The 56179-nt window shown below is 55.0% G+C and carries 57 protein-coding genes and 1 pseudogene (1 of these 58 running past the window's edge); 36 read left to right on the top strand and 22 right to left on the bottom strand.

Annotation, left to right across the window (positions count from 1 at the left end):
• The first annotated feature begins 156 nt into the window (after positions 1 to 156).
• The 3 genes from EKN38_RS17245 to EKN38_RS17235 all read left to right on the top strand — a co-directional run bounded on the left by EKN38_RS17245 (position 157) and on the right by EKN38_RS17235 (position 3138).
• Positions 157 to 690 carry an isochorismatase family protein gene (locus tag EKN38_RS17245; RefSeq protein ID WP_014830834.1) on the top strand — a complete coding sequence of 178 codons (534 nt, stop codon included), beginning with the start codon at positions 157 to 159 and terminating at the stop codon, positions 688 to 690.
• A 115-nt stretch (positions 691 to 805) separates the two neighbouring features.
• A complete protein-coding gene (gene sbmA, locus EKN38_RS17240) occupies positions 806 to 2026 on the top strand; it encodes a peptide antibiotic transporter SbmA (protein ID WP_014830835.1) in 1221 nt (406 codons plus the stop codon).
• Between the two features lie 14 nt (positions 2027 to 2040).
• On the top strand, positions 2041 to 3138 hold the full coding sequence (locus tag EKN38_RS17235; RefSeq protein ID WP_126522471.1) for a DUF1615 domain-containing protein: 1098 nt from the start codon (positions 2041 to 2043) through the stop codon (positions 3136 to 3138).
• On the opposite strand, the gene EKN38_RS17230 is transcribed toward EKN38_RS17235, so the two are convergent.
• On the bottom strand, positions 3135 to 3437 hold the full coding sequence (locus tag EKN38_RS17230; protein WP_014830837.1) for a DUF2755 family protein: 303 nt from the start codon (positions 3435 to 3437) through the stop codon (positions 3135 to 3137). The two genes, EKN38_RS17235 and EKN38_RS17230, sit on opposite strands and share 4 nt — an antisense overlap.
• Positions 3438 to 3683: 246 nt before the next feature.
• Between EKN38_RS17230 and EKN38_RS17225 the strand changes: the two genes are divergently transcribed.
• A complete protein-coding gene (locus tag EKN38_RS17225; RefSeq protein WP_013095806.1) occupies positions 3684 to 3920 on the top strand; it encodes a DUF2754 domain-containing protein in 237 nt (78 codons plus the stop codon).
• Here EKN38_RS17225 and ddlA read toward each other — a convergent pair.
• Positions 3917 to 5017, bottom strand: a complete 1101-nt coding sequence (ddlA, locus tag EKN38_RS17220; RefSeq protein WP_014830838.1) for a D-alanine--D-alanine ligase — start codon at positions 5015 to 5017, stop codon at positions 3917 to 3919. The two genes, EKN38_RS17225 and ddlA, sit on opposite strands and share 4 nt — an antisense overlap.
• Positions 5018 to 5120: 103 nt before the next feature.
• Between ddlA and EKN38_RS17215 the strand changes: the two genes are divergently transcribed.
• The 6 genes from EKN38_RS17215 to adrA all read left to right on the top strand — a co-directional run bounded on the left by EKN38_RS17215 (position 5121) and on the right by adrA (position 10774).
• Positions 5121 to 5804 (top strand): extensin family protein, encoded by a 684-nt coding sequence (locus EKN38_RS17215; protein WP_014830839.1) that lies wholly within the window; start codon positions 5121 to 5123, stop codon positions 5802 to 5804.
• Between the two features lie 169 nt (positions 5805 to 5973).
• The gene (locus EKN38_RS17210; protein WP_014830840.1) at positions 5974 to 7188 is read left to right on the top strand and encodes a multidrug efflux MFS transporter; all 1215 of its coding nucleotides are present in this window, start codon (positions 5974 to 5976) and stop codon (positions 7186 to 7188) included.
• Between the two features lie 211 nt (positions 7189 to 7399).
• A complete protein-coding gene (gene iraP, locus EKN38_RS17205) occupies positions 7400 to 7660 on the top strand; it encodes an anti-adapter protein IraP (RefSeq protein WP_014830841.1) in 261 nt (86 codons plus the stop codon).
• Positions 7661 to 7759: 99 nt separating this feature from the next.
• On the top strand, positions 7760 to 9175 hold the full coding sequence (gene phoA, locus EKN38_RS17200) for an alkaline phosphatase (RefSeq protein WP_047360791.1): 1416 nt from the start codon (positions 7760 to 7762) through the stop codon (positions 9173 to 9175).
• A gap of 71 nt (positions 9176 to 9246) precedes the next feature.
• Positions 9247 to 9567, top strand: coding sequence for a phosphate starvation-inducible protein PsiF (gene psiF / locus EKN38_RS17195; protein ID WP_014830844.1), 321 nt, complete (start codon positions 9247 to 9249; stop codon positions 9565 to 9567).
• A 103-nt stretch (positions 9568 to 9670) separates the two neighbouring features.
• Complete coding sequence (gene adrA / locus EKN38_RS17190) at positions 9671 to 10774, top strand: diguanylate cyclase AdrA (RefSeq protein ID WP_014830845.1); 1104 nt, start codon at positions 9671 to 9673, stop codon at positions 10772 to 10774.
• 16 nt (positions 10775 to 10790) lie between these two features.
• Here adrA and proC read toward each other — a convergent pair whose 3' ends face one another.
• Entirely contained in the window at positions 10791 to 11600 is an 810-nt protein-coding gene (proC, locus tag EKN38_RS17185; RefSeq protein WP_014830846.1) for a pyrroline-5-carboxylate reductase, read from the bottom strand.
• 97 nt (positions 11601 to 11697) lie between these two features.
• On the opposite strand from proC, the gene EKN38_RS17180 reads away from it, so the two are divergent.
• The 5 genes from EKN38_RS17180 to ppnP all read left to right on the top strand — a co-directional run bounded on the left by EKN38_RS17180 (position 11698) and on the right by ppnP (position 14336).
• Complete coding sequence (locus EKN38_RS17180) at positions 11698 to 12156, top strand: YaiI/YqxD family protein (protein ID WP_014830847.1); 459 nt, start codon at positions 11698 to 11700, stop codon at positions 12154 to 12156.
• Between the two features lie 144 nt (positions 12157 to 12300).
• On the top strand, positions 12301 to 12825 hold the full coding sequence (aroL, locus tag EKN38_RS17175; RefSeq protein WP_014830848.1) for a shikimate kinase AroL: 525 nt from the start codon (positions 12301 to 12303) through the stop codon (positions 12823 to 12825).
• Between the two features lie 44 nt (positions 12826 to 12869).
• The gene (yaiA, locus tag EKN38_RS17170; protein WP_014830849.1) at positions 12870 to 13061 is read left to right on the top strand and encodes a protein YaiA; all 192 of its coding nucleotides are present in this window, start codon (positions 12870 to 12872) and stop codon (positions 13059 to 13061) included.
• Between the two features lie 237 nt (positions 13062 to 13298).
• A complete protein-coding gene (locus tag EKN38_RS17165; RefSeq protein WP_014830850.1) occupies positions 13299 to 13976 on the top strand; it encodes an AroM family protein in 678 nt (225 codons plus the stop codon).
• A gap of 72 nt (positions 13977 to 14048) precedes the next feature.
• A complete protein-coding gene (gene ppnP / locus EKN38_RS17160; protein ID WP_013095819.1) occupies positions 14049 to 14336 on the top strand; it encodes a pyrimidine/purine nucleoside phosphorylase in 288 nt (95 codons plus the stop codon).
• 46 nt (positions 14337 to 14382) lie between these two features.
• On the opposite strand, the gene rdgC is transcribed toward ppnP, so the two are convergent.
• Positions 14383 to 15297, bottom strand: coding sequence for a recombination-associated protein RdgC (gene rdgC / locus EKN38_RS17155; protein ID WP_014830851.1), 915 nt, complete (start codon positions 15295 to 15297; stop codon positions 14383 to 14385).
• 123 nt (positions 15298 to 15420) lie between these two features.
• Between rdgC and mak the strand changes: the two genes are divergently transcribed.
• The gene (mak, locus tag EKN38_RS17150) at positions 15421 to 16326 is read left to right on the top strand and encodes a fructokinase (protein WP_014830852.1); all 906 of its coding nucleotides are present in this window, start codon (positions 15421 to 15423) and stop codon (positions 16324 to 16326) included.
• A gap of 98 nt (positions 16327 to 16424) precedes the next feature.
• Here mak and sbcC read toward each other — a convergent pair whose 3' ends face one another.
• Complete coding sequence (sbcC, locus tag EKN38_RS17145) at positions 16425 to 19556, bottom strand: exonuclease subunit SbcC (RefSeq protein ID WP_126522469.1); 3132 nt, start codon at positions 19554 to 19556, stop codon at positions 16425 to 16427.
• Positions 19553 to 20758: an exonuclease subunit SbcD gene (sbcD, locus tag EKN38_RS17140; protein ID WP_014830853.1), complete on the bottom strand. Its 1206-nt coding sequence runs from the start codon at positions 20756 to 20758 to the stop codon at positions 19553 to 19555. The genes sbcC and sbcD overlap by 4 nt, the downstream gene beginning before the upstream one ends.
• 187 nt (positions 20759 to 20945) lie before the next feature.
• On the opposite strand from sbcD, the gene phoB reads away from it, so the two are divergent.
• From phoB to EKN38_RS17110, 6 genes are all read left to right on the top strand, one after another.
• Positions 20946 to 21635 (top strand): phosphate response regulator transcription factor PhoB, encoded by a 690-nt coding sequence (phoB, locus tag EKN38_RS17135; RefSeq protein ID WP_003859122.1) that lies wholly within the window; start codon positions 20946 to 20948, stop codon positions 21633 to 21635.
• 21 nt (positions 21636 to 21656) lie between these two features.
• A complete protein-coding gene (phoR, locus tag EKN38_RS17130; protein ID WP_014830854.1) occupies positions 21657 to 22952 on the top strand; it encodes a phosphate regulon sensor histidine kinase PhoR in 1296 nt (431 codons plus the stop codon).
• A gap of 409 nt (positions 22953 to 23361) precedes the next feature.
• A complete protein-coding gene (brnQ, locus tag EKN38_RS17125; RefSeq protein WP_014830855.1) occupies positions 23362 to 24681 on the top strand; it encodes a branched-chain amino acid transporter carrier protein BrnQ in 1320 nt (439 codons plus the stop codon).
• An 81-nt stretch (positions 24682 to 24762) separates the two neighbouring features.
• Positions 24763 to 26136: a proline-specific permease ProY gene (gene proY / locus EKN38_RS17120; protein WP_014830856.1), complete on the top strand. Its 1374-nt coding sequence runs from the start codon at positions 24763 to 24765 to the stop codon at positions 26134 to 26136.
• 155 nt (positions 26137 to 26291) lie between these two features.
• Entirely contained in the window at positions 26292 to 28109 is a 1818-nt protein-coding gene (gene malZ, locus EKN38_RS17115; RefSeq protein ID WP_126522466.1) for a maltodextrin glucosidase, read from the top strand.
• 247 nt (positions 28110 to 28356) lie between these two features.
• Positions 28357 to 28902, top strand: coding sequence for an antibiotic biosynthesis monooxygenase (locus EKN38_RS17110; protein ID WP_014830857.1), 546 nt, complete (start codon positions 28357 to 28359; stop codon positions 28900 to 28902).
• A gap of 114 nt (positions 28903 to 29016) precedes the next feature.
• On the opposite strand, the gene EKN38_RS17105 is transcribed toward EKN38_RS17110, so the two are convergent.
• On the bottom strand, positions 29017 to 29619 hold the full coding sequence (locus EKN38_RS17105; RefSeq protein ID WP_008503347.1) for a peroxiredoxin: 603 nt from the start codon (positions 29617 to 29619) through the stop codon (positions 29017 to 29019).
• Between the two features lie 127 nt (positions 29620 to 29746).
• On the bottom strand, positions 29747 to 30328 hold the full coding sequence (gene acpH / locus EKN38_RS17100) for an ACP phosphodiesterase (protein ID WP_014830858.1): 582 nt from the start codon (positions 30326 to 30328) through the stop codon (positions 29747 to 29749).
• Positions 30329 to 30420: 92 nt separating this feature from the next.
• Here acpH and queA point away from each other — a divergent pair, with 92 nt between their 5' ends.
• From queA to EKN38_RS17065, 7 genes are all read left to right on the top strand, one after another.
• Positions 30421 to 31491 (top strand): tRNA preQ1(34) S-adenosylmethionine ribosyltransferase-isomerase QueA, encoded by a 1071-nt coding sequence (queA, locus tag EKN38_RS17095; protein WP_014830859.1) that lies wholly within the window; start codon positions 30421 to 30423, stop codon positions 31489 to 31491.
• A gap of 55 nt (positions 31492 to 31546) precedes the next feature.
• Positions 31547 to 32674 carry a tRNA guanosine(34) transglycosylase Tgt gene (gene tgt, locus EKN38_RS17090; RefSeq protein ID WP_013095832.1) on the top strand — a complete coding sequence of 376 codons (1128 nt, stop codon included), beginning with the start codon at positions 31547 to 31549 and terminating at the stop codon, positions 32672 to 32674.
• A gap of 22 nt (positions 32675 to 32696) precedes the next feature.
• A complete protein-coding gene (gene yajC / locus EKN38_RS17085) occupies positions 32697 to 33029 on the top strand; it encodes a preprotein translocase subunit YajC (RefSeq protein WP_000007630.1) in 333 nt (110 codons plus the stop codon).
• Positions 33030 to 33056: 27 nt separating this feature from the next.
• A complete protein-coding gene (secD, locus tag EKN38_RS17080) occupies positions 33057 to 34904 on the top strand; it encodes a protein translocase subunit SecD (RefSeq protein ID WP_014830860.1) in 1848 nt (615 codons plus the stop codon).
• 10 nt (positions 34905 to 34914) lie between these two features.
• The gene (gene secF, locus EKN38_RS17075; RefSeq protein ID WP_013095834.1) at positions 34915 to 35886 is read left to right on the top strand and encodes a protein translocase subunit SecF; all 972 of its coding nucleotides are present in this window, start codon (positions 34915 to 34917) and stop codon (positions 35884 to 35886) included.
• 139 nt (positions 35887 to 36025) lie between these two features.
• The gene (locus tag EKN38_RS17070; RefSeq protein WP_126522463.1) at positions 36026 to 36391 is read left to right on the top strand and encodes a VOC family protein; all 366 of its coding nucleotides are present in this window, start codon (positions 36026 to 36028) and stop codon (positions 36389 to 36391) included.
• A 14-nt stretch (positions 36392 to 36405) separates the two neighbouring features.
• A complete protein-coding gene (locus EKN38_RS17065) occupies positions 36406 to 37086 on the top strand; it encodes a helix-turn-helix transcriptional regulator (RefSeq protein WP_014830862.1) in 681 nt (226 codons plus the stop codon).
• A gap of 158 nt (positions 37087 to 37244) precedes the next feature.
• On the opposite strand, the gene EKN38_RS17060 is transcribed toward EKN38_RS17065, so the two are convergent.
• Complete coding sequence (locus tag EKN38_RS17060; protein WP_014830863.1) at positions 37245 to 38123, bottom strand: nucleoside-specific channel-forming protein Tsx; 879 nt, start codon at positions 38121 to 38123, stop codon at positions 37245 to 37247.
• A 270-nt stretch (positions 38124 to 38393) separates the two neighbouring features.
• A complete protein-coding gene (locus EKN38_RS17055) occupies positions 38394 to 38933 on the bottom strand; it encodes a DUF3251 domain-containing protein (protein WP_014830864.1) in 540 nt (179 codons plus the stop codon).
• 152 nt (positions 38934 to 39085) lie between these two features.
• On the opposite strand from EKN38_RS17055, the gene nrdR reads away from it, so the two are divergent.
• From nrdR to thiL, 5 genes are all read left to right on the top strand, one after another.
• The gene (gene nrdR, locus EKN38_RS17050; RefSeq protein WP_008503337.1) at positions 39086 to 39535 is read left to right on the top strand and encodes a transcriptional regulator NrdR; all 450 of its coding nucleotides are present in this window, start codon (positions 39086 to 39088) and stop codon (positions 39533 to 39535) included.
• Positions 39536 to 39539: 4 nt separating this feature from the next.
• On the top strand, positions 39540 to 40643 hold the full coding sequence (gene ribD, locus EKN38_RS17045) for a bifunctional diaminohydroxyphosphoribosylaminopyrimidine deaminase/5-amino-6-(5-phosphoribosylamino)uracil reductase RibD (RefSeq protein ID WP_014830865.1): 1104 nt from the start codon (positions 39540 to 39542) through the stop codon (positions 40641 to 40643).
• A gap of 87 nt (positions 40644 to 40730) precedes the next feature.
• Complete coding sequence (ribE, locus tag EKN38_RS17040) at positions 40731 to 41201, top strand: 6,7-dimethyl-8-ribityllumazine synthase (RefSeq protein WP_006176874.1); 471 nt, start codon at positions 40731 to 40733, stop codon at positions 41199 to 41201.
• A 21-nt stretch (positions 41202 to 41222) separates the two neighbouring features.
• Positions 41223 to 41642, top strand: coding sequence for a transcription antitermination factor NusB (nusB, locus tag EKN38_RS17035; RefSeq protein ID WP_006809908.1), 420 nt, complete (start codon positions 41223 to 41225; stop codon positions 41640 to 41642).
• A gap of 77 nt (positions 41643 to 41719) precedes the next feature.
• A complete protein-coding gene (gene thiL, locus EKN38_RS17030; RefSeq protein ID WP_014830866.1) occupies positions 41720 to 42691 on the top strand; it encodes a thiamine-phosphate kinase in 972 nt (323 codons plus the stop codon).
• A gap of 74 nt (positions 42692 to 42765) precedes the next feature.
• On the opposite strand, the gene EKN38_RS17025 is transcribed toward thiL, so the two are convergent.
• The 4 genes from EKN38_RS17025 to xseB all read right to left on the bottom strand — a co-directional run bounded on the left by EKN38_RS17025 (position 42766) and on the right by xseB (position 46832).
• Positions 42766 to 43740, bottom strand: a complete 975-nt coding sequence (locus tag EKN38_RS17025; protein WP_014830867.1) for an aldo/keto reductase — start codon at positions 43738 to 43740, stop codon at positions 42766 to 42768.
• A gap of 62 nt (positions 43741 to 43802) precedes the next feature.
• Positions 43803 to 45665 (bottom strand): 1-deoxy-D-xylulose-5-phosphate synthase, encoded by a 1863-nt coding sequence (gene dxs, locus EKN38_RS17020; RefSeq protein WP_014830868.1) that lies wholly within the window; start codon positions 45663 to 45665, stop codon positions 43803 to 43805.
• Positions 45666 to 45689: 24 nt separating this feature from the next.
• On the bottom strand, positions 45690 to 46589 hold the full coding sequence (gene ispA / locus EKN38_RS17015) for a (2E,6E)-farnesyl diphosphate synthase (RefSeq protein WP_014830869.1): 900 nt from the start codon (positions 46587 to 46589) through the stop codon (positions 45690 to 45692).
• Positions 46590 to 46832 carry an exodeoxyribonuclease VII small subunit gene (gene xseB / locus EKN38_RS17010; RefSeq protein WP_008503331.1) on the bottom strand — a complete coding sequence of 81 codons (243 nt, stop codon included), beginning with the start codon at positions 46830 to 46832 and terminating at the stop codon, positions 46590 to 46592.
• A 191-nt stretch (positions 46833 to 47023) separates the two neighbouring features.
• Between xseB and thiI the strand changes: the two genes are divergently transcribed.
• Complete coding sequence (gene thiI / locus EKN38_RS17005) at positions 47024 to 48472, top strand: tRNA uracil 4-sulfurtransferase ThiI (RefSeq protein WP_013095844.1); 1449 nt, start codon at positions 47024 to 47026, stop codon at positions 48470 to 48472.
• 102 nt (positions 48473 to 48574) lie between these two features.
• Here the strand turns inward: thiI and yajL are convergent, their stop codons facing one another.
• Entirely contained in the window at positions 48575 to 49165 is a 591-nt protein-coding gene (yajL, locus tag EKN38_RS17000; RefSeq protein ID WP_014830870.1) for a protein deglycase YajL, read from the bottom strand.
• On the bottom strand, positions 49128 to 50039 hold the full coding sequence (gene panE, locus EKN38_RS16995; RefSeq protein ID WP_014830871.1) for a 2-dehydropantoate 2-reductase: 912 nt from the start codon (positions 50037 to 50039) through the stop codon (positions 49128 to 49130). The genes yajL and panE overlap by 38 nt, the downstream gene beginning before the upstream one ends.
• 128 nt (positions 50040 to 50167) lie before the next feature.
• Between panE and EKN38_RS16990 the strand changes: the two genes are divergently transcribed.
• Complete coding sequence (locus tag EKN38_RS16990; protein WP_008503327.1) at positions 50168 to 50659, top strand: YajQ family cyclic di-GMP-binding protein; 492 nt, start codon at positions 50168 to 50170, stop codon at positions 50657 to 50659.
• 32 nt (positions 50660 to 50691) lie between these two features.
• Here the strand turns inward: EKN38_RS16990 and EKN38_RS16985 are convergent, their stop codons facing one another.
• From EKN38_RS16985 to cyoA, 6 genes and pseudogenes are all read right to left on the bottom strand, one after another.
• The gene (locus tag EKN38_RS16985) at positions 50692 to 52053 is read right to left on the bottom strand and encodes an MFS transporter (RefSeq protein ID WP_014830872.1); all 1362 of its coding nucleotides are present in this window, start codon (positions 52051 to 52053) and stop codon (positions 50692 to 50694) included.
• Between the two features lie 150 nt (positions 52054 to 52203).
• On the bottom strand, positions 52204 to 53091 hold the full coding sequence (cyoE, locus tag EKN38_RS16980) for a heme o synthase (RefSeq protein ID WP_010428092.1): 888 nt from the start codon (positions 53089 to 53091) through the stop codon (positions 52204 to 52206).
• Positions 53092 to 53102: 11 nt separating this feature from the next.
• Positions 53103 to 53429, bottom strand: a complete 327-nt coding sequence (locus EKN38_RS16975) for a cytochrome o ubiquinol oxidase subunit IV (RefSeq protein WP_006176899.1) — start codon at positions 53427 to 53429, stop codon at positions 53103 to 53105.
• Positions 53429 to 54043 (bottom strand): cytochrome o ubiquinol oxidase subunit III, encoded by a 615-nt coding sequence (locus EKN38_RS16970; RefSeq protein WP_008503324.1) that lies wholly within the window; start codon positions 54041 to 54043, stop codon positions 53429 to 53431. Before EKN38_RS16970 ends, EKN38_RS16975 begins: the two co-directional genes overlap by 1 nt.
• Positions 54033 to 56024: a cytochrome o ubiquinol oxidase subunit I gene (cyoB, locus tag EKN38_RS16965; protein ID WP_126522460.1), complete on the bottom strand. Its 1992-nt coding sequence runs from the start codon at positions 56022 to 56024 to the stop codon at positions 54033 to 54035. The genes EKN38_RS16970 and cyoB overlap by 11 nt, the downstream gene beginning before the upstream one ends.
• 16 nt (positions 56025 to 56040) lie before the next feature.
• Positions 56041 to 56179 (bottom strand): annotated as a pseudogene (gene cyoA, locus EKN38_RS16960) (cytochrome o ubiquinol oxidase subunit II); it runs 809 nt beyond the window's last position.

Raw genomic sequence — 56179 nt, 5'->3', positions numbered from 1 at the left:
ACTAAACCGTACGGTGCAATGCCCCGAATTACATAACGATAACCAGAAAAACGTAACTGCGAGTAAATCAGAAGAATTTACTTGCCGTCAGTCTCCCATTTTGTGACATCGGCCTTATGATAGATGGCTGTGTTACTCAATCTTGCGGAGAAGGGTATGTCCGGAAAGCGTGTGGTTATGGTTGTCGATATGCAGCAAGGGGTGTTCGAAACGCCTCGTCATCAGCGTGAAAAATGTGTCTCACTGATCAATCAGCTTACCCAGGCAGCCGATCGGGTGATTTTTATTCAGCATACCGAGCCTGGCGGTCTGGAAGAGGGCAGTGACGGGTTTGCCTTGCTGCCTGAACTGCATCAGCCTGCTGATGCCCTCTACGTGACCAAGACGGCCTGCGATGCGTTCTATAACACCTCGCTTGAGGCGCTGCTCCGCGAGCAGGGGATTCACGAGTTTGTCATCTGCGGCTGTGCCACCGATTATTGTGTTGATGCCACGTTCAAAAACGGTGTCAGTCGCGGCTATCACATCACCGTGGCGGAGGATGCGCATACCACCGCGAATCGCCCGGCGGCCGAAGCACGCATTCTGATTAACCACTACAACGACGTCTGGCGCGACTTCATCGCCCCCGCAAACCCGCCAGCAGTGAAACGCACCGAAACAATTCTTGAACACTGGAAAGCGAACTAATAATAAACCCTCGGGTCTGACCTTTTTGCCTGCGCCAGGAGGCTGGCACAGGCAAGATTTTCGTGTGGTGATGTGTTGAACACAGCAACAGCCATAACAACAAGAAGGAAGCATCATGTTTAAGTCTTTTTTCCCAAAGCCGGGGCCATTTTTTCTGTCGGCATTTATTTGGGCACTGATCGCTGTCATTTTCTGGCAGGCGGGCGGCGGAGCGTGGTTAACGCGCATCACGGGCGCGACGGGCGAAGTTCCCATTAGCGCGGCGCGTTTCTGGTCGTTGAGCTATCTGCTGTTTTATGCGTACTACATGGTTTGTGTTGGGCTGTTTGCGCTGTTCTGGTTTGTCTATGCGCCACATCGCTGGCAATACTGGTCGATTCTGGGCACATCGCTGATCATCTTTGTCACCTGGTTTCTGGTGGAAGTGGGGGTGGCGGTTAACGCCTGGTATGCCCCGTTCTATGATTTGATCCAGAGCGCGCTGAGTTCACCGCATAAGGTGACCATCAATCAGTTCTACCACGAAGTGGGCATCTTCCTTGGTATCGCCCTGATTGCGGTAGTGATTGGCGTCATGAACAATTTCTTTGTCAGCCACTACGTTTTCCGCTGGCGTACCGCGATGAACGAACATTATATGGCGCACTGGCAACACCTGCGACATATCGAAGGCGCCGCGCAGCGTGTGCAGGAAGACACCATGCGTTTTGCCTCCACCCTTGAAGACATGGGCGTAAGCTTTATCAATGCCATTATGACGCTGATTGCCTTCCTGCCGGTGCTGGTGACCCTCTCGGCGCACGTGCCGGATCTGCCGATCGTTGGCCATCTGCCGTATGGTCTGGTGATTGCCGCGATTGTCTGGTCATTGATGGGAACGGGCCTGCTGGCGGTCGTGGGGATCAAACTGCCTGGGCTGGAGTTTAAAAATCAGCGCGTCGAGGCAGCGTATCGTAAAGAGCTGGTTTATGGCGAAGATGATGCCAACCGCGCCTCGCCGCCAACCGTACGTGAACTGTTTGGCGCCGTGCGTCGCAACTATTTCCGTCTTTACTTCCACTATATGTACTTCAACATTGCGCGCATTTTGTATCTGCAGGTGGATAACGTTTTCGGTTTGTTCCTGCTGTTCCCGTCCATTGTTGCGGGTACGATAACATTGGGTCTGATGACACAGATCACCAACGTGTTTGGTCAGGTTCGCGGGTCGTTCCAGTATCTGATCAGTTCCTGGACCACGCTGGTGGAACTGATGTCCATCTACAAACGTCTTCGCAGCTTTGAACGCGAACTGGACGATCGGGATCTGCAGGAAGTCACCAATACATTTAGCTAAAACAGGGAGTTGCTATGTCCTTTGCCGTACCGCGCACGTTATCGCTGTCCTTACTCGCCGCACTTGTACTGGCGGGTTGTGCCGAAAAAGGGGCCGCCCCGCTTAAAAAAGGTGAGAAACCTGTGGATGTGGCGAGCGTTGTGCGGCAAAAAATGCCCTCAACGGTCAAAGACCGCAATGCGTGGGCTGAGGCCTTAGCAAAGACCTTTGAAAGCCAGAAAATTGCCCCCACCGAGGAGAATATCTGCTCGGTGCTGGCCGTGGCGCAGCAGGAGTCGATGTACCAGTCAGACCCGGTGGTGCCTGGGCTGAACAAAATTGCCTGGAAAGAGATCGACCGTCGCGCGGAATCGATGCATATCCCGGTTTTCCTGGTGCATACCGCCCTTAAAATCACCTCGCCAAACGGCAAAAGCTACAGCGATCGGCTGGATACGGTGAAAACCGAGAAACAGCTGAGCGCCATTTTTGATGATTTCATTAATATGGTGCCGATGGGGCACAAGCTGTTTGGCTCGCTCAATCCGGTGCATACCGGTGGCCCGATGCAGGTCAGTATTGCCTTTGCTGAGCAACATACGGACGGTTATCCGTGGAAAATCGACGGGACGGTGCGTCAGGAGGTCTTCTCCCTGCGTGGCGGGCTGTGGTTTGGTACGTATCATCTGCTGAACTATCCGGCGAGCTATAACGAGCCGTTGTACCGCTTTGCCGACTTTAACGCGGGCTGGTATGCCAGCCGAAACGCAGCGTTCCAGAGTGCGGTCAGCCGTGCAAGCGGGGTAAAACTGGCGCTGGACGGCGATCTCATCGCTTACGGCAGCAGCAAGGCGGGCACCACGGAACTGGCGGTACGGAAATTATCGTCAACGCTTGGCATGAATGATAGCGACATTCGCCGTCAGCTGGAGAAGGGCGATAGCCTGGCGTTTGAGAAAACGGATCTCTACAGGCAGGTCTTCGCGCTGGCAGAGAAGAAGAGTGGAAAAGCGTTACCGCGGGCAATCCTGCCGGGTATTCAACTGGAAAGCCCGAAAATCACCCGTAACCTGACTACGGCATGGTTCGCAAAACGCGTGGACGATCGCCGGGCTCGCTGTATGGGGCTTTAGTGACGACGACGCAAGCGCAGGACTAGCGCGACCACACCCAAAATCAGACAACCCGCGAGGAAGGGGACGAGGCCGAACAGGGTGCTCACGCCAAAACCGATCTCAACCCGCGGGCGACCATTATCCTGCACCTGCATTAAATGTTCATATACGCCAGGCGCATGAACCAGCATGTTGAGAAGCTGTGAGCCAGCCCAGAAGCAGAACAGGACAAACAGGGCATAAGCGATATTACCCGCTGTGGAGGTTTTTGGTGGGGTGCCGCCAAAAATCGGTTTCGACAAGGTAAAGTCAGCCATAAAGACCTCCGGATATATCACTCTGTTAATACGCTTCGTACAGGGTGAGTTTGACAGGTCATAGCATTTGTCAATATCAGAATCGTGGTAATTTGCCCTGCGGAATTCTCCTGGATTGTCGATTTCTGCAGCACATCACAATTTCATCACTTAAGTGAAATTGCGTCGCGTTTCAGAATTTCCGCATCTGCCACAGACCTGATGGTAAAACTGTGAGAGGATGTCTTTTTTTCTGCCGGAGTTGTTATGAAACTCACGTCCAAACTACGCCGTGACTGGCATTACTACGCCTTTGCTATCGGGCTGATCTTTATTCTTAACGGTGTCGTGGGGCTGCTGGGGTTTGAAGCCAAAGGGTGGCAAACCTATGCCGTTGGGCTGGTGACCTGGGTGATCAGTTTCTGGCTGGCCGGGTTGATTATCCGCCGCCGTCCTGAAGAGACGACAGCGGATGAGGCGGAGACGGTGAAGAGAACCGATTAACCGTTTACGGAACTTTTCAGGGCGCTGTCAGCAGCATGACGCTCCAGCGCCAGTTCGATCAGACGGGTGATCAGCTCAGGGTAACTCAACCCGCTGGCCTGCCACAGTTTCGGATACATACTGATGTTGGTAAAGCCCGGCAGGGTGTTGATTTCATTAATCACGACCTCATTTTCTGGCGTCAGGAACACATCCACACGCGCCATGCCGCAGCAGCCAAGGGCCTGATAGGCGTTGATGGCGATCGCCCGGATCTTATCGTTGACGGCCGGATCGATATTCGCCGGCACGACGACCTGAGCGCCTTTATCATCAATATATTTGGTGTCGTAAGAGTAGAAATCGCTGTTTAACACCACTTCACCGCAGGTGCTTGCCTGTGGGAAATCATTGCCCAGCACCGCGCACTCAATTTCACGCCCTTTGATACCCTGCTCAACCACGACTTTGTGGTCAAACTCAAAAGCCAGACGAACGGCTTCGGTGAACTGCGCTTCGCTTGTCACTTTGCTGACGCCAACGGAGGAGCCCTGGTTCGCAGGCTTCACGAACAGCGGCAGACCCAGCTGGGCGGAAATCTGGCTGAAGCTGTACTTGTCGCGGTTAGCACGGGTGAGCGTCACGAACGGGGCAATGTTGAGCCCGGCATCACGCAGCAGGCGTTTGGTGACATCTTTATCCATGCAGGCAGCAGAGCCCAGTACATCGGAACCGACAAATGGCAGGTTAGCCATGCGCAGCATACCCTGCAGCGAACCATCTTCGCCCAGCGTGCCGTGGACGATTGGGAACACGACGTCAATCTGAGCAAGCGCCTGCGCATTACCGGCGTCGATAAGTTGCCCCTTCACTACGCCAGGGACGGTGGCGACGCTGATTTCAGAAGGATTAAGGGCGATATGTGCCGGATCGTTGGCGTTTAACAGATACTGGCTCGCATCGTTCACATGCCACTGGCCCTGTTTATCAATGCCCAGCAGCACTACGTCGAAACGGTTTTTATCAATCGCATCGACAATATTTTTTGCCGACTGCAACGAAACCTCGTGCTCCGCTGATTTTCCCCCAAAGACAATACCTACGCGCTGCTTTGCCATCTCACTCTCTTCCAGTCTGACGAAAAGCCAATAACATACCACGATGCCCGGCGGGTTTCGCGGCCTTCTGCCATAATGTTTTGGGGAGTAAAAAGGGGGGAGTGTGAAAGGTAAAACGCTGCTGATCGTGATCATCCTGGTGGCTGTCGCAACGGTGGGTTACCGCTGGTTGCCGTCTTACTACAACCCTTTTACGCCGCTCACGCTTGATGACCCGCCAGGTAAAATCACCCAGTATAAACTCCGGCGTTTAACCCCCGAGGCCTGCGCCAGCCTGTTATCGCAAGCCAATCAGAAAGCGCTTATCCGCACACAGCCGGTAGCTGACAGCGGCGGAGCATGCCCCCTTCACAACGTGGTACGTGTGCGTGACTTCGGGCCGGTCAGTCTGAACAGCAGTTTTCTGGCCAGCTGTCCGCTCGCACTGAGTTCAGCACTGTTTGTCAGCCAGCAGGCCCGGCCACTCACCAAAACCTGGACCGGAAGCGAGCTGACGCGTATTGAGCATCTGGGCAGCTATGCCTGTCGCAATATTTACCACCGCCCTGACGCAAGACGCAGTGAACATGCCTCGGCAGAGGCGCTGGATATCAGCGCGTTTCAGCTGGCGAACGGTGAACGGGTCACCATCCTGCGCGGCTGGAGATCGACAAAAACGCAGCCGTGGCTACAGGCATTGCTGACGGCGAGCTGTGGCTATTACGGTAACGGCCTGGGGCCGGACTATAACGCGGCGCATGCCAACCATTTTCACCTGGGGATGCGTGGGTTTGGACTCTGCTATTGAAGCATAATCTTCCGCCAGAAATTGGATAGTTTGTGACATATTTCACAAATATGATGACTGGGAAGATAAAACACCAAAGTCAGCAAGGCCGCATCTCTGGCACGGCGCGGAAGCAGGTAACTTGCTAATCTGTCAGCGAATTCGCCTAAAAATGAAGACTATTTCTTTTATGGAATCCTGGAAAGTTAATCTCATCTCGGTCTGGTTCGGGTGTTTCTTCACCGGACTGGCCATTAGCCAGATTTTGCCCTTTCTACCGCTGTACGTCTCGCAGCTGGGCGTGACCTCTCATGAAGCCCTCTCCATGTGGTCGGGTCTGACGTTCAGCGTGACGTTTCTGGTTTCGGCCATTGTGTCACCGATGTGGGGTAGCCTGGCGGATCGAAAAGGGCGCAAACTGATGCTGCTGCGCGCTTCGTTAGGAATGGCGATAGCCATTCTGCTGCAGGCCTTTGCCACCAACGTCTGGCAGCTGTTTATCCTGCGGGCGATCATGGGGCTGACATCCGGCTATATTCCTAACGCCATGGCGCTGGTCGCCTCACAGGTGCCGCGTGAGCGTAGCGGCTGGGCGCTGAGTACGCTCTCCACCGCACAGATAAGTGGCGTGATCGGCGGCCCGCTGCTGGGGGGCTTTCTGGCCGACCATGTGGGTCTGCGCGCCGTGTTTTTCATTACCGCCATCCTGCTGGTGGTCAGTTTTCTGGTAACGCTGTTTCTGATCAAAGAGGGCGGACGTCCGGTCGTCAGCAAATCTGAACGGCTGAGCGGCAAAGCGGTCTTTGCCTCACTGCCTTATCCCGGGCTGATGATAAGCCTGTTCGTGACCACCATGGTGATCCAGCTCTGTAACGGTTCAGTGGGCCCCATTCTGGCGCTGTTTATTAAATCGATGGAGCCAGACAGTAATAATATTGCGTTTCTCAGTGGGATGATCGCTGCCGTACCGGGTGTGTCTGCGTTAATTTCTGCACCGCGGCTGGGAAAACTGGGTGACAGGATCGGCACGGCACGCATCCTGATGGCTACGCTGATTTTTGCCGTGGTGCTCTTCTTTGCGATGTCGTTCGTCACCTCTCCGCTTCAGCTCGGCGTGCTGCGATTTCTGCTTGGCTTTGCCGATGGTGCCATGTTACCTGCGGTGCAGACATTGCTGGTGAAATATTCAAGTGACCAGGTGACAGGCCGTATTTTTGGCTATAACCAGTCATTTATGTATTTGGGCAATGTTGCCGGTCCGCTTATTGGTGCATCGGTTTCGGCGATGGCGGGTTTTCGTTGGGTATTTGCAGCCACGGCGATGGTGGTGTTGATCAATATTATCCAGCTGGCGATTGCCCTGCGACGCCGTCGGCAAATAGCGGAGACGAAATCGACGCGATAATTGTCTTCGGTAATGCATTATATATTCTTATGATCGCCGCATTTTTTTATAACCAAATGCGGCTTTTTCTTTTGAGAAAAACGTTTCGCTGACGGCCTGCAATCTCTATTCTGGCAGCGACGTCACTTTTGCATAAGATAATACTTTTCTCCTCTTTGCATTATTCATTCAGAATGCTAAGTTCTGGAAAAACTCATAAGGAAATAGCACGATGAAAAATCTCATTGCTGAGTTGTTGGTCAAGCTTGCACAAAAGGAAGAAGAGTCAAAAGAACTGGTCGCCCAGGTCGAAGCACTGGAAATAGTGGTTACGGCACTGCTCCGGCAGATGGCCAAAACCGATCAACAGGCACTGATTGAAAGCGTTGAAGGTGCGCTGGACAGCGCCAGGCCTGATTCCCAGGTACCGGTTCAGGATGCTGAAATGCTCCACCAGTACGTAAAGAAGCTGTTAAGGCATCCGCGCAGCTAAACCGTCACAGTTCCTGACGGCCCGTCATAGAATTGTCATGCTGGATGCCTATAGTCGCTCTGTTTTATTTTTTATGTATTTGTACATGGAGAAAATAAATTGAAGCAGAGCGCACTTTTCATTGCATTACTTCCTTTGTTTATTACCCCTGCCATTTATGCCGAAACGACCAATACTCACGTGCTGGATAATCGTGCGGCAACCGGAGATATCACCCAGCCAGGCGGCGCACGTCGACTGTCAGACGATCAAACCGCAGCCATTCGCGCTTCGCTGAATGATAAACCGGCTAAAAATATTATTCTGCTGATTGGCGATGGAATGGGGGATTCCGAAATAACGGCGGCGCGAAATTATGCCGAGGGCGCTGGCGGCTTTTTTAAAGGCATCGACGCATTGCCCCTGACCGGACAATATACGCATTACTCGCTGGATAAAAAAACCGGTAAACCAGACTACGTAACGGATTCCGCCGCCTCTGCCACCGCCTGGACAACAGGGGTAAAAACCTATAATGGTGCGCTGGGCGTGGATATTCACGAAAAAGATCATCAAACCATTCTGGAGATGGCGAAAGCGGCGGGGCTGGCAACCGGCAACGTCTCCACCGCTGAGATCCAGGATGCGACGCCTGCGGCGCTGGTCGCGCATGTGACCTCGCGTAAATGTTACGGCCCGTCTGTGACCAGTGAAAAATGTCCCGGCAACGCGCTGGAAAAAGGCGGGAAAGGATCGATCACCGAACAGATGCTGAACGCGCGTCCTGACGTAACGCTGGGCGGCGGGGCGAAAACCTTCGCAGAAACCGCCACGGCGGGTGAGTGGCAGGGGAAAACGCTGCGCGAACAGGCACAGGCTCGCGGTTATCAACTGGTGAGTGATGCCGCTTCTCTGGCCGGGATTACCGAAGCGAATCAGGACAAGCCGCTGCTGGGACTGTTTGCTGACGGCAACATGCCCGTGCGCTGGGAGGGACCGAAAGCGTCTTACCACGGCAACATCGATAAACCGGCGGTGACCTGTACAGCGAATCCGAAACGTACTGACAGCGTACCGACACTGGCGGCGATGACGGAGAAAGCCATTTCACTGCTCAGCAAGAGCGATAAAGGGTTCTTCCTGCAGGTTGAAGGGGCGTCAATCGATAAGCAGGATCATGCGGCTAACCCGTGCGGCCAGATAGGCGAAACGGTTGATCTGGATGAAGCGGTACAGAAGGCGCTGGCGTTCGCGAAGCAAGATGGTAATACCCTGGTCGTGGTGACTGCTGACCATGCGCACGCCAGCCAGATCATCCCGGCAGATTCCAAAGCGCCCGGTCTGACTCAGGCGTTGAATACCAAAGATGGTGCGGTGATGGTGATGAGCTATGGCAACTCGGAAGAGGAGTCGATGGAACATACCGGTACGCAATTGCGCATTGCGGCATACGGCCCGCATGCCGCAAACGTGGTGGGACTGACCGATCAAACGGATCTGTTCTACACTATGCGTGCGGCACTGGGTCTGAAATAAGTGAATGCCTGGCGGCCATTTCCGCCGCCAGGTACCAGACTTACAGTGGAACTTCACAAAAGGATGGTGCAATGAAAACAACAATACTGGTGGGTCTGCTCTCAGGCGTGTTCATGATGGCTTCAGCGAACGCGGCAGAAAAGACCTTAACACCGCAACAACAGCGTATGACGACCTGTAATCAGCAGGCGACAGCGAAAGCGCTGAAAGGGGATGCCCGTAAGACCTACATGAGCGATTGCCTCAAAAATGGTGCATCCAAACCGGATGAGAAAAGCCTGACACCGCAGCAGCAAAAAATGCGCGAATGTAATGCGAAAGCGACCGAACAGATGCTTAAAGGCGACGATCGCAGCAAGTTCATGAGCGCTTGCCTCAAGAAACAGGCATAGTCCTATCGGGTGAGTCCTGACGCCGGCTCACCCGAAATTTCATACTTTCCCCGCATCCCCCCTCTCTATAATTTGGGAAAATGTTTCAGAATATTCCCAAAATATGATGAACGACGAAAACTTTTACAATAAAGAGCGTATTGGAGAAGACTGGCTTCAAAACCTTTCTCAGGATGACTCACACCGTACCGGCATACGCTTTGCCCGGCGAGTCCGTCTGGCGCGAATCGTTGGCCTGGCGGCGATGTTTTTTCCCATTGCCGGTGTGCTGGTGACCCATTTTTTGCCCGGCGGTTGGTGGTTATTACTGGTTAGCTGGGCTTTTATCTGGCCACATCTTGCCTGGCAGTTCGCCTGCCGCTCATCCGAGCCTTTTCACCGTGAAATCATCAACCTGAAGATCGATGCCCTTATTGCCGGAATATGGATTGGCCTGATGGGCGTCAATGCCCTGCCATCGGCAGCGCTGGTCATGATGATCGGCATGAACATGATGGGATCCGGCGGTTGTCGTTTATTTCTCGCGGGCATGGCCATGATCGCCTTATCCGCCGTCATGACCCTCCAGCTCACCGGAAACGTTGTGGTGCTCTCTCCCGGACCGCTGGAGTGGTGGCTGACGTTGCCGGTCTTTATGCTCTACCCCATGCTCTTTGCCTGGGTGAGCCACCAGACGGCAATCCGTCTGGCGGAAAATAAACGAAGACTGGAAGTGATGAGCACCCGGGATGGTATGACTGGCGTCTACAACCGGCGCTACTGGGAAACGCTGCTGCGAAATGAATATGAGAAGTGCCGCCGGGGTCACTGCCAGACAACGATCCTGCTTATCGATATCGATCACTTCAAGAGCATTAACGATACCTGGGGGCATGATGTGGGTGATGAAGCGATTATTGCCATTACCCGACAGCTACAGATGACGCTGCGGACAGGGGATTATATTGGCCGTTTTGGAGGCGATGAGTTCGCGATAATTATGTCCGGCACCCCGGCAGAAAGTGCCATCGCGGCGATGTCGCGCGTACACGAGCGGCTGCAAAAACTGTCGTTGCCCTGTGCTCCGAACGAACGACTTCGCATCAGCGTCGGCATCGCCCCGTGGGGGACTCAGTTTGGTCACTATCGGGAGTGGCTAAAAGCGGCAGATATCGCGCTGTATAAAGCCAAAAATGCCGGACGCGGACGGACCGAGGTAGCCGCCTGACATCCGGCTCAGACGGTCAGGACTTACTCAGCTTCTCTGACTTTTCCATGCATTTTGCCATCGCTTCAATGACCGCCGCACGGAATCCGCGCTCTTCCAGCACCCGCACCGCTTCGATGGTGGTGCCGCCAGGCGAGCAGACCATATCTTTCAGTTCCCCTGGATGCTTGCCGGTTTCCAGCACCATTTTGGCTGAACCCATCACCGCCTGTGCGGCAAATTTGTAGGCCTGCGCGCGTGGCATACCGCCAAGCACCGCAGCATCCGCCATCGCTTCCAGGAACATAAAGACATACGCGGGAGCAGAACCACTCACGCCCACCACCGGATGGATCATCGACTCGGCAATCACTTCCGCTTCGCCGAAGCAGCGGAAAATGTTCAGCACATCGGCCACATCTTCCGGCGTCACCAGCGCGTTAGGGGTGATGGAGGTCATCCCGGCATTGACCAGTGAAGGGGTATTGGGCATTGCGCGTACAATTTTACGGTCATGACCCAGGGCACGAGCCAGCTGATCGAGCGTCACGCCTGCAGCAATCGATACCACCAGCGTGTCTTTGTTCAGGCTGGAGGTGATCTCGCTCAGCACTTTGATCATGATGTTCGGTTTAACCGCCCCAAAGACGATATCGGCGACCTGGGCCACTTCCTGCGCGCTTTCGGCTGCGTTGATACCATACTCATCACGCAACGCCGCGACTTTATCCGGTGATGGTGTATAGACCCAAATCTGACCCGGCAGGACCTGCCCGCTGGCGATCAGGCCACCCAGGATGGCTTTGCCCATGTTACCGCAGCCAATAAACCCGATTTTCTTCTCCATCACGTTTCTCCGTCGTTATGCGTTGTTTTCTCTGATTGATAGCTTAACAACGAAATGCAGGCGACAATAGTCGCCAGTATCAATATGGGGAGACATTATGGCGATTTGGGTTGATGCGGACGCGTGTCCGAATGTGATTAAAGAGATTTTGTTCCGTGCTGCCGAACGCGTTCAGATGCCGCTTACGCTGGTGGCGAACCAGAATATCCGCGTACCCCCTTCCCGATTCATTCGTGCGTTGCGGGTGCCTGCCGGGTTTGACGTGGCGGATAACGAGATTGTACGGCTGTGCAGCGCTGAGGATCTGGTGATCACGGCGGACATTCCTTTGGCTGCGGAGGTACTGGAGAAGGGGGCCGCAGCCCTGAACCCGCGCGGTGAGCGCTACTCGCCAGCAACCATTCGGGAAAAACTGACCATGCGCGATTTTATGGATACGCTTCGCGCCAGCGGCGTGCAGACCGGTGGGCCAGACAGTCTATCTCAGCGTGACCGCCAGCAGTTTGCCGCAGAGCTGGATAAGTGGTTGCTGGAAGTGAAGCGCCGCACAGCGTAATGATAATCATTGTCAAATATGGTACAGTATGGCGGTGACAGGGTTGTCATCCCGTACCGCTTTGCAGTAAAGTAAACGCAACATCTTCTGCAATTATTTCTTTACACTCTTCGGCCATCCGGCATCAAGGGGAAACACCTGGTTATGACCCAACCCATCTTTTTAGTTGGCCCCCGCGGCTGTGGGAAAACCACCGTTGGCCTGGAACTGGCGCGCGCCTGTCAACGCCATTTTATTGATACTGACCACTGGCTGCAGAAACAGGCCGGACAAACCATTGCGGAAATCGTTGAAAAAGAGGGCTGGGAAAGCTTTCGCAGCCGTGAGACGGCCGCGCTGGAAGCGGTGACGGCACCCGATGCCGTGATTGCCACGGGCGGTGGGATTATTCTGGCGGAATATAACCGCCACTTTATGCGCGAAAAAGGGATTGTGATTTACCTCTGTGCGCCGGTGGCTGCCCTGGTGGGGCGTCTGGAAGCGTTTCCGGAAGAGGGGCAACGCCCTGCGCTGACCTCCAGACCGCTCAGCGAAGAAGTGAGCGAAGTGCTGGCGGAGCGCGATGCATTATACCGCGAAGCGGCACATCACGTGGTGGATGCGTCAGCGCCGCCCGAAGAGGTTGTTATTCAGATTATTACCGCCCTGCGTTTGGCTTGTGCCAGCTAACCGCCGTCTATACTTATAGCTCTGACATAATAAAAGGATGAGCTATGCCAACCAGACCTCCCTATCCGCGTGAAGCACGTATCGTTACCGTAGAAAAAGGCCAGGGCGATCGCACCGTGACCTGGTATCAACTGCGTGCCGATCACCCCAAACCCGACTCGCTGATCAGCGAACACGAAACCGAGCAGGAAGCGCTGGATGCCAAACGGCGCTACGAAGATCCCGATAAGTCGTGAGTCAATTCCTGAATGGCCTAATACCGTGCGCACATCACACTTTTTACTCATCGTTAATGTTAAGCAAGAGTTAATATTTAGTTATTACAGGTAGCTTTGAAATGGGCAGGCGATCTTTACATTTCGGTGTGCGGATCACCTGCTACGCTTGGTGCTGTTTTGTTGAAAAAATGAACGGCACAGCGTAGTGAGCCTGTGCCTGTGTGAAAGTTTTGGTAGTAACGGAAGGCGATGAAGATGAAGGCGACGTTGGCGATCCTCACCATTGGTGTGGTGCCTGTAAGCGAAGTATTACCGCTCTTAACCGAGCATGTATCTGAACAACAGATCACGCATCTTAGCCTGCTGGGTAAGATAAGCCGGGAAGAGGTCATGGAAGACTACGCTGTCGAGGCGGGGGAGGATCCCCTGGCGACGTTATTAAGTGACGGTAAACTGGCACATGTATCCCGTCAGAAAGTCGAGCGCGCGCTTCAGGGAGTGATAGAAGTGCTCGATAATCAAGGGTATGACGTTATTTTGCTCATGAGTACCGCACCCATCAAAGGACTCGTCGCACGTAATGCGATTTTGCTGGAGCCGATGCGGATCATTCCGCCGCTGGTGGCCTCGATTGTTGACGGGCACCAGGTCGGGGTGATTGTGCCCATTGAAGAACTGATGGATAACCAGGAGGCAAAATGGCAGGTGCTTGAAAAAACGCCTCTGTATGCCCTGGCAAATCCGTTCTGGGACAGTGAGGCCAAACTCATTGCGGCCGGGAAGGAGCTACTGGAACGCGGGGCAGATGTGTTAATTCTCGACTGCCTGGGGTTTCATCAGCATCATCGCGATTTACTGCAAAAAGCGCTTGATGTACCGGTACTGTTGTCGAATGTTCTGATGGCGCGTCTGGCCTCAGAATTGCTGGCCTGATGATTTTGCGTGACAGGTCATGAGCATGGCCCCTATAGTGGATTTTTCTCTAAAAAATATAAGGGCCAGTTCATGCTTCAAAGTAACGAATACTTTTCCGGTAAAGTGAAATCCATTGGTTTTACCAGCAGCAGCACTGGCCGCGCCAGTGTCGGCGTGATGGCTGAAGGGGAATACACCTTTGGTACAGCCGAAGCTGAAGAGATGACAGTGGTGAGCGGTGCGCTTAACGTCTTACTGCCGGGTGAAACGGAATGGAAAGTTTACTCTGCTGGCGAAGTTTTCAACGTCCCTGGCCACAGTGAATTCCATCTGCAGGTTGCTGAACCGACCTCTTATCTGTGCCGCTATCTGAAATAATCCTCTTCCCTCTCCCCTTTGGGGAGAGGGTCAGGGGGAGGGAAAATTATCTCTGCGCTTCTCCGCCGAGGCCTTCCACCAGATTCTGAATTAACGCGGCCAACTCGCCGGTCATCAGGATAAAGTCCGCATCAAAGCGCTGGGCGTAATCTTCACGATCGATATCTTCGTTCTGATCGCGCAGTTCATCGCAGAACTTCAGACGCTTAACAGAGCCATCATCACACATCACGAACTGAATACGCTGCTGCCAGTCGAGAGCGAGTTTGGTGACCACTTTGCCTGCTTCAATGTGCACGGCGATCTCGTCGCTCACCAGATCCTGCTTTTTCGCGCGGATGACGCCGCCATCTTCAAGCAGGGCTTTCAGCTCGGCCTCATCAAGGATCTGGAAGCCTTGTGCCGCCGTGCCGCTGCGCACCCATTCGGTCAGGGTTAACTCAATTGGCGTTTCCAGCGCCAGGGGCACCACCGGTAAAGAGCCGATGCTCTTACGCAGCAGGGCCAGCGTATCTTCCGCTTTTTTGGGGCTGGCGCAGTCCACCATGATCAGCCCGTTGACGGTATCGATCCACATCATGGTCTGGCTGAAGCGGCTAAACGCGCGCGGCAGCAGGGAGTGCAACACTTCGTCTTTCAGAGAATCTTTTTCAGTCTTTTTCAGCTTACGGCCCTGTTCGGCTTCAAGCTTGAAAATTTTCGCTTCAAGCGCCTGCTTCACCACCGGCGTGGGCAGGATTTTCTCTTCTTTACGGGCGCAAACAATGATTTGACCCGTGCTGCTGGCGTGGGTCAGGGCATCGCTTTGTGAACCCATTGGCGGAACCCAACCGGTTTTTGCCATATCCTGGCTTCCGCAAGGGGAAAAGGTATAAGCGGCTAACTGTTTTTCCATCTCTTCTGCACGCAGCGAAACGTCGCGGCTGAGACGGTAAACCATCAAATTTTTGAACCACAGCATGATAATTTCCACGGCCTTGTCGTTAAATCAGCGGGCATGATAACGAATTGTCGCATCGCTTGCATTGCTAATCGGGAAGCGTGCTTCTACTCTGTTGATAATCAAAATAATGAGGAGAGTCTTGTGCGTATTGGGATTGATTTGGGCGGCACCAAAACAGAAGTCATCGCACTGAGCGAGCAGGGGGAACAACTTTTCCGTCACCGTCTGCCCACGCCGCGCGACGATTATCACCAGACTATCGAGACGATTGCCCGGCTGGTTGAGATGGCAGAGCAGGCGACAGGACAGGCCGGCAGCGTCGGGATGGGCATTCCCGGGTCCATTTCGCCTTATACCGGGGTGGTGAAAAACGCCAACTCTACCTGGCTCAACGGCCAGCCCTTTGATAAAGATTTGAGCGCGCGTCTGCAGCGCGAGGTGCGTCTGGCGAATGACGCGAATTGTCTGGCGGTATCAGAGGCCATCGACGGTGCGGCGGCAGGGGCTCAGACCGTATTTGCTGTCATCATCGGTACCGGCTGCGGGGCCGGTGTGGCGTTCGGCGGGCGTGCGCATATCGGCGGTAACGGTACGGCGGGGGAGTGGGGACATAACCCTTTGCCGTGGATGGATGAAGATGAGCTCAAATACCGTGTCGAAGTGCCGTGCTACTGTGGAAAACAGGGCTGCATAGAGACGTTTATTTCCGGCACCGGTTTTGCCACGGATTACCACCGCCTGAGCGGTCAGCCGCTTAAGGGGAACGAGATTATGCGCCTGGTTGAGGAGCAGGATCCTGTGGCGGAACTGGCGTTGAGCCGCTACGAAATGCGCCTGGCGAAATCGCTGGCGCATGTGGTGAACATTCTCGATCCTGATGTGATTGTGCTGGGCGGTGGGATGAGCAATGTCGACCGGCTGTACGCAACGGTGCCTGCTCTCGTCAAACAGTGGGTCTTCGGTGGCGAATGCGAAACCCCGATCCGCAAAGCCGTCCACGGTGACTCCAGCGGCGTGCGCGGCGCAGCGTGGTTATGGCCGGAATAAAAGCAAAACAGCAACGCACGTTGCGGTTTTTAATGTTTGTACCCTCTCCCTGTGGGAGAGGGCCAGGGTGAGGGCACCAGACCGCACCGATCCGCCTTTCACTGCACCGCATACTCCTTATCCAGCCTGCTATACCCCAGTCCATTAATCTTCTTCACTTTGATCTGCACCGGAATACGCTCCTTCATGGCCTCGACGTGGCTTATCACGCCGATGGTTTTCCCGGTGGCGTTTAGCGCGTCGAGCGCATCCAGCGCGGTGTCCAGCGTTTCGCTGTCGAGCGTGCCAAAACCTTCATCCAGGAACAGCGAATCGATTCGCGTTTTGTGACTCACCAGGTCAGAAAGCGCCAGCGCCAGCGCAAGACTGACGAGGAAGCTTTCGCCGCCAGAGAGCGTGCGGGTATCGCGTACGGCATCGGCCTGCCAGGTATCAACCACCTCCAGCTCCAGTGCGTCGCTGACTTTACGCTGCAGCAGATAGCGCCCGTGCAGGCGATTAAGCTGTTGGTTGGCGAGCCAGACCAGATTATCCAGCGTCAGACCCTGGGCGAATTTGCGGAACTTATCCCCGGTGCTGGAGCCTATCAGCGCATTCAGATAACCCCAGTCTTCGGCCTGACGTGAGGCCTCGTTAATTTGCTGCATCAGCGCCAGCTGATGCTGACGGTTATCGCTGTCCTGCTTAAGCTGCTGGCGGATCTCCCCCTGATGGGTGGTGTTGTCACGAAGCAGCTGCGCCAGCTGCTGTAGCTGTGCCTGCAGGGTTTGCGCGTTCGCGTCCAGCCCTTCCGGTCGCTGGTTCTGGTGGGCCTGCAACTGCTGTTCAGCCTGCCCGCAGAGCGCGATTGCCTGCTGAAGCTGGCTCTCCAGCGTCTGCTTGCGTTGCTCAAGACGGCGGATGGTCTCTTCATCCAGCAGCGCGGCGAGAAAGGCCTCCCGATCGGCAAAGCAGCTGGCTGCCAGGGCGGTGGCAAACTGCGTTGTGGCGTGCTGTAGCCGCTCGCTTTCCAGACTCTCCTGCTGCTGCAGGGTGGCAAGCTGGCTTTGAAGGGACAGGCATTCGTCGTGGATCTCGCGCCAGTTCTCAGGAATGGCCGGTTCCGCCTCGGTGTCATCGCCTGCCGGAAGCGTGTCGAGTAGCGGTTTCAGGATATTAATGCGTTCCTGAATCGCCGCATGCTGCGTCTGTTTTTCCTGCCACAGGTTGAATTCCGCTTCCCGGGCCTGCAGCCAGGCGGCTTCTGATCCCTCTTCAGGAACGTTCAGTGACAGTGAGAGCAGGGCGTTTTCCAGCGCCTGCCGCGTAGCCGACAGCTGCTGCTGATACTGGCGCTCCTGCGCTTGCTGTTCGTTAAGCTGATGTTGCAGGGTCAGGCGCTGGCTGAGCTGATAGAGCTGACGTTCGTACTGTTCCTGCTCGTTCATCCACGGGGCAATATCTTCCTGAATATTCAATGAGATATTCAGGGTGGCGCAGACCTCCTGCCACTCTTTAGTGAGCGCTTGCTCTTCCTGAGAGAGCGTCTGTGCTTCGTCTGTTTCTCGCTGGATCTGCTGCGTCAGGGCATTGACCTGTCCCAGCACCAACAGGCCTTCGTCTTTCAGCGCGGCGACCTCTTTTTCCAGCGCATCCCGGCGTCGCTGGTTATCGGTGAGTTCAAGCGCCTGATACGTCTCAACGGCAGGATGTTCACTGGAACCGCACAGTGGGCAGGGTTTACCCGCCTCAAGCTGCGAACGGTAGTTTTCCAGCTTTTTGATCGTCGCTTCGCTTTCGCACAATGCTTTCAGATCGACATAGTGCTGGTTTTTTTCTTTGTACTGCTGGCGGCGCAGCGTCAGCGTTTCATTGAGTTTTACCTGCTCGGCCTGCGCCTTTTTCCGGGTATCCGCGTTCTGCTGCAGCCGTTTTTGCAGTGGCTGATAGCGGGCATGAAGTGACGTCAGACGCTGACGGAAAGGGCGTGACCGGGACTGTTGCTCCATTGCCGCCGCGACGTCATCCGCCGTCAGCGTCAGGGCGTTTTCCGGCATGTCGGCGAGCTTCTGACGTAATTCCGCAACACGTGCTGCAAGTGTGGCAATCTGATGTTTATCGCGGTTCAACTGCGCGAAATGGGCGCGCCAGCCGGCAATCTCCTGGCCCCACACGCGGTAACGCTCATGCGCCGCAAGCCATGTTGCCTGGGTTGTCAGATCGATCTGCAGTTGTTGATGGGTACGCAGTGCCGTAAGTCGGATGCGCGAGCGCTGCGCAGTTTTGGCCTGTAAGCGAGTATTTACTTCGACAATGCGCTGTTTTGTCTGCCCGAGGCGCGTGGTCTGCTCTTGCTGGCTATCCCACAGGGGGCGAAGCTGGGCGGCGGGCTGCGCAAGCTGGAGCTTTGCCAGCTCAGGCGCGGCCTCCGTCAGGGCCTGCTGCGCCTGCTGTTGCATGAGCATGACGCGCTGTTGCTCGCGAATAAGCTCGTCGTTGCGCGTCAGCCACTGAAAATCTCGCTGTTGGTTCTGCTGCTGAGTCAGCAGGGTTTTCTCTTCGTCAGTAAGTGCCTGCAAACTCTGCTGTAACTGCTGTTGTTGCGCTTCGCTCAGTAGCACCACGCCTGCGGCCTGCGCTTCGCACTTCTCAAGCGCGGTACGGGCGGCTTTATGTTTCTCGAACACCATTGCTGAAATCTGGCCGTAGATCTCCGTACCGGTCAGCTCCTCCAGCAGTTCGGCGCGATCGCCCGGTTTCGCATTGAGGAAGGCGGCAAATTGCCCCTGAGAGAGCAACATTGAGCGGGTAAAACGGCCATAATCCAGCCCGGTGAGCGCGGCGGTTTGCTCCAGTTTGTCCGTCACTTTGTCGGCCAGAATTTTACCGTCTTCACAGCGCGCCAGTTCGACGCGCGGTGCCTGCAGGTTCCCATCTGGCTGATTTCGCGCGCGGTTCTGGCTCCAGAACGCGCGGTATGCGATGCCTTTTACCTCAAACTCCACCTCGGCCAGGCACTCGGCGGTATCGCGGGTCATCAGGTCGTTTTGTGCCTGGGAGACTTTTTGCAGACGGGGCGTTTCGTGGTAAAGGGCCAGACAGATGGCGTCGAGCAGGGTGGTTTTTCCGGCACCGGTCGCGCCGGTAATGGCGAACAGTCCGTTGCTGGCAAACGGCTCAGCGGTAAAATCAATTTTCCACTCGCCCTTCAGGGAGTTGAGGTTTTTCAGACGCAGGCTCAGAATTTTCATGCGTTCTCTTCCTCATCAGTAAGCGCGTGCAGAGTATGGCGGAACAGCTCGTTAAGCCTTGCGCGCGTTGTGTCGTCAATCTCTTCCTGCGACAGTCGGCGTTCAAATACCTCTTCCACCTTCAGTTCGCTGAGCGTTTCACGTTGCGCACCCAGCAGAATTTTCTCGCGCTGTTCGCGGCTGCGGCGTACCAGTAAGACCTCGACGGGCAGATCTTCCGTCAGCGCCTGGATTTTACGCTGCATATCATGCAGATAGTCGTCGGTTGTGATTTCGATATCCAGCCAGATGGGGGGATTTAGCTCGACACCGCGCCATTGCTCCAGCTGGGCGGTAATGGCCGCCAGATCGCCCTTCAGCACCGCCAGCGGTTGGGTGACGGGCACCTCCAGCGACGCCACGGCGCTGAGTTTGCCCTCGTTAAAGCTCACCAGATGCACACATTTGGCTTTGCCGGTCTCATCAAAACTGAGCGCAATGGGTGAGCCGCAGTAGCGAATGTGCTCGCAACCGCCAATGACCTGTGCCCGGTGAATATGTCCGAGCGCGATATAATCCGCTGGCGGGAAATGTTGTGCCGGGAAGGCGTCCAGCGTGCCAATATAGATGTCACGTACCGCGTCACTTTTACTGGCACCGACGGTGGTGAGGTGCCCGGTGGCAATCACCGGAATGGCCTGCTCACCGCGCAGGGCGCAGGCATCGGTATATTGTTGGTGATAATAGTCAGTGATGCTCTGCAGCAGATGCTGCTGTTTTTCCCCGCCTGACATCCCCGCCTGGCTCTGCACGATATCGCGTGGGCGCAGGAAGGGAACCGGGCACAGCACCGCCCCCGGTGTACCGTCACGTTTTTTCAGGATCTGCGGCGCATGTCCGGCACTGGCCACCACGGTAGTGTTAAGGAAGGCCAGGATGTCGCGGGATTCATTCAGCGTTGCGACGGAGTCATGGTTACCGGCGACAATCACCAGATGACAGCCGGTTTGTTGCAGATTTACCACGAAGCGGTTGTAGAGCTCACGCGCATAGCTTGGCGGCGAACCGGTGTCGAAAATGTCACCCGCAACAATAATCGCATCCACCTCGTGCGATCGGGCCGTGTCCAGCAGCCAGTTCAGGAACGCTTCATGCTCCGCTGCCCGGCTCTTGCTGTAAAAGTTTTGACCCAGATGCCAGTCCGAGGTGTGTAATATGCGCATAGCGAATCCGTGGCAAAAAAAGGGAATGGGGATTATAAACTTTCAGAAGCTGGAAAATAACCGCTGTAATAAAACAACAGTTTGCCATTTTACGTGGTACTGTTTTTCATAAATCTGTCATAAATCTGACGCATAATGACGCCGCATTACAAACTTGTAACTTAAATAAGATAAGACAGGGCAAAGTATGGCGAGACGTATTCTGGTCGTAGAAGATGAAGCTCCAATTCGTGAAATGGTGTGCTTCGTGCTCGAACAAAATGGCTTCCAGCCAGTTGAAGCGGAAGATTATGACAGCGCGGTGAACCAGCTGAATGAACCCTGGCCCGATCTGATCCTGCTTGACTGGATGTTGCCTGGCGGCTCCGGACTGCAGTTTATCAAACACATCAAGCGTGAAGCGATGACACGCGATATCCCCGTTGTCATGCTTACCGCGCGCGGTGAAGAGGAAGATCGCGTGCGCGGCCTGGAGACTGGCGCAGACGATTACATTACCAAACCCTTCTCACCGAAAGAGCTGGTTGCCCGCATTAAAGCTGTGATGCGCCGTATTTCACCGATGGCGGTGGAAGAGGTCATTGAGATGCAGGGCCTGAGCCTTGATCCCACCTCGCACCGCGTAATGACGGGCGAAAATCCCCTCGACATGGGGCCTACCGAATTCAAACTCCTGCATTTCTTTATGACTCACCCGGAGCGTGTTTACAGCCGCGAGCAGTTGCTGAATAACGTCTGGGGAACTAACGTGTATGTCGAAGACCGGACGGTTGACGTACATATCCGCCGCCTGCGTAAAGCGCTGGAACTGAGCGGCCACGATCGCATGGTACAGACGGTCCGCGGCACGGGTTATCGTTTTTCTACCCGTTTCTGAACAATGACAGGAGTGTGACGCGTGCTGGAACGTCTGTCATGGAAAAGGCTCGTCTTTGAACTGATCTTATGTTGTATTCCGGCCTTCATTTTGGGGGCTTTTCTTGGATACCTGCCGTGGTTTCTGCTGGCGTCCGTGACCGGGCTGTTGATCTGGCATTTCTGGAACTTACTGCGCCTCTCCTGGTGGCTATGGGTTGACAGAAGTATGACGCCTCCGCCGGGAAGCGGGAGCTGGGAGCCGCTGCTTTACGGTCTGCATCAGATGCAGATGCGTAATAAAAAGCGCCGTCGCGAGCTGGGAAGCCTGATTAAACGCTTTCGCAGCGGTGCAGAGTCGTTGCCGGATGCGGTGATTCTGACCACGGAAGAGGGGACGATCTTCTGGTGTAACGGTCTCGCCCAACAGCTGCTGGGCCTGCGCTGGCCGGACGATAATGGCCAGAACATCCTCAACCTTCTGCGTTACCCGGAGTTCACGCAGTATCTGAAAAAACGTGATTTCTCGCGTCCGCATAATCTGAAGCTCAACAATGGTCGCCATCTTGAAATTCGGGTGATGCCCTACAGCGATCAGCAGTGGCTGATGGTGGCGCGTGACGTCACCCAGATGCACCAGCTGGAAGGGGCAAGACGCAACTTCTTTGCGAACGTGAGCCACGAGCTGCGCACGCCGCTGACGGTACTGCAGGGCTATCTGGAAATGATGCAGGAGCAGACGCTTGAAGGTGCGCCGCGTGAGAAAGCGCTGCATACCATGCGCGAGCAGACGCACCGTATGGAAGGGCTGGTGAAGCAGCTGCTTACGCTGTCGAAGATTGAGGCGGCCCCGACGCTTGCCTTAAATGACACCATCGACGTACCGATGATGCTGCGGGTGGTGGAACGCGAAGCGCAAACCTTAAGCCATAAAAAGCATCATCTGACCTTTGACGTCGATAGCAGTCTGAAGGTGCTCGGAAGCGAGGATGAACTGCGGAGCGCTATCTCTAACCTGGTCTATAACGCGGTTAATCATACTCCTGAAGGAACGGATATTGTGGTGCGCTGGCAGCAGACGCCAGTGGGTGCTGAGTTTAGCGTCGAGGACAACGGGCCGGGCATTGCGCCTGAGCATCTTCCACGTCTGACCGAGCGGTTTTACCGGGTGGATAAAGCACGCTCCCGGCAAACCGGGGGAAGCGGGCTGGGGCTGGCGATTGTGAAGCACGCGGTGAATCACCATGAAAGCCGTCTCGATATTCAAAGCACGCTGGGCAAAGGAACCCGTTTTAGTTTCGTCATTCCGGAACGATTAATTGCCAAAAAAATCGCCTGACAACAGGTGTGTCATTTTACCTTTCCACGGGTCAGCCTTTGCTGGCCCGTTTGCTTTGCAGTAAAGCGAAACGTGAATGAATTTTATACGGCTGATGCTTTTTTGTTCGCATGATTAGCCATGGGTTTTTCATGATATTAGCGAATTATTCTGGTTGATATTTTCATGCTGGTATATTGTTCTGGTTTTACGATCCCACCTTGCCTTTAAACGTTATAAGCGTTTAAATTGCCCCCCAGATACTGTCAGACCGACTGTATTTGCGTGGTAAATCGAAAAACTATTCTTCTCCACGCCAGGACGGGAGCATATCCCGCTGAAATTGAGCAAAATTTCCGCTGTATCGTCCCGTCACGGATGGCGAAAATCTCAATATATTCAACACCACATCCACAGGCAGTAAGGTTTTATGACCCATCACTTAAAATCGCGTGACATCATCGCGCTGGGCTTTATGACATTTGCGCTGTTCGTTGGCGCAGGTAACATCATTTTTCCTCCAATGGTTGGCTTACAGGCGGGTGAACACGTCTGGACAGCAGCGTTTGGTTTCCTGATTACTGCCGTGGGCCTGCCGGTATTGACCGTGGTTGCGCTGGCGAAAGTTGGCGGTGGCGTGGATAGCCTCAGCACCCCGATTGGTAAAGTGGCTGGCGTTCTGCTGGCGACGGTGTGCTATCTGGCCGTTGGCCCGTTGTTTGCGACCCCGCGTACCGCTACCGTCTCCTTCGAAGTGGGGATTGCGCCGCTGACCGGTGACGGCGCGATGCCGCTGTTCATCTACAGCCTGGTCTATTTCGCGATTGTCATTCTGGTCTCCCTCTATCCAGGCAAACTGCTGGATACCGTGGGTAACTTCCTGGCCCCCCTCAAAATTATCGCGCTGATCGTACTGGCGGTGGCGGCCATTATCTGGCCTGCGGGTCCGATCAGCAGTGCAATGGATGCGTACCAAAACGCGGCCTTCTCTAACGGATTTGTGAACGGCTATCTGACAATGGATACGCTGGGCGCGATGGTGTTTGGTATCGTTATCGTGAACGCCGCGCGTTCCCGTGGTGTGACCGAAGCGCGTCTGCTGACCCGCTATACCATCTGGGCTGGTCTGATGGCCGGTGTGGGCCTGACGCTGCTCTATCTGGCGCTGTTCCGCCTGGGTTCCGATAGCGCCACGCTGGTGGATCAGAACGCAAATGGTGCGGCAATCCTCCACGCTTACGTCCAGCACACCTTTGGTGGCGCAGGCAGTATGCTGCTGGCTGCCCTGATCTTCCTGGCCTGCCTGGTGACGGCGGTTGGCCTGACCTGCGCCTGTGCGGAGTTCTTTGCCCAGTACCTGCCGCTCTCTTACCGCACGCTGGTGTTTATCCTTGGCCTCTTCTCCATGGCGGTGTCTAACCTTGGTCTGAGCCACCTGATTCAGGTTTCCATTCCGGTGCTGACGGCCATCTATCCGCCGTGTATCGTGCTGGTGGTGTTGAGCTTTACGCGCCCGTGGTGGAATAACTCCTCGCGAATTATTGCGCCAGCCATGTTTATCAGCCTGATTTTTGGTATCCTTGACGGGATTAAAGCATCAGCGTTTGCTCAAATACTGCCAGCTTGGACACAGCGTCTGCCGCTGTCTGAGCAAGGTCTGGCCTGGCTGATGCCTACCGTTGTTGCACTGGTTCTGGCCATTATCTGGGATCGTGCTGCAGGGCGTCAGGTCGCATCGAACGCCCATTAATCAACGGCAACAAACTGTTTAACCACGGGGCTTAAGGCCCCGTGGTTTTTTGTTTTTTTCGTGTTGAATGGCAAGATTTAAATGGAAAGCACTAACAAACTCAAACGTGGGCTGAGCACGCGCCACATTCGCTTTATGGCGCTCGGCTCCGCTATCGGTACCGGTCTTTTTTATGGCTCGGCAGATGCCATCAAAATGGCCGGTCCAAGCGTTCTGCTGGCCTACATCATCGGTGGCGTGGCGGCGTATATCATCATGCGTGCGCTGGGAGAGATGTCGGTTCATAACCCGTCAGCCAGTTCATTCTCGCGCTATGCGCAGGAGAACTTAGGCCCGCTGGCCGGGTTTATCACCGGCTGGACCTACTGCTTCGAAATTCTGATTGTGGCCATTGCCGATGTCACCGCCTTTGGCATCTACATGGGCGTCTGGTTCCCGGCGGTGCCGCACTGGATTTGGGTGTTGAGCGTGGTGCTGATTATCTGCGCCGTCAACCTGATGAGCGTGAAGGTCTTTGGTGAACTGGAGTTCTGGTTCTCCTTCTTCAAGGTTGCCACCATCATCATCATGATTGTTGCCGGTTTCGGCATCATCATCTGGGGGATCGGTAACGGCGGCCAGCCAACCGGTATTCATAATCTCTGGAGCAACGGTGGCTTCTTCAGCAACGGCTGGCTCGGCATGGTGATGTCGCTCCAGATGGTGATGTTCGCCTACGGCGGGATTGAGATTATCGGGATTACCGCCGGGGAAGCCAAAGACCCGGAGAAGTCCATTCCGCGCGCCATCAACTCGGTGCCGATGCGTATTCTGGTGTTCTATGTGGGTACGCTGTTCGTCATTATGTCTATCTATCCCTGGAACCAGGTGGGGACGAACGGCAGTCCGTTTGTGCTGACCTTCCAGCATATGGGCATCGCCTTTGCGGCCAGCATCCTGAACTTCGTGGTCCTGACTGCGTCGCTTTCGGCGATCAACAGTGACGTCTTTGGCGTGGGCCGCATGTTGCACGGCATGGCCGAGCAGGGCAGTGCGCCAAAGGTCTTTGCCAAAACCTCCCGCCGTGGCACGCCGTGGGTGACGGTTATGGTCATGACCGTCGCACTGCTGCTGTCGGTCTACCTGAACTACATCATGCCGGAAAACGTCTTCCTGGTGATTGCGTCCCTGGCGACCTTCGCCACCGTGTGGGTGTGGATCATGATCCTGCTGTCGCAGATTGCGTTCCGCCGTCGTCTGTCGCCGGAGGAGGCAAAAGCGCTGAAGTTTAAAGTTCCAGGCGGTGTTGCAACGACCGTCGTCGGGCTGATCTTCCTGGTGTTTATCATTGGCCTGATTGGCTATCATCCCGATACCCGTATTTCTCTCTACGTGGGCTGTGCGTGGATCGTGCTGCTGCTGGTGGGCTGGATGTTTAAATGCCGCCGCGACCGTCAGCTGGCGCAAGCGCAGTAATATTTTATGCCCTCTCCCAACGGGAGAGGGTGAGGGCATCAGGCTGTACTGATGCCTCCTCCCCCGTCCTCCTCCCCCAATAAATCACGTCATGGTGAGCTAACCTTAACTACCCTGTGGCAAGGTGACGTCAATTTCATCAAAGGGGATTCGTGATGTTAAACGCCTGGCACCTTCCGGTTGCTCCATTTGTTAAGCAAAACAAAGACAACCTTGTGATTACGCTCTGGCTGGCGGGGGAAAATCAGCCCGAACGCGTAACGCTACGCGCTGAAGTCGATAATGAAGAGACCACGTTAAAAATGCACAAGCGGCGTAGTCAGCCGCAGCCGGGTGTGACGGCGTGGCGGGCGAATATCGACTTGCGCAGCGGCCAGCCGCGTCGCCGCTATAGCTTTAAGCTGCTGTGGAACAACCGCCAGCTGTGGTTTACCCCGCAGGGATTTAGCCGTTTTCCTCCGGCGCGGCTGGAGCAGTTTGCCGTCGATTGCCCGGACGCTGGCCCGCAGTGGGTTAACGATCAGGTCTTTTACCAGATTTTCCCGGACCGCTTTGCGCGTAGCGAAACGCGCACCGCAGAGCAGGATAAGGTCTATTACCACCACGCCGCAGGACACGACATTATTCTGAAAGAATGGGATGAACCGCTGACCGCGCAGGCGGGGGGGTCCACGTTCTACGGCGGCGATCTGGACGGCATCAGCGAAAAGCTGCCGTATCTGAAGAAACTGGGCGTGACGGCGCTGTACCTTAATCCGGTGTTTAAAGCGCCAAGCGTGCATAAGTACGATACCGCAGACTATCGCCACGTTGACGTTCAGTTTGGCGGCGATGAGGCGCTGTTGCGCCTGCGTAAAAACACGCAAAAAGAGGGCATGCGTCTGATTCTGGATGGCGTGTTTAACCACAGCGGTGACTCGCACGCGTGGTTTGATCGACATAATCAGTCGATGGGCGGGGCGTGCCATAACCCGGATTCACCCCAGCGCGACTGGTACAGCTTCAACGAGGAGGGCCGCGCGCTGGACTGGCTGGGCTATCCGAGCCTGCCGAAGCTGGATTTCCAGTCGCCAACGCTGGTGGATGAGATTTATGGCGGTGAAAACAGCATCGTGCGCCACTGGTTGAGTGAGCCATGGAATATGGATGGCTGGCGTCTTGACGTGGTGCATATGCTCGGTGAAGCGGGCGGGGCGCGTAATAACCTTCAGCACGTCGCCGGGATCACCCGTGCAGCAAAAGCCGCGCAGCCGGAGGCGTTCGTGTTTGGCGAACATTTTGGTGACGCGCGCCAGTGGTTGCAGACGGACGCGGAAGATGCGGCGATGAACTATCGCGGCTTTACCTTCCCGCTGTGGGGATTCCTTGCTAACACCGATATTTCCTACGATCCGCAGCATATTGATGCGGAAACCTGCATGGCGTGGATGGATAACTACCGCGCCAGCCTGTCGCATCAGCAGCAGTTACGGATGTTTAACCAACTGGACAGCCACGATACTGCGCGTTTTAAATCCTTGCTCGGTAAGGATGTCGCGCGTCTGCCGCTGGCGGTGACCTGGCTCTTTACCTGGCCGGGCGTGCCGTGCATCTACTATGGCGATGAGGTGGGGCTGGACGGGAACAACGATCCGTTCTGTCGCAAAACCTTCCCATGGGATCCGGCGAAGCAGGACAAGGCGCTGTTCAGCCTGTACCAGCGTCTGGCGAAGCTGCGTAAACAGAGCCAGGCGCTGCGCTATGGCGGTTGTCAGGTGGTTTATGCCCACGACAACGTGGTGGTGTTTGTCCGCGTCTATAATCAGCAGCGCGTGCTGATCGCCATCAACCGGGGGGAGGCCTGTGAAGTGGTGCTGGATGACTCGCCGCTGCTGCACGTAAAGGCGTGGCACGTGAAAGAGGGGAAAGGGGCTATCCAGGAAGGGATACTCTCGCTACCTGCTATTTCTGCATCCATCTGGTTCGGTCATTAATCCCTCACTGCAACCGGCTCTTATGCCGGTTGCAGACTTTATCCCTCAGTTGTTCTGATTATTTCAACAGAGGGGACAAATATCTTTGCTATTCCCCAGATTAAATCTCGCTATACTCAAATTGCTTTATTCGTCAGGGCCCTTTCTTCTGTAGCACTCCAAAACGTCGGCTTTAAATATATTAGTGGATATCTCTGGCCAGAATCACTGGCGGGATCTCTCGTCCATTACCGATCAGGGAACTTTTATGGCGCAAAAAACACATGTGACGCTGGTGATCACCCATACCTTGCTGCCGGGACAGGCTGAGCGTTATGAACAATGGCTTGGCAAGATCATGCCCATCGCGGCGGAATTTCCCGGCCATCTGGGCGCGAACGTGATCCGCCCGTCCGAAGGACAAAACCTGTGGACGGTCATTATCCGCTTCGACACCCTTGAACATCTCTATGCCTGGACCCAGTCTGATACCCGCAATGTGCTGGTGAAAGAGATTGAACCTTTGCTGGCAGAAGGCGATAAAACCGAAGTGCGTACTGAGGCCGCTTTCTGGTTTACCCCGCCGGAACCGCATGTGCGTAAGCCAAAACAGTGGAAACAGTTTCTTATTACCCTGCTGGTGATCTTCCCCAGCACCAATCTGGTGCCGCAGGTGACCGGTGCGCTGCTGCCAGGCCTTAAAGGCTCATTGCTGCTGCATTTGATTAACGATGCCTGTGTGGTCGCGCTGGTCGTCTGGCTGTGGATGCCCATCGTGACCCGTCTGTTTGCCGGATGGCTGAAAAAAGCCTGATGTGGCGAAAGGGGCAGATGAAAGCGGTAATACCGATCTTATCCAAAGGTAAGATCCTGGCGTTTTAAAACAAAAAGGCCCGCATAAGCGGGCCTTTTTCGTAAACCGTGCCGATTACAGGCTGGATACGTTCTCGGACAGGTATTTCGCAACGCCGTCTGGGGACGCTGCCATACCTTCTTTGCCTTTTTCCCACTGAGCCGGGCACACTTCACCGTGCTCTTCGTGGAACTGCAGCGCGTCAACCATGCGCAGCATTTCGTCGATGTTACGACCCAGTGGCAGATCGTTCACAACCTGGTGACGCACGATACCGTTCGCGTCGATCAGGAAGGAGCCACGCAGCGCAACGCCAGCGTCCGGATGTTCGATACCGTAAGCCTGCTGGATTTCGCGTTTGATGTCCGCAACCATTGCGTATTTCACCGCACCGATGCCGCCTTTGTCGACAGGGGTGTTACGCCATGCGTTGTGTACAAATTCAGAGTCGAAGGAGACGCCAACCACTTCTACGCCACGCTTCTGGAATTCTTCATAACGTTTGTCGAATGCGATCAGCTCAGACGGGCAAACGAAAGTGAAGTCCATTGGCCAGAAGAACAGAACGGTCGCTTTACCGTTGGTGTGCTGTTTGAAGTTGAAGTTTTCAACGATTTCACCGTTGCCCAGAACTGCTGCAGCTGTAAAATCCGGAGCCGGACGAGTTACCAGAACCATATGATTCTCCTGTAGATACTAAGGTTATTTGGAACGCAACGCGAGCCAGTATAGAGAGTGTTCATGGATAAGACAAAGAGGTGGTGACAATCGTTCCGCCAGCTTTTACCTATCAATCATTGTTCTATTAAAGTTGTTTATTTTTCGCCTGCGCCATCATGCGCGGGTAAAACTGCCAGAATCGCGTTTCCAGCGCAGCGTAATGTTCATCCAGGTCGTACCAGGAGTCGCGCAGGGCATCCAGCCGCGGGCGACGACTCGCCATCCCATTCAACACATTCTGGATGAAGTCCATCTCGCGATACCGCTCAAGCCAGCGCTCTGACCACAGGTAGTTATTCAGATTGACAAAGCGCGGCGGCGAGTCGGGCAGAATGATCGACACCTGCTGATGGGCATAGCGCACAAATTCGGGCAGGGGCATCTCCGGAGAGAGTTGTGCCCAGTGGCGCGACAGGAAATGGTCCCACATCACATCAAGCGAGATCGGCGCGACGCGGCGCGTTTCGGGGCGAAACCACGCTTTGGCCTCGGTCACTTCCGGCAGGTTATCCGTCATGACATCAATACGACGATGCATAAAGATCCCGTCGACAACTTCAGCGGACCAGGTCTCGGCGGGGTTGCCGCGGACGAAATCGGCCAGCAAATTGCCGGAAAGGGAGCTGTCAGCGAGGTGAGCGAGATGCAGGTGAGCGAGAAAATTCATGCGTTTTATTTGTCCGGGGGCGGCTAGTTGTTGCAGCAAAAGGGTGTGAGCACTAGACTATGCCGCCTGTTTTTAAGTCACGAGTATACGTCATGCGCGTCGCCGATTTCTCCTTTGAACTACCTGAATCCTTGATTGCTCACTATCCCATGCCTGAGCGCAGTAGCTGTCGCTTACTGTCACTGGACGGGCCAACGGGCGAGCTGACGCACGGTACTTTCACCGATCTGCTCGACAAGCTCAACCCTGGCGATCTGCTGGTCTTTAACAATACCCGCGTGATCCCGGCGCGCTTGTTTGGCCGTAAAGCCAGCGGCGGCAAGATTGAAGTGCTGGTCGAACGTATGCTCGATGATAAACGTATTCTGGCACATATTCGCGCTTCTAAGGCGCCGAAGCCGGGCGCTGAGCTGCTGCTGGGTGACGACGAGAGCATCAAAGCGACCATGACGGCGCGCCACGATGCGCTGTTTGAAGTGGAATTTAATGATGAGCGCACGGTGCTCGACATTCTCAACGCTATCGGCCATATGCCGCTGCCGCCATACATTGAGCGTCCGGACGAAGAGGCCGACCGCGAGCTGTACCAGACCGTCTACAGTCAGAAGCCTGGCGCGGTCGCGGCGCCAACGGCGGGTCTGCACTTTGACGAACCGCTGCTGGAAAAATTGCGCGCAAAAGGCGTGGAGATGGCATTTGTGACCCTGCACGTCGGCGCGGGCACCTTCCAGCCGGTGCGGGTAGACAGCATCGAAGATCACATCATGCACTCTGAGTATGCTGAAGTGCCCCAGGAGGTTGTTGATGCGGTTCTGGCGGCAAAAGCGCGCGGCAGCCGCGTGGTTGCGGTGGGCACCACCTCCGTACGTTCACTGGAGAGCGCTGCTCAGGCGGCTCAACAAGATCTGATCGAACCGTTTTTTGGCGATACGCAGATCTTTATCTACCCGGGCTATCAGTACAAAGTCATCGATGCACTGGTGACCAATTTCCATCTGCCTGAATCAACGCTGATTATGCTGGTCTCCGCCTTTGCGGGGTATCAGCACACCATGGCGGCCTACAAGTCTGCGGTAGAACAAAAATATCGCTTTTTTAGCTACGGGGACGCGATGTTTATCACGTACAATCCGCTGGCTTTGAATGAGCGTGTCGGGGAATAAGTCCGCGGCACCGGAATAATGTGTTGGACTGTTTTTCTGGCACAGAGGAATAAAAATGAAATTTGAACTCGATACCACCGATGGCCGCGCACGTCGCGGTCGCCTGGTGTTTGATCGCGGCGTGGTGGAAACCCCCGCGTTTATGCCTGTGGGGACTTACGGTACCGTCAAAGGGATGACGCCGGAAGAAGTGGAAGCCACTGGCGCACAAATTATCCTTGGTAATACCTTCCACCTGTGGCTGCGTCCTGGTCAGGAGATCATGAAGCTTCACGGCGATCTGCATGACTTCATGCAGTGGAAAGGCCCGATCCTGACCGATTCTGGCGGTTTCCAGGTCTTCAGCCTGGGCGACATTCGCAAGATCACCGAAGAGGGCGTCCACTTCCGTAACCCGATCAACGGCGATCCGATTTTCCTCGATCCTGAAAAGTCGATGGAGATTCAGTACGATCTCGGCTCCGACATCGTGATGATCTTCGACGAATGTACGCCATACCCGGCGGACTGGGATTACGCTAAACGTTCCATGGAGATGTCGCTGCGCTGGGCGAAGCGTAGCCGCGACCGTTTTGACTCCCTTCAGAACAAAAATGCGCTGTTCGGCATTATCCAGGGCAGTGTTTACGAAGATTTACGCGATATCTCTGTTAAAGGTCTGGTAGAGATAGGTTTTGATGGCTACGCTGTCGGCGGTTTAGCTGTGGGTGAACCGAAGGAAGACATGCACCGTATTCTGGAACATGTTTGTCCGCAAATCCCGGCAGATAAACCCCGTTACCTGATGGGTGTGGGTAAGCCAGAAGATCTGGTTGAAGGTGTGCGCCGCGGTATCGATATGTTCGACTGCGTCATGCCAACCCGTAACGCGCGTAACGGTCATCTGTTTGTTACCGATGGCGTGGTGAAAATCCGTAACGCGAAGCATAAGAGTGACACCAGTCCGCTCGATGCCGAGTGCGATTGCTACACCTGTCGCAATTATTCTCGTGCGTATCTGCATCATCTCGATCGTTGCAATGAGATTTTGGGCGCGCGTCTCAATACCATTCATAACCTTCGCTATTATCAGCGCTTAATGGCTGGTTTACGCAAGGCTATCGAAGAGGGTAAATTAGAGAGCTTCGTGACCGATTTTTACCAACGTCAGGGTCGAACCGTTCCACCTTTGAACGTTGATTAATATTAATAATGAGGGAATTTGAATGAGCTTTTTTATTTCTGATGCGGTAGCGGCAACAGGTGCTCCAGCGCAGGGCAGCCCGATGTCTCTGATTCTGATGCTGGTTGTGTTCGGTCTGATCTTCTACTTCATGATCCTGCGCCCACAGCAGAAGCGTACCAAAGAGCACAAAAAGCTGATGGACTCCATCGCGAAAGGTGATGAAGTCCTGACTAACGGTGGTCTGGTCGGTCGCGTAACCAAAGTGGCTGAAAGTGGCTACATTGCTATCGCCCTGAACGACACCACTGAAGTGGTTATCAAACGTGACTTCGTAGCTGCCGTTCTGCCGAAAGGCACCATGAAGGCGCTGTAATCCCAACTTTTCCCAAAGGGAACTGCCGTGTTAAACCGTTATCCTTTGTGGAAGTACATCATGCTGGTCGTCGTGATTCTCGTCGGCCTGCTGTACGCGCTTCCCAACCTGTATGGTGAGGATCCGGCTGTTCAAATCACTGGCGCGCGCGGTGTCGCCGCCAGTGAGCAAACGCTGATCCAGGTCCAGAAAACGTTACAAGAAGAAAAAATTACCGCTAAGTCTGTGGCTCTGGAAGAGGGCGCAATTCTTGCTCGCTTCGACACCACCGACACGCAGCTCCGCGCTCGCGAAGCGCTGATGGGCGTGCTGGGTGATAAATACGTCGTGGCGCTTAACCTTGCTCCTGCAACCCCGCGTTGGCTGGCTGCGCTGAACGCAGAGCCAATGAAACTCGGTCTTGACCTCCGTGGCGGCGTTCACTTCCTGATGGAAGTGGATATGGATACCGCGCTGGGCAAACTGCAGGAACAGAATATCGATAGCCTGCGCAGCGATTTGCGTGAAAAAGGCATCGCGTATACCACCGTTCGTAAAGAAGATAACTACGGTATGAGCATCACGTTCCGTGACAGTGCGGCGCGCGATCAGGCTGTAGATTACCTGACCCAACGTCACCGTGACCTGGTGATCACCGCTCAGGGCAGCAACCAGCTGCGTGCGGTGATGACCGATGCCCGTCTCAAAGAAGCGCGTGAATATGCCGTTCAGCAGAACATCAACATTCTGCGCAACCGTGTAAACCAACTGGGCGTGGCTGAGCCGCTGGTGCAGCGTCAGGGTGCTGACCGTATCGTTGTGGAACTGCCGGGTATTCAGGACACCGCACGTGCGAAAGAGATTCTGGGTGCCACTGCAACGCTGGAATTCCGTCTGGTGAATACCAACGTTGACCAGTCTGCTGCCGCGTCTGGCCGTATTCCGGGTGACTCGGAAGTGAAAGAGACCCGCGAAGGTCAGCCTGTTGTGCTGTACAAACGCGTGATCCTGACCGGTGACCATATCACCGACTCCACCTCCAGCCAGGACGAGTACAACCAGCCGCAGGTTAACATCTCGCTGGACAGCGCGGGTGGTAACATCATGTCTAACTTCACTAAGGACAACATCGGCAAACCGATGGCGACCCTGTTCGTGGAGTACAAAGACAGCGGTAAGAAAGACGCTAACGGCCGTGCGGTGCTGGTGAAAGAGGAAGAGGTGATTAACATCGCCAATATCCAGTCTCGTCTGGGTAACAGCTTCCGTATTACCGGTATCAACAACCCGAACGAAGCGCGTCAGCTCTCTCTGCTGCTGCGTGCCGGTGCGCTGATTGCGCCAATCCAGATTGTTGAAGAACGTACCATTGGTCCAACCCTGGGTATGCAGAACATCAAACAGGGTCTGGAAGCGTGTCTGGCCGGTCTGGTGGTCTCTATCATCTTCATGATCTTCTTCTATAAGAAGTTTGGTCTGATTGCGACGAGTGCGTTGATTGCGAACCTGGTGCTGATTATCGGCATCATGTCCCTGCTGCCGGGGGCGACGCTGACCATGCCGGGGATTGCCGGTATCGTTCTGACCCTTGCGGTGGCGGTCGACGCCAACGTACTGATAAACGAGCGTATCAAAGAAGAGTTGAGCAACGGTCGCTCTGTTCAGCAGGCGATTGACGAAGGCTATAAAGGCGCGTTCAGCTCCATCTTCGATGCGAACGTAACAACACTGATCAAGGTTCTTATCCTGTATGCAGTGGGGACTGGCGCAATCAAAGGCTTTGCGATTACCACCGGTATCGGTGTTGCAACGTCAATGTTTACTGCTATTGTCGGCACCCGTGCCATCGTGAACCTGCTGTACGGCGGCAAGCGCGTCAAAAAGCTGTCTATCTGAGGAGTGCGTTGTGGCACAGGAATATACTGTTGAACAATTGAACCACGGCCGTAAAGTCTGGGACTTTATGCGCTGGGACTACTGGGCCTTCGGCATTTCAGGTTTACTGCTGATTCTGTCCATCGTCGTTATGGGCGTAAAAGGCTTTAACTGGGGTCTGGATTTCACCGGTGGTACGGTGATTGAAATCACCCTGGAAAAACCGGTCGATATGGACCAGATGCGTCAATCACTGCAGAAAGCGGGCTTTGAAGAGCCGCTGCTGCAGAACTTCGGCAGCAGCCGCGACATCATGGTGCGTATGCCGCCGGTACACGATGCCAACGGCAGCCAGGAGCTGGGCAGCAAGGTTGTTAGCGTAATTAACGAAACAACCAGCCAGAACGCTACGGTTAAGCGTATTGAGTTCGTCGGCCCGAGCGTGGGTGCGGACCTGGCGCAAACCGGTGCGATGGCGCTGCTGGTGGCGCTGATCTCCATCCTGGTGTACGTCGGTTTCCGCTTTGAGTGGCGACTGGCGGCGGGTGTGGTTATCGCACTGGCCCACGACGTGGTGATCACCATGGGCGTACTGTCTCTGTTCCACATTGAGATTGACCTGACGATTGTGGCATCCCTGATGTCCGTTATCGGTTACTCACTGAACGACAGTATCGTGGTATCTGACCGTATTCGTGAAAACTTCCGTAAGATCCGTCGCGGTACGCCGTACGAAATCTTTAACGTGTCGTTGACCCAGACGCTGCACCGTACCTTGATCACATCCGGTACCACCTTGATGGTGATCCTGATGCTGTATCTCTTCGGTGGTCCGGTGCTGGAAGGCTTCTCGCTGACCATGCTGATCGGTGTCTCTATCGGTACCGCGTCGTCAATCTACGTTGCGTCCGCTCTGGCACTGAAACTCGGCATGAAGCGCGAGCACTTGCTCCAGCAGAAAGTCGAGAAAGAAGGGGCGGATCAGCCGTCCATTCTGCCGTAAGACGTTTTGCGCGTTATCGAAATCCCGGTCTGTTGACCGGGATTTTTTTTATCTGCCCTGACAAAACACTCCTGACAGTATGCTGTCAGGAGCCCTGTCGTAGACTCCTGTTGAACCCAAACAAGAGTCAGGAGGATGTATGAAAAGTGTGATTAACTGGTTTGAAATTCCGGTCGCGGATATGGATCGCGCCATCAAATTTTATGAGCCGGTGATGCAGGTTTCACTGAAGCGCGAGAAAATGGACTGCGCCGAGCTGGCGGTATTCCCGCATGAAGATCCAGCCACCGGCGGCGCGCTGGCAAAATTTGAGGGGATTATTCCCTTAGTGCAGGGGGCCATCATCTACCTGCATACTGACAATCTGACCGCCACGCTCGATCGCATTGCTTCTGCGGGCGGTGAGTGCGTGTTTGGCCCGCTGGAGTTACCACGCGGTATTGGTACTATTGCTTTGTTTACCGACAGCGAAGGTAATCGCGTCGGCCTTCATCAACCCGCCTGAGAGCATAAGTAAAAATGACCCGACGCGCTGACCGTTTGTTTCAGATAGTACAGATCCTGCGGGGCAGACGTCTGACAACGGCAGCGCATCTGGCGGACCGGCTGGGCGTTTCTGAGCGTACGGTATACCGCGATATCCGCGACCTGTCGCTTTCCGGCGTGCCGGTAGAGGGCGAGGCGGGAAGTGGGTACCGGCTGATGTCGGGATTTGACCTGCCACCGCTGATGCTGACAAACAAGGAGTCTGAGGCGCTGATCGTGGCGATTCGCCTGCTTACCACCTGGGGCGGGGAATCCCTGTCGCGCGAACTGGAGTCGGCACAGGAGAAAGTGCTCGCGATCCTGCCCGAAGAGAGTCGCCGAAAGGCAGAGCAGACGCGGATCTACGCCCCGGATTTTGGCATGAAAAGCCACTCCCGCAGTGATTTTGATGTCATTCACCAGGCGATATCGGCCCAGCGCGTGCTGGTGTTGCATTATCGTGACGAAGCGGGGCAATTTTCAACGCGTGAGGTTCAGCCGCTGGGGCTGTTTTTCTGGGGAGAACGCTGGCTACTGGCGGCGTGGTGTGAACTGCGCGATGACTATCGCTGCTTCCGTCTCGACAGATGTCTCAAAATTGTGCTCACGGAACGGCGCTTTAGTGAGAGTGCGGACCGATCGCTGGCGGATTTTTTGCGCAAGGTGAAGCAGTAAAAAGCCAGGTGGCGAGGTAAAAGCAAAACGGCAACGTCTGTTGCCGTTTTTTGTGTTTGTTCCCTCTCCCCGTGGGAGAGGGACAGGGTGAGGGCATCAGCCCGCACAGGTTTTGTAGGCCGGGTAAGCGTCAGCGCCACCCGGCAACAACCACACGATTAGAAGTTGTAACCCACAACCAGGTAACCACCCCAACCGGTAGAACGGACGTGTTCGTTCATCCATACCAGTTTAGCGTCGTCGTTCCACTGGCCGCCGTTGTGCCAGTAACGCGCAACAACAGAGTAATGCCAGTGATCGTAGTTCAGCGCCAGAATGTGGCTGGAGGCAATGGAGTCATTGGTACGCTGCTTAATACCGTTCTCAGCGTAACCGCTCTTATCACCCAGATCTGAACCCCAGTCAAAGTTGGTGAAGCCGATATAGCTCAGGTTACCGCCCCACAACTGGGTGATTGGCACAAAGTATTTCACTTTGAAACGGTAGCCATCCCATTCGTTCTCGTTTTCAGCGCCGTAGTTCTGCCATTGATACTTAGCGTACACGTTCAGAGACAGGCTCATTGGCAGGCCCGTGTCGATGTCGGTACCCAGACCCATATACCAGGTGCTCTGGCGACCGGACTTGTTGCGGCCCATGTCGTAGATATAGTTGTTCGCGAAATACCACTCTTTGAACGGACCAAACGCCAGGCTGGTGCCAGTCAGTTTATCAATAGAGAAGCGCGGTTCGATCTCCATGAACAGTGGGGAACCGTGGTTCCAGATACCTTTCGCCTGGGTGTTACCGCCGAAGAAGACCGGTGCATCCATATAACCGTAGAAATCAAACCAGTCTTTCTTGGCGAACGCTTCGTACTCCAGGTAGGTATCGTTGCGGATCTGTGGTCCGAAACGGGTGTGGTAGCTGCCGACCACGTTAACGCTCTGGTGCCACCAGTCGGAGAGGTATTGTGGTTTATCGTTTTCCGCTGCGTTAACAGTGAAAGAGGAGGAAAGTGCCAGCACGGCGCCGGCTGCGAGTAATGTTTTTTTCATAATCATGCCACTGATTGAAATTCCCTTCCGGGAGTGAAAAATGCGCGAATTGCGTTTCTAAATATTTCGTGTTTCTGCGGAGCCTATTATAGGAATCCTTGCTCACAAAAATATGTGTTGTTTCACATATCTCTCACACGCGTAATCGATTGCGTTCACGTTTGCGTACTTTAAACGGCCGGGATTGTAGCGGCAATCATTTATGTTGCCAATCCATACGAAATGTAAATGTTAGCGGAGTGACATTTCACTCCGCTCAAAAGGAGGGGATTACTGCGCGGCGGGTTGAATGTCGTGAATGCGGATAAAGCCTAACTGATCGGGCGTAAGGCCGCTTAACTGAAGCGGAATATCCACATCACTGGGTGCTAAAACACTGGCCGGGGCGGTGAAGAGCTGATTCTTCACGTTCACCTCCTGGTAATTCTCGGTGGTGCCCTGGATCTGGCCCCACTCGACGGTGCCGCTAAAGGCTGGCAGCGGATCGTTGGACTCACCCTGAATGCGTAATGTTGCGCGAGTACCATCCGCATTTGCCGCCACATTCACCAGCGACATTTTTAGCGTGCCAACCTGGCTGTTGAGACGGGCAGGGGTGTTGGCCCCCGGCAGCAAATACACCCCGCTGGTGGATTTTGCATTCAGCGCGTTTTGCTGGGTGATCTTTACGGTCTCTTTGTTCAGTTTGTCCATCGCCGTATTGAGCGTATTCACGCTCTGTTTCATCTGGCGGACTTCGGTTTGCTGTGCACAGGCGCTAAGGGTGAAGAGGCTCCCCACCAGCAGAATTTTCAGGTAACGTCTTGTCATTGCGTTTAATTCCTTGAAATAACGGATCACCGTAATGGTAGCCAGCAACGTCCCGACAGACATAGATCCTTTGTCTCAAAAAGCTCTTCCTTTGTTGTCAGGCCAGATCAGGGTAAAATGAAAGTCAGTTAACCAGATAACAGGGATACCGTATGCATTGCCCATTCTGCTCCGCTGTGGATACCAAAGTCATCGATTCTCGTCTTGTGGGCGAAGGGTCTTCCGTACGCCGCCGTCGGCAGTGTCTGGTATGCAACGAGCGTTTTACGACCTTTGAGGTGGCAGAGCTGGTCATGCCGCGCGTGGTAAAAAGTAACGATGTGCGCGAGCCGTTTAACGAAGAGAAACTGCGCAGCGGAATGCTCAAGGCGCTGGAAAAACGCCCCGTCAGCGCGGATGACGTCGAAATGGCGTTAAACCATATTAAATCTTACCTTCGTGGTTTGGGCGAGCGTGAAGTGCCCAGCAAGATGATCGGCAATCTGGTGATGGAGCAGTTGAAAAAGCTCGATAAGGTCGCCTATATCCGCTTCGCCTCTGTTTACCGCAGTTTCGAAGATATCAAAGAGTTTGGCGAAGAGATCGCCCGCTTACAGGATTGAGTCCATGCAGGATGAGATGTACATGGCGCGCGCCATGAAGCTGGCGCAGCGCGGCCGATTTACCACCCATCCCAACCCCAATGTCGGGTGCGTCATTGTGAAAGATGGCGAGATCGTGGGCGAAGGTTTCCACTACCGCGCGGGCGAGCCTCATGCCGAGGTGCATGCTCTGCGTATGGCGGGCGAAAAGGCACGCGGGGCTACGGCCTACGTGACGCTTGAGCCGTGCAGCCATCATGGACGTACGCCGCCATGCTGTGAAGCGCTGATTGCGGCGGGAGTGTCGCGCGTTGTCGCTGCGATGCAGGATCCCAATCCGCAGGTGGCCGGACGTGGCCTGTACCGTCTGCAGCAGGAAGGGATCGATGTCAGCCACGGCCTGATGATGCAGGATGCGGAAGCCATCAACAAAGGCTTTCTAAAACGTATGCGTACCGGGTTCCCCTATATTCAGCTTAAGCTGGGGGCCTCACTGGATGGCCGTACGGCGATGGCGAACGGCGAAAGTCAGTGGATCACTTCGCCACAGGCAAGGCGCGATGTGCAACGTCTGCGTGCCCAAAGCCATGCTATCCTCACCAGCAGTGAAACGGTTCTCGCGGACGATCCGGCGATGACCGTGCGCTGGAATGAACTGAATGCCGATACCCAGGCGCTGTATCCGCAGGAAAACCTGCGCCAGCCGCTGCGTATTATCGTTGATAGCCATAACCGCGTGACGCCTGAACACCGCATTGTGCAGCAGCCCGGTGAAACCTGGATTGCCCGTACTAAAGACGATTCACGTGACTGGCCGGAAGGTGTGCGCAGCATTATGGTGCCTGAGCACAATGGACATCTGGATTTAGTGGTGCTGATGATGCTGCTGGGTAAGCAGCAGGTGAACAGCATCTGGGTGGAAGCGGGACCGACGCTGGCAGGCGCACTGCTCCAGGCGGGTCTGGTCGATGAACTGATTGTCTACGTTGCGCCTAAACTGTTGGGTAGCGACGCGCGTGGCCTGTTTGTGCTGCCCGGCCTTGAAAAACTGGCCGATGCACCACAACTCAAATTCAGCGAGATTCGTCCGGTGGGTCCGGATGTTTGCCTCCATTTAACGACAGCGTAATTGCTCCTGAAATAGGGAAGCAGTGCGCAAAGTATTATGATAAAATCCGCCCCCCTGCGGGGCCAAATGAACCCGTAAAGGAAGAGTATGAACATTATTGAAGCTGCTGTAGCTACCCCGGACGCTCGCGTCGCCATCACCATTGCGCGTTTCAACAACTTCATCAACGACAGCCTGCTGGAAGGTGCTATTGACGCCCTGAAACGTATCGGCCAGGTTAAAGATGACAACATTACCGTTGTGTGGGTTCCAGGTGCTTACGAACTGCCACTGGCAGCGGGCGCGCTGGCGAAAACCGGTAAATACGACGCGGTGATTGCGCTGGGTACCGTTATTCGTGGCGGCACTGCGCACTTCGAATACGTTGCGGGCGGTGCAAGCAATGGTCTGGCGCACGTTGCACAGGATGCTGAAATTCCTGTCGCGTTTGGCGTACTGACCACTGAAAGTATTGAACAAGCCATCGAACGCGCTGGTACCAAAGCCGGTAACAAAGGTGCAGAAGCTGCACTGACCGCGCTTGAAATGATCAATGTATTGAAAGCCATCAAGGCCTGATTTTTTTGTAAGGGGAATTCCGTGAAACCTGCTGCTCGTCGCCGCGCCCGTGAATGTGCCGTTCAGGCACTTTACTCCTGGCAGTTGTCCCAGAACGACATCGCTGATGTTGAATACCAGTTCCTGTCAGAACAGGACGTGAAAGACGTTGACGTTCTGTACTTCCGTGAACTGCTGTCGGGAGTGGCGACTAATAGCGCGTATCTCGATGGTCTGATGAAACCCTACCTGTCCCGTCTGCTCGAAGAGCTGGGTCAGGTTGAAAAAGCAGTGTTGCGCATTGCGCTGTTTGAGCTGTCTAAACGTGATGATGTGCCGTATAAAGTGGCCATCAACGAAGCGATCGAACTGGCGAAAACCTTCGGCGCTGAAGACAGCCACAAGTTTGTAAACGGCGTTCTTGATAAAGCAGCACCTGCGATCCGTCCCCACAAAAAGTGATCCGCAAACCGGAGTTCTGCATTGCCTGACGGGCAGTGCGGCTCCGGTTTTTTCTTTTATTTGCTGAGGCATAACGTATGGCATGCGGCGAATTCTCCCTGATTGCCCGTTATTTCGACCGTGTCAGAACCTCTCGTCTTGATGTTGAAACCGGCATTGGCGATGACTGTGCACTTCTCAATATTCCCGAAAAACAGACGCTGGCAATCAGCACCGACACCTTAGTGTGCGGGCGCCATTTTTTACCGGATATCGATCCTGCCGATCTGGCATATAAAGCGCTGGCGGTCAACGTGAGCGATCTGGCCGCGATGGGCGCCGATCCGGCGTGGTTAACGCTGGCCCTGACGCTGCCAGAGGTTGATGAACCCTGGCTTGAAGCCTTTAGTGATGCCCTGTTTGAGCAGCTTAACTACTACGACATGCAGTTGATTGGCGGCGATACCACGGCGGGGCCGCTATCGATGACGCTCGCGATCCACGGCTATGTGCCGGCTGGACGCGCGCTGAAACGCTCGGGGGCGAAACCTGGCGACTGGATCTACGTCACCGGCACGCCGGGTGACAGCGCCGCGGGGCTGGCGATCCTCCAGGATCGCTTGACCGTGAACGATACTGACGACGCGGCGTATCTGGTCAAACGCCATCTGCGGCCCACGCCGCGTATTCTTCACGGCCAGGCGCTACGCGAACGGGCAAGCTCGGCTATCGATCTCTCGGACGGGTTAATCTCAGACCTCGGCCATATACTGAAGGCCAGCGGTGTCGGCGCGCGCGTTGACCTGGATCTGTTCCCGCTATCAGAACAGCTGCTTCGACATGTCGAGCCTGCGCTGGCTCTGCGCTGGGGGCTCTCCGGTGGCGAAGATTATGAGCTGTGCTTTACCGTGCCTGAGCTCAACCGTGGGACGCTGGACGTGGCGTTAGCCCATCTTGGCGCGAAGTTTACCTGCATCGGGCAGATCATGCCGGAGAGCGAAGGGCTGAAGTTTGTGAAAGACGGTGCGCCTGTGACGCTGGACTGGAAAGGGTACGATCACTTCGGGTGATGTTGTGCGATCTGTACTGCCGGGTGGCGGCTTCGCCTTACCCGGCCTACGTATTAGAGGGTTAGGGAGAGGGATTACTTAAACCCCACCACCGGATGCTGCTGATACGGTGTCTCCAGTTCGGCAACCTGCTCCGGCGTCAGCGTGATATCCACCGCATTCAGCAGTTCATCAAGCTGTTCTTCCCGCGAAGTGCCAATAATCGGTGCCGCGACGCCGCGTTTACCCAGCAGCCATGCCAGCGCGACCTGGGCGCGGGTTGCTCCGGTATCGTCGGCGATCCCGGCTAAACGCTCGGCAATTAACGCATCGCTGGCTTCTGTACTGGAATAAAGGTTTTTTCCCACTTCATCCGATACCAGGCGGGCCGTGGTTTCCCCCCACGGACGGGTCAGGCGACCGCGTGCCAGCGGGCTCCACGGGATCACCGCCACGCCTTCCTGATAGCACAGCGGTAGCATCTCGCGTTCTTCTTCGCGATAGATCAGGTTGTAGTGATCCTGCATGGTGACGAAGCGCGCCCAGCCATGTTGCGCCTGCAGAGCCAGCGCTTCGGCGAACTGCGACGCGTGCATAGACGATGCGCCGATGTAGCGCGCCTTACCGGCTTTCACCACATCGTTGAGCGCTTCAAGTGTCTCTTCAATGGGAGTGTTGTAATCCCAGCGGTGAATTTGCAGCAGGTCGACATAGTCCATGTTCAGGCGTCGAAGGCTGTCATCAATGGAACGCAGGATCTGGGCGCGAGAAAGGCCCTCAGCCAGATCGCCCACCGGGTAATAGACTTTGGTGGCGACGACGATTTCATCCCGGCGCGCAAAATCGCGCAGGGCACGGCCAACGATCTCTTCACTGCTGCCGTCGGAGTAGCTGTTGGCGGTGTCAAAGAAGTTAATGCCACCTTCGATGGCGCGTTTGATGATAGGGCGGCTGCTCTCTTCGGGCAGCGTCCAGGCGTGATTACCCCGGTCAGGCTCGCCAAAGGTCATACATCCCAGGCAAAGACGGGAAACGTTAAGATCCGTTTTTCCTAATGTCGTGTATTGCATGGTTCCACTCCTGCTTTTTAAACAATACGTTTAAGCATAGCAGGAGCGGAAAAGGGGAGGGATCAGGCAAGCCAGCTACGAATTTTGGCTTCAATACCAGCGGCGTCCAGGCCAATTGCCGCGCGGGCTTCGTCCTGAGTACCTTGCGGAATGAAGTGATCCGGCAGACCGAGGTTCAGTACCGGAACGGCTTTACGGTTCGCCATCAGCACCTCGTTCACGCCGCTGCCCGCGCCGCCCATGATGGCGTTTTCTTCCAGCGTCACCAGCACGTCATGGGTTTCTGCCATGTTCAGGATCAGGGATTCATCGAGCGGTTTCACAAAGCGCATATCCACCAGAGTGGCATTCAGCGACTCAGCGACCTTAGCGGCTTCTGGCATCAGGGTACCGAAGTTCAGAATTGCCACTTTCTCACCGCGACGCTTCACCAGACCTTTACCTATCGCCAGCTTCTCCAGCGGCTGCAGCTCAACGCCTACCGCGTTACCGCGTGGATAGCGAACCGCGCTTGGGCCATCCTGATAGTGGTAACCGGTAAACAGCATCTGACGACACTCGTTTTCGTCACTTGGCGTCATGATGACCATGTCCGGGATGCAGCGCAGGAACGAGAGATCAAATGCCCCCTGGTGCGTCTGGCCGTCAGCACCCACGATGCCTGCGCGGTCGATAGCAAACAGCACCGGCAGCTTCTGGATGGCAACGTCATGGATCACCTGATCGTAGGCGCGTTGCAGGAAGGTGGAGTAGATCGCCACCACCGGTTTGTATCCACCAATCGCCAGACCCGCCGCGAAGGTGACTGCGTGCTGCTCGGCAATCGCCACGTCAAAATACTGGTCAGGGTATTTTTTGGAGAACTCGACCATGCCGGAACCTTCACGCATGGCCGGGGTGATCGCCATTAGCTTGTTGTCTTTCGCCGCGGTTTCACATAACCAGTCGCCGAAGATTTTGGAATAGCTCGGCATGCCGCCGCTGCTTTTTGGCAGACAACCGCTGGTCGGATCGAATTTAGGTACGGCGTGGAAAGTGATCGGATCTTTTTCCGCCGGTTCGTAACCACGGCCTTTTTTCGTCATGATATGCAGGAACTGCGGGCCTTTCAGGTCGCGCATGTTCTTGAGCGTGGTGACCAGCCCCAGCACGTCGTGCCCATCAACCGGGCCAATGTAGTTAAAGCCCAGCTCTTCAAACAGTGTACCCGGCACGACCATGCCTTTGATGTGTTCTTCGGTGCGCTTGAGCAGCTCTTTGATTGGCGGTACGCCGGAGAACACTTTCTTGCCGCCTTCGCGCAGCGAGGAGTAGAGCTTGCCGGAGAGCAGCTGTGCCAGATGGTTATTCAGCGCACCGACGTTCTCGGAAATCGACATTTCGTTATCGTTCAGGATAACCAGCATGTCAGGCTTGATATCGCCCGCGTGGTTCATGGCCTCAAAGGCCATCCCGGCGGTGATAGCGCCGTCGCCAATCACGCAGACGGTGCGGCGCTGCTTATTCTCTTTTTCGGCGGCCACGGCAATACCGATACCCGCGGAAATGGAAGTGGACGAGTGGCCGACGCTTAAGACGTCATACTCGCTCTCACCGCGCCACGGGAACGGATGCAGGCCGCCTTTCTGGCGGATGGTGCCAATTTGATCGCGACGACCCGTCAGAATTTTATGTGGATAGGCCTGATGGCCCACGTCCCAGATGAGCTGATCGAACGGGGTGTTGTAGACGTAGTGCAGCGCAACGGTCAGTTCGACCGTGCCAAGCCCGGAGGCGAAATGTCCGCTGGAGCGGCTTACGCTGTCGAGCAGATAGCGACGCAGCTCGTCGCACAGCTTCGGCAGGTTCTCTTTCGGCAACAGACGCAACTCCTGGGTGGAGTCAACTAACGCCAGTGTCGGGTATTTGGCAATATCAAAACTCATCAAAGGCTCATCGAGATAGTGTGTTTATTTATCACGCTGGATTATATAGTCCGCTAGCGCTTCCAGTGCCGAGGTATCGAGAGACTGCGCGGCCAGTTCATTCAGCGACTGGCGGGCTTCCTCTATCAGATCCCGGGCTTTACGCTGGGCTTGCTCAAGACCCAGCAGGGCGGGGTAGGTACTTTTGCCAAGCTGCTGATCCGCACCCTGACGTTTACCCAATGTTGCAGTATCGCCCACCACATCCAGAATGTCATCCTGAACCTGGAACGCCAGACCGATACTTTCTGCGTATCTGTCCAGAATCGGCAGGGCTTTGCGCCCCTGTTCACCCGCGCTCAGTGCGCCCAGGCGAACGGCGGCACGAATGAGTGCGCCCGTTTTATGCCGGTGAATACGCTCCAGCTGTTCCAGATTAACCTGACGTCCTTCTGCCTCCAGATCCAGCGCTTGCCCGCCGCACATTCCGGCAACGCCGCTGGCCATTGCCAGCTCGGAAACCATGGCCAGACGGTCGCGATCGCTCACTTCGGCCATCGGCGCATCGCTGAGAATGGAGAATGCCAGCGTCTGCAGGGCATCCCCCGCCAGGATGGCATTCGCTTCGCCAAACTTAATATGGCAGGTTGGCTGACCGCGACGCAGATCGTCATCATCCATCGCCGGTAAATCATCGTGGATCAGCGAGTAGGCATGGATGCACTCAACGGCGGCAGCCGGGGCGTCCAGCGTGGTATCGCTGATACCAAACATATTGCCTGTGGCGTAGACGAGGAACGGGCGCAGGCGCTTTCCACCCAAGAGTGCGCCATAGTGCATGGCCTCAACCAGTGGAGTGTTCTGAAAAGGTTGTGGCGCAATAAAACGGCGCAGGGCGTCGTTGGCGCGGATGACTCGCGCCTGAAGCTCGTTAGCAAAATCCATTTACTCGGCGTCCGGTGTGAAAGGCGTTGTCTTAGCGTCTTCGCTATCGGAAAGCAGGATCTGCACACGCTGCTCGGCCTGCTGCAGTTTAACCTGCCCCTGGCGCGCCAGCTGCACGCCACGCTCGAATTCGTTGAGCGCCTCTTCCAGCGGTAAATCACCGCTTTCAAGGCGGGTGACGATCTGCTCCAGTTCACTCAGCGCAGTTTCAAAACTGGCCGGTGCGTCGTTCTTCTTCGGCATAGTGAATTGACTCTTATATTCTCAGCCCCGACATGGTAACGGACTCGGGGCAATTATCAAATAACGCGCAATGTGCACAGGAACGGCGCGATGGTGGTATACTTGCGCGCCTGGATGCAGCCACGGGTGTGGGCTGTAATATTATTTTCCATTACAAGCCTTAATACGCTTGCCTAAGAAACATTGCCGCCATGAAGTTTATCATTAAATTGTTCCCTGAAATCACCATCAAAAGCCAATCTGTGCGTTTGCGCTTTATTAAAATTCTCACCGGGAACATTCGTAACGTTTTAAAGCACTACGACGAAACGCTCGCCGTGGTGCGCCACTGGGATCACGTTGAAGTTCGCGCGAAAGATGAAAACAAACGTCAGGACATTCGCGACGCGCTGACCCGTATTCCGGGTATTCACCATATTCTGGAAGTGGAAGATGTTCCGTTCACTTCCCTGCATGACATCTTCGAAAAAGCGCTGGTGCAGTATCGCGACCAGATCGAAGGCAAAACCTTCTGCGTGCGCGTGAAGCGTCGCGGCAAGCACGAATTCAGCTCTATCGAGGTGGAACGTTACGTTGGCGGCGGTCTGAACCAGCATGTTGAAACGGCGCGCGTGCGTCTGACCAACCCGGATGTCACCGTGAACCTGGAGATCGAAAACGATCGCCTGCTGCTGGTGAAAGGGCGTTACGAAGGTATCGGCGGCTTCCCAATCGGTACCCAGGAAGATGTGCTGTCGCTCATTTCCGGTGGTTTCGACTCTGGCGTCTCCAGCTACATGCTGATGCGTCGCGGCTGCCGTGTGCATTACTGCTTCTTTAATCTGGGCGGCGCGGCGCATGAAATCGGCGTGCGTCAGGTGGCACACTATCTGTGGAATCGCTTTGGCAGCTCGCACCGCGTGCGCTTTGTGGCGATCAACTTCGAGCCAGTGGTTGGCGAAATCCTGGAGAAAGTGGACGACGGTCAGATGGGCGTGGTCCTCAAGCGTATGATGGTGCGTGCGGCCTCTAAAGTAGCGGAACGCTACGGCGTGCAGGCGCTGGTCACCGGTGAAGCGCTGGGGCAGGTTTCCAGCCAGACGCTGACCAACCTGCGTCTCATCGACAATGTTTCTGATACCCTGATCCTGCGTCCGCTGATCTCCCATGATAAAGAGCACATCATCGATCTGGCGCGCGAAATCGGTACAGAAGATTTTGCCCGTACCATGCCAGAGTACTGCGGCGTGATCTCGAAGAGCCCGACGGTCAAAGCGGTGAAGGCGAAGATCGAAGCGGAAGAAGAGCACTTCGATTTCAGCATTCTGGATAAAGTGGTGGAAGAAGCGTCCAACATCGACATCCGTGAGATTGCCCAGCAGACCGAGCAGGAAGTGGTTGAAGTTGAAACCGTGAGTGGTTTCGGTGCCAACGACGCGATTCTGGATATTCGCTCCGTTGATGAGCAGGACGACAAGCCGCTGCAGGTAGAAGGGGTGGAAGTGGTTTCTCTGCCGTTCTACAAGCTGAGCACCAAATTTGGCGATCTCGACCAGAGCAAAACATACCTGCTGTGGTGTGAACGTGGAGTGATGAGTCGCCTGCAGGCGCTGTATCTGCGCGAGCAGGGCTTTGCGAATGTGAAGGTGTATCGTCCGTAGTTCATTGTCAGGGAGTGCGGCCTGATGCCCTCACCCCGACCCTCTCCCACGGGGAGAGGGCGCAAACATTAAAAACGGCAACCTCAGGTTGCCGTTTTGCTTTTACTCGTAGTAGTTATAAATCCCCGCCGCCATCACCAGCGTTGAGGCGACGTCGTAGGCTTTCTCACGCCCGACCAGCAGGTCAACAATCTTTAAGCCAAAGTCTATCGCGGTTCCTGGCCCCTGGCTGGTGAGCAGGTTGACGCGCGGATCCCAGACGACGCGTTTATCCACCCACTGCTCTTCCGGGATAGTCTCTTTCAGCCCCGGGAAACCGGTCATGTTACCAATGGGGAAGATATTATGTGGAACCAGTACCGTCCCGGCGGCGGCACAAATGGCGGCAACGATACGTCCCGACAGATGAAACTGTCTGACGGTTTCGACTAACAAAGGGCTGTCGCGAAAACACTCCGCACCTTTCAGGCCTCCGGGCAGCACGATGATGTCGTAATCCCCGTCGGCCACCTGTACCAGTGGGGCATCTGCAAGGAGTTTCACTCCACGGGAACAGGTAATAGCCAGGTTGCCATCGCTGGCGACGCTGGCGGTGGTGACCTTAATGCCGCCACGCACCATGATATCGATGGTGGTGACCGCTTCAGTCTCTTCGCTACCAGGGGCGAGGCAAACCAGTGCCGACGCGCTCATATTCACTCTCCTTACGTTTTACCAGGTCATACAGGCGGGCGTTTTCCGGCACAGCAATGCCGTGTGCCCGGGCGCGTTTTAGCAGATAGCCAGTGATGTAGTCGATTTCGGTGTGGCGTAGCGCCCGAACATCCTGCAGCATGGATGAGATATTTTCTGCCGTACTATCAATAACCTGCTCGACATAATAGCGTAAATCATCCGCCGATGTGTGTAAGCCTTCACGCTCGATTACCGAGGCGACTTCGGCACAGAGGGTGGCAACGTCCTGGGGATGGTTCTTCAGTTCCCCGTTCGGGCAGTTCCACAGTGCGGTCAGCGGATTGATCACACAGTTAACGGCCAGCTTGCGCCACAGCTGTGGGCGGATGTTGTTATGCCAGGCCACATCTGGCAGTACGTTCTGCAGCGTGTCTGCCAGATAACTGTAGTCGCCATCCTGGTCGCGGGCAGGCCCAATATGCGTGACGCCGTTGGCGACATGCACAATGATATTGCCATCGCGGCGCGCAGCGTGCGTGGTGGTGGCCATCAGCAGCGGCTGGGCAATGCTTTTCAACTCATCAATCGTCCCCATACCGTTATGCAGCAGTAAAATGGGCGATGTTGGGGGGAGTTGGGCTGCCAGCGCTTTTACCGCATCTGAAACTTGCCACGCTTTGAGCGTGACCAACAGCAGGTCGCTTTGCGCCAGGAAATCAGGATCGTTCGCGGTGAGGGATTCGTTAAAGATACTTCCGTCTTCACCAATCAGGTTTACACTGCAATAGGGCTGAGGTACACGCAGCCAACCCTGAACCTCGTGTCCGTGCTTGCATAGCGCGGCCAGCCATAGCTGACCAAGGGCTCCGCATCCGAGCACTGTGATTTTCATTGTTCCTCCTCACCTGCAACTGCGCCAGGTGTTACGGCCTAAGTATAGCGCCGTCAGCTAAGCTTCTGTTGAGTTATGCCTCGTAGCGGGTATTATGCAACGCAACAAAAATGAAGGGAGAAGAAAAGATGCCATCTTTCGATATTGTTTCCGAAGTTGATATCCAGGAAGTTCGCAACGGCGTAGAAAACGCAACCCGCGAAGTTGAGTCACGTTTCGATTTTCGTGGCGTTGAAGCCTCGTTTGAGCTGAACGATGCCAATAAGACCATTAAGGTGCTGAGCGAATCTGATTTTCAGGTTAATCAGCTGCTCGATATTCTGCGCGCCAAGCTGTTAAAACGCGGCATTGAAGGGACCTCGCTGGACGTACCGGAAGAGTTCGTGCACAGCGGTAAAACCTGGTTTGTTGAAGCCAAACTGAAGCAGGGCATTGAGAGCGCGGTTCAGAAGAAAATCGTTAAGCTCATCAAAGACAGCAAGCTGAAGGTTCAGGCGCAGATCCAGGGCGAAGAAATTCGTGTAACCGGTAAATCCCGTGATGACCTGCAGTCCGTCATGGCGCTGGTGCGCGGCGGCGATCTGGGGCAACCGTTCCAGTTCAAAAACTTCCGCGATTAAAACGAAAAAGCCCGGTCAGACCGGGCTTTTTTTCAGGCTTTCAGGGCCTGTTCGACTTCAAAGCGGTTTGTCACTTTACTGTCTATTTTGACATACGCGCTGCGCTCTTCTGCCGCGATAAGCACTTCACTCACGCCCTCTGTCGATGCAAGACGCTGTTTCAGCGCATCATCGATCTCAACGTCGTCCGGAATTTCTACCCGCAGACTACTGACGTAGCGCGGCTCTTTCATGGTACCGGCGACCAGCAGCCAGACCGTCGCCAGCAGTGCGCCCGCGAGGAAGACGGTTTGTGAATCAAACAGGCCGTCTACCCAGCCACCGAGTGCGCCGCCAATCGCCACGCCGATAAACTGGCTGGTGGAGTAGATACCCATCGCCGTGCCTTTATAACCTGCAGGGGATTCCTTACTGATCAGCGACGGCAGCAGGGCTTCCATCAGGTTAAACGCCAGGAAGAAGATCTGCACACCGGCAACCAGCTCCCAGAAGTGCGGACCGGCGCCCCAGAGTACGATCTCGGCAATCAGCAATACCGCCACGCAGCCGATAAAGACGCGCTTCATCTTGCGCTTCACTTCGGCATAGATAATAAACGGTACCACCGAGACGAACGAAATCACCATCGTCACCAGATAGATTTTCCAGTGCTCTGCCGCCGGGAAACCTGCTGCAGCCAGCTGGCCGGGCAGGGCGACAAAGGTCGACATCAGCAGAATGTGCAGACACATAATGCCGAAGTTCAGCTTCAGCAGGCGCGGCTCAACCAGCACTTTGCTAAAGCAGCCTTTTACCATCCCGGATTCACGGTTCAGGACGTGGTTTTTGCTGTCCGGTACCACCCACAGCGTTAAGGCAATACCGAGGGTCGCCAGCACGGCAATCATCCAGAACAGGACGTGCAGGCCAAGCGTATGGGTAATAATCGGGCCGAGCACCATCGCAATCGCAAACGTGACGCCAAAGCTCACGCCGATAAATGCCATCGCTTTGGTACGGTTTTGTTCGCGGGTTAAATCCGACAGCAGCGCCATCACGGCGGCGGCAATCGCGCCGGAACCCTGCAGGGCGCGGCCAAGAATAATGCCCCAGATGGAGTGGGAGAGGGCAGCGATGACGCTACCCAGCACGAACACCAGAAGACCACCAACAATCAGGGGTTTGCGGCCTACACGGTCAGAGAGCAGACCAAACGGGATCTGGAATACCGCCTGAGCCAGACCATAAATACCAATCGCCAGGCCAATCAATGCTTCGCTGGCGCCCTGTAATGCCATGCCGTACGTGGTCAGAACAGGCAGGACCATAAACATGCCGAGCATCCGTAGCGAGAAAACAGTCCCTAAACCCCAGGTCGCGCGTAGCTCGCCCGGTGTCATTTTATAATCGTTCATTGCCACCTCAATTCAAAAGCAGGCATTAGTTTAGGCGGGGTGTTAATTGCGGTAAACAGGTGTTTGTTTAAGAGATATTACCATCGTGCAAAACAGCGTCGGGCAAAAAAAAAGCCAGGTGATTAACCTGGCTTTTTCAATTCTGCATACTTACCAGACGTAAGTCAGCAGGTTGTGTGAATCCGGCACCATAAAGTCCACGGACATCATCACCGACAACGAGGTGATGGCAACAATCGAGAACACAAACAGTTTGCGCGCCCAGACTTTGTCATCTTCCACTTTGTAACCGCGCAGGGCCATACCAAGCCACCAGACGCTCACCGCGGCGGCCACGACCAGATATTTATACCCGGCGTACCCCCCCAGCGAGAGCATCAGCGTTGCCACGGCAAAGGCGATGATGTACAGCGTGATGTGGTTCTTGGCAACGGAAATGCCCTTCACGACCGGCAGAACCGGAATGTTCGCTGCCTGATAATCCTTAAAGCGGAAAATCGCGATGGCATAGGAGTGCGGCATCTGCCACAGGCTAAAGATAGCCAGCAGGATCAGCGCACCGCTGTCAAACTCGTTCGTGACCGCGCAGTAGCCAATCACCGGCGGCGCAGCGCCGGAGAGAGAACCAATCAGCGTGCCGTAGACGGAGTGACGTTTCATATACAGGCTGTAAACGCCCACATAGACCACGAACCCCATCACCCCCAGCCAGCAGGCCAGTGGGTTAGCACCAAACCACAGCAGCATAAAGCCAGCAATACCCAGCAAGGTGGCGTACACCAGCGAGACGGAAGGGGCGATCAGGCCTTTCACCAGCACCCGATTTTTGGTCCTTTCCATCTTCTTGTCGATATCCATGTCGATGTAGTTGTTAAATACACAACCGGACGCAACAACCAGCGACACACCGACCAGCGTGTAGATAAAGAGGGTGTAATCAATGCTGCCTTTAGAGGCCAGCAGGAACCCTCCGATCACGGAGATCAGGTTGCCAAAGATGATGCCTGGTTTCGTTACTTGCAGGTATTGCTTAAACATACTCGCCGCTCTTAGTGAACCATCATGTTGTAGTTAAGGTTCCACATAATCCAGATGGAACCGACTACCAGGATAGCGATGATAATCACGGTAAAGATGAATGCCGTCATGTTCCAGCCTTCATCGGACTTGGTGTTCATGTGCAGGAAGCAAACCAGATGCACCAGAATCTGAATCACCGCGGTCACCAGGATTGCACCCAGAATAACCGGCTTAGACGCAGAACCGCTCATCACCATCCAGAACGGGATCACTGTCAGGATGATCGACAGGATAAAACCTGTCATGTAGGTTTTTACGCTACCGTGGGAAGCGCCATGATCGTTTGAATGACTCATTACATCGCCCCCATCAGATACACTACAGAGAACACACAGATCCATACCACGTCCAGGAAGTGCCAGAACAGGCTCAGGCACAGGATACGGGTACGGTTAGTACTGGTCAGGCCGCGACGGGAAATCTGGAACATCAGTACCGCCATCCAGATCAGACCCGAGGTCACGTGCAGACCGTGGGTACCGACCAGCGCGAAGAACGCGGACAGGAAGCCACTGCGATCTGGCCCGAAGCCTTCCATAATCAGGTGATGGAATTCATAGATTTCCATCCCGATAAATCCAGCACCAAACAACCAGGTCAACGCCAGCCAGGAGACAACCTGGCTCTTGTTGTTTTTGTACATGGCGATAGCCGCCATGCCGTAGGTAATGGAGCTGAATAACAGCAGTGCGGTTTCAACCAGAACGAACGGCAGTTCAAAAATGTCCTTGCCGGTCGGGCCGCCCGCTGTGCCGTTCACCAGAACGGCATAGGTCGCGAACAGACAGCAGAACAGAATGCAGTCGCTCATCAGGTAGATCCAGAAACCGAAGACTTTGGTCGGTCCTGTATCGTGGTGCGCATGTTCATGCGCGTGGGCAGTCGAGTGCGCCAGAGTATCAGTTGCCATTTTTCAGCCCCGCTTTAGAAATCTCGTCGAAATGCTGATTTTCCAGCTTTTCAACTTCACGGACTGGTACGTAGTAGTCCACGTCCTCGTCAAAGCTCTTCACAATCCAGCTGATTACGATGCCAGCAAAGCCAACAATCGCCATCCACCAGATGTGCCAGATCATTGCGAAACCAAATACCGTTGCGAAAGCGGCAATCACAATGCCCGCGCCGCTGTTTTTCGGCATGTGGATCTCTTCGTAATGAGCAGGTTGCTTGTACACTTCACCTTTTTCTTTCATTTCCCAGAATGCGTCGCGTTCATGGACCTGCGGCACAACGGCAAAGTTATAGAACGGAGGTGGAGAAGAGGTCGCCCACTCCAGCGTACGGCCACCCCATGGGTCACCGGTCAGATCACGGTTCTGGTCGCGGTCGCGAATAGACACGTAGAACTGAATCAGCTGAGACGCGATACCACAAGCAATCAGCACCGCACCGCCCGCTGCAACCATCAGCATTGGGTGGAACTGTGGATCAATCTGCTGGCTCAGACGACGGGTCATACCCATGAAGCCCAGCACGTACAGCGGCATAAACGCCACGAAGAAGCCGATGATCCAGAACCAGAACGCGCGTTTACCCCATTTTTCGTTCAGCGTGAAGCCGAACGCTTTTGGCCACCAGTAGGTTACGCCAGCGAAGCAGCCGAAGACCACGCCACCGATGATAACGTTATGGAAGTGCGCAATCAGGAACAGACTGTTGTGCAGAACGAAGTCAGCACCCGGTACCGCCAGCAGTACGCCGGTCATCCCACCTACGGAGAAGGTCACGATGAAGCCGATGGTCCACAGCATTGCTGAGTGGAACACGATACGGCCCTGGTACATGGTGAACAGCCAGTTGAAGATCTTAACCCCGGTAGGGATGGCGATAATCATGGTGGTAATACCGAAGAAGGCGTTTACGTTCGCGCCCGCACCCATGGTGAAGAAGTGGTGCAGCCAAACGATGAACGACAGAACGGTAATACACACGGTTGCCCACACCAGAGAGGTGTAACCAAACAGACGTTTACGCGAGAAGGTTGCTGCGATTTCGGAGAACACACCGAACACCGGCAGAACCAGGATGTACACTTCCGGGTGACCCCACGCCCAAATCAGGTTGATGTACATCATCATGTTGCCACCCATATCGTTGGTAAAGAAATGGGTGCCCAGGTAGCGGTCCAGGGTCAGCAGCGCGATGGTGACAGTCAGAATTGGGAAGGACGCAATAATCAGGATGTTGGCGCACAGAGATGCCCAGGTAAATACCGGCATCTTGAACATGGTCATGCCAGGGGCACGCATCTTGATAATGGTCACGAAGAAGTTAATACCGGTCAGGGTTGTACCAACACCGGAGAGCTGAAGCGCCCAAATCCAGTAGTCGACACCTACGCCCGGACTGTATTCAATTCCTGACAACGGCGGGTACGCCAGCCAGCCGGTCTGAGCAAATTCGCCCACACCCAGTGACAGGTTAACCAGGATAACGCCGACAACCGTGAACCAGAAGCTCAGGTTGTTCAGGAACGGGAACGCAACGTCGCGCGCGCCGATTTGCAGCGGAACGACCACGTTCATCAGACCGATAACCAGCGGCATCGCCACGAAGAAGATCATGATAACGCCGTGGGCGGTAAAGATCTGGTCGTAGTGATGCGGCGGCAGGAAGCCGGCTTCACCCGCAGACGCGAGCGCCTGCTGGCTACGCATCATGATCGCATCTGCAAAGCCACGAATTAACATGACGATACCGACGATGCAGTACATGATACCGAGTTTTTTGTGGTCAACCGAAGTCAGCCACTCATTCCACAGGTAGCTCCACTTACCGAAGTAAGTGATCAAGGCCAGTAAGGCCGCACCACCGATGATAATTGCAGCCACCGTAACCACGATAATCGGTTCATGGTAGGGCACTGCATCCAGTGTCAATTTTCCGAACATTTTCTTCCTCGGCCCCTTAGTGAGCGGTTTCCGCGTGGCTCATGTCCATGCCTTCCATACCTTCGTGCGCGCTGTGCTCGCCTTCAGGCTGGGTCATGTCCATGCTCTTGCCGTGATCCATAAATTTGCCAATAACGTCTTTGAACAAATCAGGT

This window comes from Enterobacter sp. WCHEn045836 (assembly GCF_003965585.1).
Taxonomy (GTDB): Bacteria; Pseudomonadota; Gammaproteobacteria; order Enterobacterales; family Enterobacteriaceae; genus Enterobacter; species Enterobacter dissolvens.
The sequence above is the reverse complement of the archived record's forward strand: the minus strand, read 5'-3'. Positions and strand labels throughout refer to the sequence as shown.

What these genes read in the sequence shown, in the direction of transcription:
- tgt (WP_013095832.1), top strand. Translation starts at nt 31,547, where the DNA reads ATGAAATTTGAACTCGATACCACCGATGGCCGCGCACGTCGCGGTCGC.
- EKN38_RS17225 (WP_013095806.1), top strand. Translation starts at nt 3,684, where the DNA reads ATGAAACTCACGTCCAAACTACGCCGTGACTGGCATTACTACGCCTTT.
- ispA (WP_014830869.1), bottom strand. Translation starts at nt 46,589, where the DNA reads ATGGATTTTGCTAACGAGCTTCAGGCGCGAGTCATCCGCGCCAACGAC.
- rdgC (WP_014830851.1), bottom strand. Translation starts at nt 15,297, where the DNA reads ATGCTGTGGTTCAAAAATTTGATGGTTTACCGTCTCAGCCGCGACGTT.
- dxs (WP_014830868.1), bottom strand. Translation starts at nt 45,665, where the DNA reads ATGAGTTTTGATATTGCCAAATACCCGACACTGGCGTTAGTTGACTCC.
- nrdR (WP_008503337.1), top strand. Translation starts at nt 39,086, where the DNA reads ATGCATTGCCCATTCTGCTCCGCTGTGGATACCAAAGTCATCGATTCT.
- EKN38_RS17055 (WP_014830864.1), bottom strand. Translation starts at nt 38,933, where the DNA reads ATGACAAGACGTTACCTGAAAATTCTGCTGGTGGGGAGCCTCTTCACC.
- EKN38_RS17245 (WP_014830834.1), top strand. Translation starts at nt 157, where the DNA reads ATGTCCGGAAAGCGTGTGGTTATGGTTGTCGATATGCAGCAAGGGGTG.
- EKN38_RS17110 (WP_014830857.1), top strand. Translation starts at nt 28,357, where the DNA reads ATGGCGCAAAAAACACATGTGACGCTGGTGATCACCCATACCTTGCTG.
- sbcC (WP_126522469.1), bottom strand. Translation starts at nt 19,556, where the DNA reads ATGAAAATTCTGAGCCTGCGTCTGAAAAACCTCAACTCCCTGAAGGGC.
- EKN38_RS17105 (WP_008503347.1), bottom strand. Translation starts at nt 29,619, where the DNA reads ATGGTTCTGGTAACTCGTCCGGCTCCGGATTTTACAGCTGCAGCAGTT.
- EKN38_RS17235 (WP_126522471.1), top strand. Translation starts at nt 2,041, where the DNA reads ATGTCCTTTGCCGTACCGCGCACGTTATCGCTGTCCTTACTCGCCGCA.
- thiI (WP_013095844.1), top strand. Translation starts at nt 47,024, where the DNA reads ATGAAGTTTATCATTAAATTGTTCCCTGAAATCACCATCAAAAGCCAA.
- aroL (WP_014830848.1), top strand. Translation starts at nt 12,301, where the DNA reads ATGACCCAACCCATCTTTTTAGTTGGCCCCCGCGGCTGTGGGAAAACC.
- EKN38_RS17165 (WP_014830850.1), top strand. Translation starts at nt 13,299, where the DNA reads ATGAAGGCGACGTTGGCGATCCTCACCATTGGTGTGGTGCCTGTAAGC.
- ribD (WP_014830865.1), top strand. Translation starts at nt 39,540, where the DNA reads ATGCAGGATGAGATGTACATGGCGCGCGCCATGAAGCTGGCGCAGCGC.
- panE (WP_014830871.1), bottom strand. Translation starts at nt 50,039, where the DNA reads ATGAAAATCACAGTGCTCGGATGCGGAGCCCTTGGTCAGCTATGGCTG.
- acpH (WP_014830858.1), bottom strand. Translation starts at nt 30,328, where the DNA reads ATGAATTTTCTCGCTCACCTGCATCTCGCTCACCTCGCTGACAGCTCC.
- xseB (WP_008503331.1), bottom strand. Translation starts at nt 46,832, where the DNA reads ATGCCGAAGAAGAACGACGCACCGGCCAGTTTTGAAACTGCGCTGAGT.
- EKN38_RS16990 (WP_008503327.1), top strand. Translation starts at nt 50,168, where the DNA reads ATGCCATCTTTCGATATTGTTTCCGAAGTTGATATCCAGGAAGTTCGC.
- queA (WP_014830859.1), top strand. Translation starts at nt 30,421, where the DNA reads ATGCGCGTCGCCGATTTCTCCTTTGAACTACCTGAATCCTTGATTGCT.
- proY (WP_014830856.1), top strand. Translation starts at nt 24,763, where the DNA reads ATGGAAAGCACTAACAAACTCAAACGTGGGCTGAGCACGCGCCACATT.
- EKN38_RS17070 (WP_126522463.1), top strand. Translation starts at nt 36,026, where the DNA reads ATGAAAAGTGTGATTAACTGGTTTGAAATTCCGGTCGCGGATATGGAT.
- ppnP (WP_013095819.1), top strand. Translation starts at nt 14,049, where the DNA reads ATGCTTCAAAGTAACGAATACTTTTCCGGTAAAGTGAAATCCATTGGT.
- EKN38_RS17230 (WP_014830837.1), bottom strand. Translation starts at nt 3,437, where the DNA reads ATGGCTGACTTTACCTTGTCGAAACCGATTTTTGGCGGCACCCCACCA.
- EKN38_RS17060 (WP_014830863.1), bottom strand. Translation starts at nt 38,123, where the DNA reads ATGAAAAAAACATTACTCGCAGCCGGCGCCGTGCTGGCACTTTCCTCC.
- adrA (WP_014830845.1), top strand. Translation starts at nt 9,671, where the DNA reads ATGATGAACGACGAAAACTTTTACAATAAAGAGCGTATTGGAGAAGAC.
- EKN38_RS16985 (WP_014830872.1), bottom strand. Translation starts at nt 52,053, where the DNA reads ATGAACGATTATAAAATGACACCGGGCGAGCTACGCGCGACCTGGGGT.
- yajL (WP_014830870.1), bottom strand. Translation starts at nt 49,165, where the DNA reads ATGAGCGCGTCGGCACTGGTTTGCCTCGCCCCTGGTAGCGAAGAGACT.
- thiL (WP_014830866.1), top strand. Translation starts at nt 41,720, where the DNA reads ATGGCATGCGGCGAATTCTCCCTGATTGCCCGTTATTTCGACCGTGTC.
- EKN38_RS17025 (WP_014830867.1), bottom strand. Translation starts at nt 43,740, where the DNA reads ATGCAATACACGACATTAGGAAAAACGGATCTTAACGTTTCCCGTCTT.
- EKN38_RS17180 (WP_014830847.1), top strand. Translation starts at nt 11,698, where the DNA reads ATGGCGATTTGGGTTGATGCGGACGCGTGTCCGAATGTGATTAAAGAG.
- EKN38_RS16975 (WP_006176899.1), bottom strand. Translation starts at nt 53,429, where the DNA reads ATGAGTCATTCAAACGATCATGGCGCTTCCCACGGTAGCGTAAAAACC.
- brnQ (WP_014830855.1), top strand. Translation starts at nt 23,362, where the DNA reads ATGACCCATCACTTAAAATCGCGTGACATCATCGCGCTGGGCTTTATG.
- cyoB (WP_126522460.1), bottom strand. Translation starts at nt 56,024, where the DNA reads ATGTTCGGAAAATTGACACTGGATGCAGTGCCCTACCATGAACCGATT.
- phoB (WP_003859122.1), top strand. Translation starts at nt 20,946, where the DNA reads ATGGCGAGACGTATTCTGGTCGTAGAAGATGAAGCTCCAATTCGTGAA.
- malZ (WP_126522466.1), top strand. Translation starts at nt 26,292, where the DNA reads ATGTTAAACGCCTGGCACCTTCCGGTTGCTCCATTTGTTAAGCAAAAC.
- EKN38_RS16970 (WP_008503324.1), bottom strand. Translation starts at nt 54,043, where the DNA reads ATGGCAACTGATACTCTGGCGCACTCGACTGCCCACGCGCATGAACAT.
- ddlA (WP_014830838.1), bottom strand. Translation starts at nt 5,017, where the DNA reads ATGGCAAAGCAGCGCGTAGGTATTGTCTTTGGGGGAAAATCAGCGGAG.
- psiF (WP_014830844.1), top strand. Translation starts at nt 9,247, where the DNA reads ATGAAAACAACAATACTGGTGGGTCTGCTCTCAGGCGTGTTCATGATG.
- iraP (WP_014830841.1), top strand. Translation starts at nt 7,400, where the DNA reads ATGAAAAATCTCATTGCTGAGTTGTTGGTCAAGCTTGCACAAAAGGAA.
- EKN38_RS17065 (WP_014830862.1), top strand. Translation starts at nt 36,406, where the DNA reads ATGACCCGACGCGCTGACCGTTTGTTTCAGATAGTACAGATCCTGCGG.
- proC (WP_014830846.1), bottom strand. Translation starts at nt 11,600, where the DNA reads ATGGAGAAGAAAATCGGGTTTATTGGCTGCGGTAACATGGGCAAAGCC.
- sbcD (WP_014830853.1), bottom strand. Translation starts at nt 20,758, where the DNA reads ATGCGCATATTACACACCTCGGACTGGCATCTGGGTCAAAACTTTTAC.
- yaiA (WP_014830849.1), top strand. Translation starts at nt 12,870, where the DNA reads ATGCCAACCAGACCTCCCTATCCGCGTGAAGCACGTATCGTTACCGTA.
- EKN38_RS17210 (WP_014830840.1), top strand. Translation starts at nt 5,974, where the DNA reads ATGGAATCCTGGAAAGTTAATCTCATCTCGGTCTGGTTCGGGTGTTTC.
- cyoE (WP_010428092.1), bottom strand. Translation starts at nt 53,091, where the DNA reads ATGTTTAAGCAATACCTGCAAGTAACGAAACCAGGCATCATCTTTGGC.
- yajC (WP_000007630.1), top strand. Translation starts at nt 32,697, where the DNA reads ATGAGCTTTTTTATTTCTGATGCGGTAGCGGCAACAGGTGCTCCAGCG.
- sbmA (WP_014830835.1), top strand. Translation starts at nt 806, where the DNA reads ATGTTTAAGTCTTTTTTCCCAAAGCCGGGGCCATTTTTTCTGTCGGCA.
- ribE (WP_006176874.1), top strand. Translation starts at nt 40,731, where the DNA reads ATGAACATTATTGAAGCTGCTGTAGCTACCCCGGACGCTCGCGTCGCC.